The following is a 57,671-nucleotide window of genomic DNA, read 5'->3' on the forward strand; positions in this document are numbered from 1 at the left end:
GGCTTGGCTACGCGCCATGTGTTGCAGATTTTGACGGGAGAAGATCAGGGTGCTCGGTCCGTCTTGACGTTCAATGGCCGCTTTCCAGCACACAGCCGACTCAACGGCGTCGCAAGGACGCCAGACCTGCATGTTGGGGATCATGCGCAGGGTGGCGGTTTGTTCGACGGGTTGGTGGGTCGGGCCGTCTTCGCCTAGGCCGATGGAGTCGTGGGTGTAGACGAAGATGGTCGGAATTTTCATCAACGCGGCCATGCGTAGGGCGTTACGGGCGTATTCGCTGAACATCAGGAAGGTAGCGCCGTAGGGTTTGAAACCGCCGTGCAGGGTCAGGCCGTTCATGATGGCGGACATGCCGAACTCACGCACGCCGTAGTAGATGTAGTTGCCATCAAAGCCGGGCTGGTTGACATCTTTGCAGCCGGACCAGAGGGTCAGGTTGGAACCGGCCAAGTCGGCGGAACCGCCCAGCAGTTCAGGCAGCAACGGGCCAAAGCCGTTCAGGGTGTTTTGCGAAGCTTTACGGCTGGCGATGGTTTCGCCTTTTTCGTTGACGGCGGCGATGAAGGCGCTGGATTTTTCCGCCCAATCAGCCGGCAGTTCATTTTTGATGACCCGACGTTCGAATTCGGCAGCCAGTTCCGGATGTGCGGCTTGGTAGGCGGCAAATTTGGCGTTCCAGGCGCTTTCCAGTTGGGCACCTTTGGCGTTGGCGTCCCAGCCGGCTTTGATGTCGGCAGGGATTTCAAACGGCGCATGTGGCCAACCCAGGTTTTCACGGGTCAGGGCAATTTCGGCTTCACCCAAAGCGGCACCGTGGCATTCTTCTTTGCCTTGTTTGTTCGGCGAACCGAAACCAATGGTGGTCTGGCAGCAGATGATGGTCGGTTTGTCGGTGACTTTTTTCGCTGCTTCGATGGCGGCTTTCACTGCCTCGGCGTCGTGACCGTCGACTTTAGGAATCACGTGCCAGCCGTAGGCTTCAAAACGTTGCGGGGTGTTGTCCAGGAACCAGCCTGCGACGTTGCCGTGACCACGCACTTCACCATCGATGGAGATGTTGTTGTCGTCGTAGAAGGCGATCAGTTTGCCCAGTTTCATGGAGCCGGCCAGGGAGCAGGCTTCGTGGGAGATACCTTCCATCAAGCAGCCGTCACCCAGGAAGACGTAGGTGTGGTGGTCGACGATATCGTGACCGGGACGGTTGAATTGACCGGCCAGGGTACGTTCGGCCAGCGCAAAGCCCACGGCATTGGTGATACCTTGTCCCAGAGGACCGGTGGTGGTTTCAACACCGTCGGTGTAGCCGTATTCAGGGTGTCCGGGGGTTTGCGAGTGCAGTTGGCGGAACTGTTTCAGTTCTTCGATCAGCAGGTTGTAGCCGGCCAAATGCAGCAAGGAATAAATCAGCATGGAGCCGTGACCGTTGGACAGGATGAAGCGGTCGCGGTTAGGCCATTTGGGGTTGCTGGGGTTGTGTTGCAGAAAATCGTTCCACAATACTTCTGCGATGTCGGCCATCCCCATCGGCGCACCTGGGTGCCCTGAGTTGGCTTTCTGTACGGCGTCCATGCTGAGTGCGCGGATGGCGTTCGCTAAGTCTCGGCGCGAAGGCATGTTGGTCTCCTTTTTATTTTGTTATTTTAGTTGCGACATTTGATTACTCAAATATCACTCTGGCTGAGGCTGGTAAATACAAGGAAGACCAAAACCACACTCTCGTTCATTCAGACTGCTGGAATCGGTATCGCCTTGACACCCGAATGTAATGTAAAAAACCCGTGACCGAATCGCTCCGGCCACAGGTTCACACGCTAAGTTATTCCAAGTTGGCGTGCCTTGATCTCATTTCTTCTTCTGCAATGCCTTTGTCATGAATTACATGCGAAATTGTCGCTTCCAGGAAAAACAGGGTAGACAATTCAAACACAGTACCCATAGGCATGCCTTTGACTTTACCGTATTGTTCAGATCTGCCGATTTGCAAAGTGACATCAGCCATGTCGCCAATCGTCGAATCGTCCTTAGCCGAAATCAACACAATTTTTGCGCCGACTTCTTTGGCCTTTTTGGTAAAGGCTATCAACTGCTCGGTTTCACCAGAGCCGGAAATAATGATCAACAAATCGCCAGCTTTAATACTTGGCGTAACGATTTCACCAACAACGCTAACATCGTAGCCGCCGTGCATCAAACGCATCGCGAAGAAATTACCGACCAGCTTTGAACGGCCAGCGCCCGATATAAAAATGCGCTTGGCTTGATCCAGCATGTCGACCAAGGTTTTGTCGTGCGAGTCGGGTGTCGCTTCCAGAATCCCTGAGATTTTGTCAATAATTAACTGCTGATGCATGACTTATACCGCCGCCGCATCAACCAGTTCACGGATTTCACGAGCAGCTTCAGCAGGTGAAGGAGCGCCGTAGATAGCCGCACCGACAACGATGATGTTCGCACCAGCTTCAACAACTTGTTGTACAGTGGCTTGTTTGATACCGCCGGCAACAGAGATGCGAACATTCAGACCCAAACGAGCGATGTCGTTCAGATCAGTAAACGGTGTGTGACCTGCTGCTTGCGCGTCCAGACCTGTGTGAATACCAACGATTTGCGCGCCCAATTTGACAGACTCTCTTGCGCAGTCTGCTTTGTCAGCCACGTTGATCAAGTCGATTTGAGTTTCAGCGCCGTGTTTTTTCGCGGCTTTGATAACGCCGGCGATAGTGGCCAAACCGGATACGCCCAGCACGGTACAGATATCGGCGCCAGCTGCATAGAAAGCACCGGCTTCGTATTCGCCAGCGTCCATGGTTTTCAAGTCAACCAACAACAATTTGTCTGGGTAACGTTGTCTCAGTTCTTTAACCAGGTTGATACCGTTGTATTTAATGCAAGGAGTGCCGATTTCAAAAATGTCGACATAGGGTGCTACTTGATCTGCCAATGCAACTGTTTGGTTGAAATCCAGTGAATCCAACGCCATTTGAATTAATGGTCTTGCCATGTGATGTGCTCCGAAAGTTTTAATTTTTAGTAATAGCCGATTCTTGCAAATTGCCACAACCCGCTAGGCTTGTCACGTACGTGTGATGCATTTGTAACTGTAAGATAGAAATGGGATATATGTCAATGCTTAGCAACTCCGCGCAGCCTATAGATTGTAAGGACAAATTGTTACTAGACAATTCCGCGGCGTAACCTTAGGCTGAACAAACTCGCAGGCAGACCGAACGAAATTGTATTTCCATTTTAGGATTCACAGCTTACAAGCTGATAAATCTCGATATTTTTTGGTTAACTGTCTTTCCTGCCAGCAACACGGCAGCCGCCATTGATTTGACCGCCAGCTTGAGGCACCCAAATAGGCGTGTTTTGCCTGGCATAGAAAATATGAAAAAGTCATACCTCCAACTTAAAACAACCGGAGAAAGACAGCTTGAAGCGTCTCTTTTTTGCCTTATGGCCGGAACAAAACATCAAGCAACAATGTGCAACTTTAACCGGCAAATTAAACCTGACCGGAAAACCGGTTAGCGAGGCAAATTTGCATGTCACGCTGTTGTTTTTAGGAAGTATTTATCCAGAACAACAGACCGTACTCACCAAGGAAGCCGGAAAACTGCCAGCGCCACTTATGACGCTAACTTTCGATCGCCTGAGTTTCTGGAAAAAACCTGGCGTGCTATGCCTAACCGCCAGTCAATTCGATCAAAGCGTGTCGATATTGCACGAAAACTTAACCAGCATAGCTAAGCGACAAAGAATAGCTGTCGAAGACAGACCATTTAAGCCGCATGTCACTTTAGTCAAAAAGGTCAATTCGGTAATCGATCTCGATTTCGCCCCTATTCTTTGGCGATCAAACGGATTCTGCTTGGTAGAATCCTGTTCAGGCGCCAATGGCGTTGAATACCGGATCATTGAACGCTGGCCGGCAAGCTACCAACCCAAAGCAGGAGATTAATCATGCCTCTTTTAAAACTCAATACCAACGTTACGCTAGACACCGAACAAAAATCAAAAATGCTAGGCGAACTATCGCAACTAATGTCCAAAGAAACCGGCAAACCGGAGCGATACGTCATGATTAGCATTGCGGAAAACAACGCCATGTTGTTTGCCGGCAGCGCAGCACCCTTGGCATATCTGGAATGTAAAAGTATCGGCTTGAGCAGTAGCCAAGCAAAAAACTTGTCCGCATCAATATGCCAACTGCTTAATACCCGATTTTCGATCCCTCAGGATCGGATTTATATCGAATTCAGTAACTGTCCAGCTGATTTTTGGGGTTGGAACGGCTCGACATTTGGCTAGACAACCCGGACGTCAAATAAATATGACTGGGCACTTCAGACAAAACAGACCTGATGAGTTGGCGCGCCAGACTCAAGCACACCAACTCAGTCGCTTTATTTTGGTTTTTTAGGCTCTTGGGGTTTTTCCGGCTTCTCGGGCTTATCGATTTTTTCAGCAGCAGCGGGAGCAGAATCCCCAAACAGAATATTCTTCTCATTCTGTTGGACGGTTTTCTCACCGATTCCTGACACATTTTCCAAGTCTTTCAATGTCTTAAAATCGCCATGCTCCTTGCGGTATTGAACCACCGCCTCAGCCTTCTTCGGACCTATTCCCGTCAAGGCCTTGGAAATGGTTTCAGCATCTGCTTGGTTGATATTGATTGGTTCGGCAAATACGGCAAAAGAACACAGCATAAAAAGTACAAATAACTTTTTCATGAATTTTCTCCGATTGGATTTTAGTGATTGCCTGGACTAATCAGCGCATACGTATATCGGCTGACCTTGCAAGCTAGGCAATCTTAGTCTGTTCTTTGAATTTTACAATTCAAAAACAAAAATCAACTGACTAATCGACGTTAGCCACAATCACCGCGCGAACCGGCGCTGGCAAGCCTTCGCAAGTCAAATCAGAAGAATCCGGGTCCAAAAATTCCGCTAAAGAATGAAACCGCATCCATTCGGTACTACGCTGTTCTTCGACTGAAGTTTTGGACACATCTACCAAGCGGATATTTTTAAACCCGCAGCGGCGCATCCATAACATCAATGCTGCGCAGCTAGGCAAAAACCAAACATTACGCATTTGCGCATAACGCCCCTCAGGCACTAAGACTTGCCCGGCATCGCCTTCGACCACCAGAGTCTCCAAAATCAATTCGCCGCCAGAGCGCAAACAGCCCTTCAACTCCAGCAAATGATCGATAGGCGAACGCCTGTGATACAACACCCCCATCGAGAACACCGTATCGAACAAACCCATATTGGGCGGCACATCTTCAATCCCCAACGGCAATAGATAAATCGGCGCATCGCCGTGCAACTTACGGATAGCCTGAAACTGCATGACGCTGAGCATCGTTGGGTCAATCCCAACCACCAATCTCGCTCCCGCACCGAGCATGCGCCAACAATGATAGCCATTACCACAACCGACATCCAAAACCAAGCGATTTTGCAATGGTGCGATCTGCTCTTTTACCCTGTCCCATTTCCAGTCCGAACGCCATTCGGTATCAATGTCGATGCCAAATATCCGATACGGCCCTTTTCGCCAAGGATGCAATTGCATCAATTGTTCGCGCAAACCGGCCCGCATCTCGTCGGAAATGTCCTCAGCCCGACCGATTCTGACACCATCCAGTAAATCGACACTCGACGGCGTCAATTGCGGCAATTTGTCTACCGCCTGTTGCCAGCGCTTCAAATCGCCATGCGACGAATCCGCGAAAGCCGCCGCCAATTGCCCAGGTAAACCGCTTACCCAGACTTCGTCGCCGGCCGCCGCCAACGCTTGATAAAGACCTTGGTATAGTGTCATTTCAACGCAATCATCGAAGCAAAGTTGAAATATTGAAACCAGACTTCCGCGCTGGCGAACCCCGCCACTTTCAAGCGCTGTTGATGCACGGCAAAAGTTTCCGGAATCAGCACATTTTCCAACGCGCTACGCTTTTGGCTGATTTCCAGCTCACTATAACCATGAGCTTTTTTGAATAAGTGATGCATATCGATCTGCAAAGCCTGTTGTCGAGCATCGTCGAACGCCAGCTTCTCCGACAAAATCAAAATTCCGCCCGGCAACAAACCGCGATAGATAGTGGCCAAAAATGCCTGACGATCGGCCAACGGAATAAACTGTAAGGTAAAATTCAGCACAACCACCGAGGCATTGCTAATCGCCATATCGCGAATATCCGCACATATGATTTCTATCTCGGCTCCTTCGGAAGCAGCCGACAGATTTTGCCGACATTGCTCGACCATTGCTGCCGAACAATCCACCGCGACGATCCGGCAATTTTTAGTCCTGATTTGCTGGTGCATAGCTAAGGTCGCCGCACCCAACGAGCAGCCCAAGTCATAACAAACGCTATCTTCCTTGGCAAAACGTGCCGCCAATAAACCGATAGCCGAGATGATAGTGCTGTAACCGGGAACCGAGCGCTGAATCATATCCGGAAAGACTTTGACGACAGCTTCGTCGAAGGTAAATGCGCTGATTTCGCCCAGCGGACTGGCGTACAGAGAGTCTTTAGCGGATTGCATACTGATGATGATTCCCGGCCACCCTAATCGGCACAGCCGGGAACATTAAGAAGGGAAAAGCTTATGAATTATTCTTGCTATTTAACGCTTCGGTATTGCGTTTAGCCAATTGGTTAATGACTTCCTGCAAAGACCCCGTACGCTCTACTTCGTTTTTGAAGCTAGTGCGGTAGTTAGTCACCAAACTGACGCCTTCGATCATGATGTCATAGGCTTTCCATTGGCCTTTAACATTTAGCATCCGATAGTTAACCGCAATTGGTTGCAAACCGGGTTGCAGCACTTCGGTTTTGATCAGTACCTTTCTTTCGTCTTCTTCCGGGGTGATTGGCAAAAACCGCACGGACCAATCTTTAAACTCAAAAAAAGCACGGGAATAGGTTCTGATCAACAACACCTGAAACTCTTTTTTAAAGCTATCTTTTTCCGCTGGCGAAGCATCCTTCCACATTTTCCCCAACACCAGCGAAGAAATCAGATCGAAATCCACATTCGGATAAATGACTTCCTGGACGAAAGCATTGATTTTTTGGAAATCATGCGGAAAGGAAGGATCCTGCAAGCGCTGCTTCAACTTGTTGGACGCATCCTCGATAGCGCGCTGCGGCTCGCTCAAATCCCCCGCCGTAGCAGGCAAAGACAAAAACATGCTGGCAAACAAGCTAAAAACCACTACAAATATAAAATGCATATGACGTTTGATATTCATAAAAACCATCTCAAAAAAGTATCGCCGGCTAATTTCAACCGCCTTCATTCGATACACTGCTAAAATAAAGGCCGAAGCACTAACCCGGCTCCAGATTCTAGCCAGCCCATTGGGCCGGCAAGTACCCCACTATATTACTATGGAAGAGATGTCATACCCTAACGACTTTTTCCCGGCCACCCGGATGCGCCGGATGCGTTATCAGGGATTTTCCCGAAGGCTGATGCGGGAAAATCGCTTAAGCAGCGACGACTTAATCTGCCCGCTATTTGTTATCGAGGGCAATAACAAACAAGAAGCGGTCGCGTCCATGCCGGGTGTCAACAGGCTATCCACCGACCTGTTGCTCAAGGAAGCAGAATCATTATTCAACCTCGGCGTTCCGGCGATTGCCCTATTCCCGGTGACCGAACCGGACAAAAAGTCATTGAGCGCGGAGGAAGCGTACAACCCTGACGGCTTGGCACAACGCTGCGTTCGGGCCTTGAAAGACGCGCTGCCGGAATTGGGGGTAATCACCGACGTAGCCCTGGACCCTTTTACCTCGCACGGCCAAGACGGACTGCTGAACGACAACGGTTACGTAGTCAACGACGAAACCGTCGAAGTCCTCTGCAAACAGGCCTTGTCGCATGCCGAAGCCGGCGCCGACATCGTCGCCCCATCCGACATGATGGACGGCCGCATCGGCGCGATCAGAACTGCGCTGGAATCCCATGGCCATATCAACACCCGAATACTGGCCTATTCGGCCAAATACGCCTCCAGCTTCTACGGCCCGTTCCGCGATGCGGTTGGCTCGGCCGGGAATCTGGGTGGCGGCAATAAATACAGCTATCAAATGGATCCGGCCAATTCCGATGAAGCGTTGCGGGAAATTGCGCTGGATTTGCACGAAGGCGCCGATATGATCATGGTCAAACCCGGTATGCCCTATCTGGACATCATTCGCCGAGCCAAGGATCAATTCGGCGTACCGACCTTCGCCTATCAGGTCAGCGGCGAATATGCGATGCTGAAAGCGGCGTCGCAAAACGGCTGGCTCGACGAACAGCAAGTGGTGATGGAATCCCTGCTGGCATTTAAGCGTGCCGGCTGCGACGCGATATTGACTTATTACGCTAAATCCGCTGCCCAGTGGCTAAAACAACAATAACAACCAAACAAACGGACCCGGCATGAACGAAGACTTTGATCCTGATGACAATAATTCGACTGACGATCCGCCTATAGAGCGCCGACGTTACTTCGGCCTGGAACAGGCGGTATTTATCCTGCTGGTCGTTTTATCGTTGTTAGGCATCGCCATTACCGAATTTAACCCGCACGACGGTTATGGCTACTGGCTATTCATGGTGATCGTGTTCGGCATTCTGTCTATTTTCGTGTCCTGGCTACAAACCAAAACCAACGAAAACGACTTTGGCGACATCGTCAAAGCCCAAGGTCTACATTGGCTGCACACCCTGGTTGTCGTGATTGCCGCCGCATTGCTTAACAAATCCGAGCAGCTATCCGACAGAAGCGCCAGTCTGGTGATTTTGTTGATCCTGGCCTTGGCGACGATGCTCGATGGCATACGCATCGGCTGGCAATATAGCTTACTCGGCTTTTTCCTCGCGACCTGCGCGCTGATCGTGGCCTATTTTGAGAACTTTATGCCTATCAGTATCGGACTGGGCGTGCTGGTGACAGCCTGCACTTTCCTCTGGGAATATTGGCGCAGTAAATACAGTACCGATGATGAAAATTGATAATTATGCGGTGTTCGGCCAGCCGATCAGCCACAGCAAATCACCGCGTATCCATACATTATTTGCCGAACAAACCGGCCAACTCATGGACTATGCAGCCCGAGAGGTGTCTGCGGAAAATTTTACAGCGGCGACCACCCATTTTTTCGCCGAAGGCGGTAAAGGCCTGAATTGCACCGTTCCGCTCAAGGAGCTGGCTTGGCAATATGCCGATCAACTGACGGAACGCGCCCGTCTGGCAAAAGCCGTTAATACCTTAGCCCGCCAAGCGGATGGCAGTATTTCGGGCGACAACACCGACGGCATCGGCTTGCTGAACGACTTGACCGTAAACCACGGCATCGAGCTGAAAGGTGTCAAGATTCTCATCCTGGGAGCGGGGGGCGCGACCAGAGGCATCGTCCCTCCCCTGCTGGAACAGCAGCCATCCACATTGATAATCGCCAATCGCAATATAGGCAAAGCGCAAGCTATCGCTGCCGATTTCGCCGCACTGGGTAAGGTGCAAACTTGCGATTACGCTAGTCTTATAGATCGACAATTTGATTTGATCATCAACGCCACGTCGGCCAGCCTCAGCGGCGATTTGCCGCCCTTGCCCGCCGCACTATTGAAAGCGGGCGGTAGTTGCTACGATCTGGCATATGCCAACCAAGCCACCGCATTTGTGACTTGGGGATTGACGAATAACGCTGCTCATAGCCTGGATGGCTTGGGCATGCTGGTAGAACAGGCCGCCGAAGCTTTCTTTATATGGAGAGGCGTGCGTCCGCACACCGCGCCCGTAATTGGCCTGTTAAACGCCGAAAGAGAATTAAACAACACGAACGGATGAAACTATTGACCGGGGCGATGTCCATGGTAACAATCTCCCCAAACCGCCCGCCATTAACGTTTACTGGAATAATATGAGTGGAATTAGAGCTTTTTTTGAAAAATCCCAAGCTAAAGGCAAACCGCAGCGCAATGGGCAACGCATTACGCCGGAAACTCTAAAACAGTTATTCCCGATCAGGAATTTAAGCGACGAGATATTACAAACTTTCTCTACCGAGAATCACGTCGAAACCCTGCAAGTCGGCAGCACTTTATTTAGCGTCAATCAACAAGCGACTTGCGCAATGTATTTGTTGCGCGGCACAGTGATATTGGCCGACCACAACGGCAAAAGCTATGAAATATCGGCGGGCAGCGCACAAGCCAAATTCCCGATATGCAGCGGTATCAAGCACACCGCCACCGCCACCGCAAAAACCGAGATAGACCTGTTGCGGGTATCCCTGAAAATCATGCTGACGCCAAGCCGCCAGGACCACGGCAAGCTATCTATCCCGGAAGAATTGCATAACAATCGGCTATTGAGCTTATTCGTCGAACACTTCGAGAATAACGACCACGAGATAGAAATTCCCTCATTGCCCGAAGTAGCGATCAATTTGCGCAAAGCCATCCAACGAGATGTCAACATCGACGAAGCAGTCAAGATCATCCAGCTGGATCCGGCCATCTCCGCCAAATTGATCGAAGTCGCCAACTGCCCGCTTTATCTGACCAACGTACCCGCGAAAAACTGTAAGGATGCTGTCGTGCGTATCGGCTTGAATGCCACGCGCAACCTGGTAACGGCCCTGAGTATGAAGCAGATTTTCAAAAGCAAATCGCCGCTGATTAAAAATCATTTGGAAGAGCTGTGGAAGCAAAGCCTTTATCTGTCCGGCCTGTGTCATGTGCTGGCCAGCCACAGCTTGCAGCAAAATCCGGAGAACGCCTTACTGGCCGGCCTGGTTTGCGACATCGGCGTGATTCCCTTTCTGAGTTTTACCGCCAACTTACCTCCCGAATACCATAACGATGCCGAAATTCTGGAAGCCATGCCCATTATCAAAGGCCCGGTTGGCGCCGTAGTACTGAAAGAATGGGATTTTGCCGAAGAATTCATCGACGTGGCCAAATCGTCCAGCGACTGGTTTCAAAACAGCGGCGATACCTTATCGGTCACCGATATAGTGGTCCTGTCCAGACTCCATGCCCTGATCGGCAAAAAAGCTACCGCGGATCTGCCGGCGATTACCGCAATTCCGGCGGCGGCCAAATTGAAAAACTTCTCTTTGTCTCCGGAGAATACGCTGGCGATCCTACACGATGCCAAAACCAAGATTCACGAAGCATTGAGCATCTTTTCATCCTAGCCGCATGATCTGGAAATTTTTAAAGAAGTCCCCGGATAAAACGCCGACCGAGAGCAGCCCCCCCGCAGAAACTGTCAACCAACTGCCGTTGAGCTACCTGCAAAAGCTCATCCCGCTGGGGGACTTGCCGGCAGCGGACTTGTTGGCGATACCGGTGACAATGCGAAACTTCAACCCCGGCGACATCATATTTAACCGCGGCGCCGAGGCTGAACAATTAAGCTATCTCTACACCGGCAACGTCTATCTGGAAGCAAATAATGGCGCCGGTTATACGGTCGAAGCCAATACGTTTAAAGCCTGTTATCCGCTGGCAACATCCGGCGAACACGCCTTCAGCGCGATCGCCAAATCACCGACCCAGATAATCTACATGCCGCTGTCCAACTTGCAACACAGCAGCAAACCTGTCAACAATCCGCTGATCAACCCGGAGAGCATTCCGCCCAAGCTGCGAGACAGCTTTTTTTTCGATAGCTTTTGCGATGCGTTCAGAGCCGACAATCTGCATGTTCCCAGCCTACCGGATGTTGCCTTGCGTTTGCGCAGTGCCTTGCAAAAAGACATCAGCATCGCCGATGCGGTAAAGATTTTAAATCTGGACCCCGTTATATCCTCCAAACTGATTCAGGTAGCCAATAGCCCAATCTACCGCGGCAGCAACCCAATCACCAGCAGTCATGATGCAGTGAATCGGCTAGGCTTTAAAACCACGCAAAACCTGGTCACCAGCATCAGCCTGCACCAGCTGTTCAGAAGCCGCAACCGACACCTGAACAACATTATTCAGACCCTTTGGAAACAAAGCATCCAGATTGCCAGCCTCAGCCACACGCTGGCCGGACTTACCCGAAAAGTAAAAGCCGACGAAGCCTTGTTGGCCGGGTTAATTCACAACATCGGCGCATTGCCGATTGTCACCTTTGCCGAAACTATCGACATTTCGCGGTATACCGAAGAAGAATTACAGGCCAGCATCGCCTGCCTGCAAGGTTTGTTAGGCACCTATATTTTGAAAAAATGGCATTTCCCCGATAGTTTCCAGCAAATTCCCGTCAATACCACAAACTGGTACTTCGACGACGGCCAGGGCCTGCAACTGTACGATGTTGTCTTGTTAGCCAAATTTCACAGCCAACTCGGTGGCGCCAATACCCAAAAACTACCGCCGTTAAACACCTTGCCTGCCTTTCAAAAACTGGACGATAGCGCACTGACGCCGGACATGTCGCTGAAAGCGCTACAGGACGCAAAACAGCAAATTGCCGAGGCCATAAACTTTTTCAGGACATAAGATGAACTGGTTTTCCAAGCTACTGGAAAAAAATACCGCCGCCAAAAAGCCAACCCCGAAAGCAGTGACATCTGCCGCTGAAAATCCGTCTAGTCAGCAAACCGACAGCGCAGTATCCAAACCCAGCGCCACACATCGGCAAGCCCTCACAGTAGCGCAGCTGAAAAAATTCGCTCCCTTACGCGATCTTGACGACGCAGCCCTAAGCTCATTACCGCATCTCAGTTTGACCTACGCCAAAGGGGCTATTATTTTTTCCTTGGGGCAATCGACTAGCAGCGTACTGTATTTGCTGGCGGGACAACTGTCCATGCAACCGGACAGCGATAGCCGCTACCAAATCGACGCCGATTCCACGCTAGCCAATCTGCCGCTGAACAGCGGTAGCCGTTGCGGCGCTACCGCCACGGCGCTCAGCGATGTGCGTATTTTGGAAATCCCTATCGAACTGAACCGCTTGTGGACGGATAAAAGCCAGGAAAGCGCCAATTGCGTGGAATTGATCGATATTCAACTGCCGGAGCCGATTAACGGCAGCCGCTTCTTCAACAGCTTCGCCCAAGCCTATCGGGAAAACAAACTACGCCTACCTTCCTTGCCTGATGTAGCACTGAAGCTGAAAGATGCGGTGCAAAAAGACATCGGTATCCGTGGGGCTGCGGAGATTATTCAGTTGGACCCGCCTATCGTGGCGAAATTAATCCAGGTGGCGAACAGCCCCTTGTATGCCACAGAAATATCGATCAACAATTGCCATGACGCGGTGGCCCGTATCGGCCTGAATGCCACGCGCAATCTGGTGATGGGCATCAGCATGAAACAGTTATTCAGCTGCACCGACCCGGAACTGATGAAAGGCATGCAATCATTATGGAAAAACAGCCTGTATGTCTCAAGTTTAAGCTTCGTGCTGGCACAGGAGTGTAGCAACATCAACCCGGAAGACGCCCTGCTGGGCGGTTTGATTGCCGACATCGGCGCGATTCCCTTGCTGCATTTTGCCGAACAATTTCCCGACGGTGGCCCCAGCTTCCAGGAACTACAAACCGCGCTGCCCTATTTGCGCGGCCCGGTCGGCGTGCTGATGCTGCATACTTTGGGATTTCCCGAACAACTCGGCAACATTCCGCATCAAGCAGAAAACTGGCTTTATGATAGCGGTTCTGAATTAACAATGACCGACATCGTCATTCTGGCCAAATTGCACAGTTATTTCGGTTCCGGCAATGCCCGCGACCTGCCCTATATCAACTCGATTCCGTCTTACAGCAAACTAAATCACGGTAAACTGAACCCCGATTTTTCCTTGATGGTGTTGAAAAAAGCCCAAAACCGGGTTAACGCCGCAATGCATTTATTATCCTAATCATCCCGATATTCATATCAGACTGGCTGCCGACATGACCAATCCCTTGCTAGAAAACACCGAACTGCCGCAATTTTCCAAAATTCTGCCCGAACACGTAGAACCTGCGATCAATCAGTTGCTGAGCGACGCCCGGCAAATCATCGCACGCCAGCTGGAAGCCGGCGGCCCTTACACCTGGCAAAATCTAATCGAGCCTATAGAAGCAGCCGAAGACCGCCTCAACAAAGCCTGGTCGCCGGTCAGCCACATGAATTCGGTGGTCAACAGCGAAGCAATGCGCGACGCCTACAACGCCTGCCTGGGCAAACTCAGCGAATATGCCACCGAAACCGGCCAGAACCGGGCTTTATACGAGGCTTATCAGGCCATCCACGACAGCGCCGACTTTGCCGAACTCGACCGTGCCCAGCAAAAAATCGTCAATAATGACATGCGCGATTTTCATTTGTCTGGCGTAGACTTGCCGGCCGATAAGCAGGCTCGCTACAAAGACATCAACCAACAATTATCCAAACTGGCCAGCCAGTACGAAGAAAATTTGCTGGATGCCACCAATGCCTGGCACAAACAGATTACCCATATCGCCGACTTGGCGGGCCTGCCGGAATCGGCCCTGGCACAAGCCAAACAAGCCGCAGAAGCAGAAGGCAAGGAGGGTTGGCTGATTAATCTGCAATTCCCATCCTATCTGGCGGTAATGACCTACGCCGACAACCGCGAACTGCGCCGCGAGCATTACGAAGCCTTTTGCACCCGCGCCTCCGACCAAGGCCCACACGCAGGGCAATGGGATAACTCGGAGATCATGGAGCAAATTCTGGCCTTGCGCCACGAAAAAGCCCAACTGCTGGGATTTAACAACTACGCCGAATATTCGCTGGCCACCAAAATGGCCAAATCCACCGACGACGTCGTGAAGTTTTTGGAAGACCTGGCCGACAAATCCTGGCGCCAGGCCCGCCGCGATTTGACCGAACTAAAAGAGTTTGCCGCCGCCGAACACGGCCTGAGCGACTTGCAAGCCTGGGACATCGGTTATTACTCGGAAAAAATGCGTCAGCATTTCTATCAACTGTCGCAGGAAGAAGTAAAAGCCTATTTCCCCGACAGCAAGGTCGTGCCCGGTCTGTTTGCCATAGTCGAAAATCTCTACGGCTTGCAAATCAGTGAAATCAAAGATTTCGACACCTGGCACCCTGACGCGCGCTTTTACCAAATCCTGGATAAAAACGGCCAGTTGCGCGGCCGCTTCTTCCTGGACCTCTACGCCCGCGCCAAAAAGCGCGGCGGCGCCTGGATGGACGATTGTGTCTGCCGGAAAAAAGTCGGCGACGCATTACAAACGCCCGTCGCATATTTAACCTGCAACTTTACGCCGCCCACAGGCAACGACCCGGCCTTGTTGACACACGACGAAGTGGAAACCCTGTTTCACGAGTTTGGCCATGGCCTACACCACATGTTGACTCAGATTGACCACCTCGGCGTGTCCGGCATCAACGGCGTCGAATGGGATGCGGTGGAACTACCCAGCCAGTTCATGGAAAACTGGTGCTGGGAAAAAGAAGCACTAGGTTTAATTTCCGGTCACTACCAAACCGGCGAACCGCTGCCCGATGCCTTGTACGACAAAATGCTGGCCGCGAAAAACTTCCAAGCCGGCATGATGATGGTGCGCCAATTGGAATTTAGCTTATTCGATTTCAAGATGCACCAAGATTACGACCCGGCCAAGGGCGGCCAGATTTACAGCATCCTGAAACAGGTGCGCGATCAAGTGGCCGTAGTCAAGGTCCCGGACTTCAACCGTTTCGCCCACAGCTTTTCGCATATTTTCGCCGGCGGTTACGCGGCCGGTTATTACAGCTACAAATGGGCGGAAGTGCTGTCGGCGGACGCGTTTTCTTTGTTCGAGGAAAAAGGCATCTTCGACCAAACCACCGGTGCGGCGTTTTTGCACAACATCCTGGAACAAGGCGGCAGCAGCGATGCGATGACCTTATTCAAAAACTTCCGCGGCCGCGAACCCAATATCGACGCCCTGCTCAGACATAACGGTATCGCTGCGTAAATTTTTCCCGCATTGCCTTGATGGGGCCATCAAGGTAAGCGAGTTTCTAAGGAGTTATCATGAAAAACTGCCCGCAATGCGGCCAGCCCAGATTGGGCGAGGAGTTTAAGTGTCCGCATTGCGATGTGTTCTATTCCCAGCTCGACGAACTGCTGTATGAAGAACAGCAAAAACAGGAAAGCCAGACGCTAAAAGGCGCGTTTAAACGCATTCGCGCCGCCGAAGAACGCTCCCAAGCTATGCGAGATGAACTGAAAACTCTGTGGCACCACACCTCTTTAAAAACCAAGATCGTGATTTGGACGGTAGTAGCGTTCGTGTTTGTGCTGGTCGTGCCGATTTTTTAAGCACTTTCAACGATCAGGGACTAAGGATTTGGCAACCCATAGTCCCGCAACTTTCTCCCCGGTTAGTCTTCCTTAGGTACTGCGGGCGGTGGCTCGGTTGGCGTATTGGTGACGGTTAAAGCATTCGCATCCAGTTTCAGTACAACCGCATTGTTCTGATGCGCCTTCAACTCGGTCAACGTGCGCCAGCCGGCATTATCCAGTTTACGAAAAGCCGCGAAAAAACCCAGTATCCGGGTATCGGCAGCTGGTTCGATCCGCAAGGCTTTATTCTCGCCGGGTTTTAACACCAACTCTTGCTTGCGTACCAAATCCGCGCCCAAAGTTGCCTGCTCTTTATCGAATATGGCAAAAAAATCGGCACCGTTAAAACCGCTTTGCTCTCGTAACTCATAGATTCTTAACACCACCGGCGACGCCTTACCGTCGGCGTCGGGATTGATTGAGACGGTGCTGTTTAGCGTTAGCTCGACGACCGTTGGCGGCGGCGGAGCAGGTTGCTCAGGCGCCTCGGCACACGAAGCCAGCAGCGCGACAAACAAAATTGGCAGTAATCTGACTAACAACATACGATCATCCCTTTAAAAACTTAATTACGCACATTCTGCCATAGTCAAAGGGGCTGGCGTAAGGATTCGCTTGAAGATTCGAATAACCGAGGAATTCGAACTTTATAAAGTGATTCGGGCTCCTAATACCGGTTGAAGTTGTAGTGCAAGCCGGTTTCGGCTTCGAAGTACCGGCCTTGAAAGCGTGGTGGGTTGTCGATTTCCTCGACATCCGCCAAGGCCAAATTGCCGTAGGCGCGGTAGCGGGCGGACCAGACGATTTGGCATTGGTTGTCGGTGAGTTCCCGCGGGGTGCCGAGATGATCCAGGTGATAGTGGTAGGTAGTGTCGCCGGCTTGGGTGTTGTCCTGTTCGTGCAGCGCCAAGGGCCGGAAACTGCCGGGTTCGAATAGATAGGTGCGGCTGCGCTGGCAATCGGTTTCCGTCAGCAGGCGCGGGCCGTCGTATTGGAACCGGGTTTCGCCTTGTGCAGTGTGCTTGGCGATGCGCCGGCCCAGCGCGTCGTAGCGGTATTCGCTGGTCCCTTGCGGGGTTTGCGCTCGGATCAAACGATTGTCGCCATCGTATTGGTAGCGAGTGACGATTTGGCTGGCGTCGCCGCGTTTACATTCGATCAGGTTGCCGGCCAGAAACGGGCGAAGCTTTCTGATTCAGAACGTTGCAGCGAATCAGTGCGTTTCAATTCCTACGACTATGCTAATGCTAAAAAAATATCTAAGTGAACTGAATGGATTAAGCCTTGCGAGGTAATTGTGTTTTCGCCTCCTTCTCCCAAAGTTTAAATTTTTTGTCCAGTGCTTCCGCTAAGGCAATTACCTTTTCTTTCGCGGCAGCATTATCCAAGCGTAAGCTTGTCGGTACGCGATGATAATCATATGACTCATCTGGACCAAAGATACCTGCCAGATGTGCATTGACCCGAAATATAATGTGGAACATTCTCCAACAGGTAGAATCCTCAAACTCCTTCAACTGGGCACTATAGGCAGGCTTGATTTTTTCTTTTCCTCCAATCCAAAGATCATTATGAAAAGCAAAAGTAATATTTTCATAATTGGATTCACTTCTATCGTAGCCAGTATCACTGAATAGCACTTTCCATCTTGGAATTTCAGCGAATCTAAGCGAACACATAATTGGCCTGAATAATCGTCGACTGGTGTCGACATTTTCAATATCTGTCGGCGGCACCAAATAAAACTTCTCAAACACCTCGATCAAATGACCGATATTCGTAGGAATAAGCTCTATGTATCGAGCTATAACAAAACCATAATCCTCCGCCTTATTAATAGCTGGGATATAGAACAAATCACCTGGTTTTACATTCTTCAACCCGCCGATCAATTGGTCAGACACCATTACAATATGCTGAGATCGAGTTCAACAACACTAAGTCTGCTGTCACTTCCATCAACAAAGGTCCGTTAATGGTATTCAACCTAATCCGTCCATCATTTCTCGTAAGATTTATATCAATAAAACAATTCGACGACCAACCGCTGAGCTGAATATCATCAACCCCTAGCAACCGCAAACTGATCTGTACCGTATTGAATCCCTGACTAACCCATTTTTTTGGAGGGCTGACCGGAAATTTATTTAAATCAAACCGTAGCAAGACACTAGGCCCATCTCTCTGAAGACAAACCTCATGCAAATTGAGCCTTTCTAAAGCGGGAACTGTGCCGGAATAAACCGTAGCCAACCCCGTTGTTTCGCTAACATATTGAGTCCACATAACTATCTATTAAATAAATAATGTTGTTTTGTCCAGGTACAGACCCTGTCCTGGTATTTTCAGGCGGCCTTACATTGAAATGCGCACCCTGATCACCTATACCTCCCTCACCGAACTGATGCCCAGCATAGTGATCCTGGATGACAACACTAGAACCATCAGGTCGCTTATACGTATATTCTCTGGTCATTATAGGCTTCCCATTTTCACCGACAATCCAACTACCGTCACTTTTAGTCATTGGAACCCGACTGACCGACTCAGGATGTTGGGATCGAGGTATTCCTAAGTCACGCTTTGCCTCATTTAACGCCCCGCTTCTACCAGGCAAACGGCAATCCTTAGCCGTGAACCCTGTTGGATCAATCCAATTTACCGGATCCTGTGTATAACGATAAACGTTAGCCCCGCCTTCTAATCCTATCGGATCCTGATGAATAAACCGCCCCGCATTCGGATCGTAATACCGGTTCAGGTTGTAGTGCAAACCGGTTTCGGCGTCGAAATATTGGCCTTGAAAGCGTAGCGGGTTGTCGATGGCTTCGACGTCGGCCAAAGCCAGGTTGCCGTAGGCGCGGTAGCGGGCGGACCAGACGATTTGGCCTTGGCTGTCGGTTAATTCCCGAGGGGTGCCAAGATGATCCAGGTGGTAGTGGTAGGTGTTTCCGCCGGTTTGGGTGTTGTCCTGTTCGTGCAGCGCCAAGGGCCGGAAGCTACCGGATTCAAACAGATAGGTGTGACTGCGCAGGCTTAGGGCATCGAAGCGATATTGGGCGATGCCTTGCGGGTTGTCAGCGCGAACCAAGCGATTGTCGTTTTACCAGTAACGGATGAAGAATCAGCGCCAATTGAACCTAAATAGGCTGTTAAACGTTTCCTAACTGAATACGAGCAATACCGCCCACTGGTAACATATCAATACCCGATTGGAATAACTTTAGCGCGCCATCGGTATATCGATGGCTCTTCATTACCGATGTTTCGCCGCTTTGAGGATTTATTGCTACCGCACCACACTTTGTTTTTTTCTTAATGATCGTGGCGAATTCTTTCCACTTCGACAACGAAACTTCATCATCAGTCTTGCATGACAACCAAGATCGTTTGAGCCCTTCTTTGGTCAACTGTCCAACATCGAGAACTAACGCATTTGGGTTCTGGATTACAAAGTCGTAGCGACTTACACAACTTAAGTCGACAGGATAAAGTGTAAAACCCAAGCTGATTTCGCCTGCATTTTCAAATGCGAGACTTCTACCGTCCCAAGCTTCGGCACGAAAAGGCGTTCCCCCCATTAATGTTATATTTAAACCTTCCAGAGACCTTATTGCCATAACCATGTCGTTAACTTCTTCCGGTAACGCATGGAACTGTATAGATAGACTTCCCATATACCACCTAATCGTATGAAACAAAATTGGTTGGAATCCCTGCTTTATCGGTCAAATCTTTCATCGCGTCTATCTCCCGAGAAACAGGGCTACCATCAGCTTTAGTTCTACCGACGTTTGTAGCACGTATTTCCCCCTCAGGAGTCCTGTACAAAATATCTGGACGCCTCCCAGACTTACTACCACCGGGGGTTGCAATTAACTCTTCTTTACCGCCTCCACCTGAAAGAATTGTATTCCCCTCGTCTTGAAGTCGAGTTGCTTCAGCTCGAATTTTGGCATTGTGAGGTGCATTTGGATCGGTTTTTGGACCTCTTTTCGCCCCACAATCCTTTCCAGTCAGACCCAAAGGATCAATCCAGTTCACCGGATTTTGGGCATACCGATAAACGTTAGCCCCCCCTTCCAACCCAATCGGATCCTGATGAATAAACCTCCCGGCATTCGGATCGTAATACCGGTTCAGGTTGTAATGCAAACCGGTTTCCACGTCGAAGTACTGGCCTTGAAAGCGTAGCGGGTTGTCGATGGCTTCGACGTCGGCCACGGCCAAATTACCATAGGCGCGGTAGCGGGCGGACCAGACGATCTGGCCTTGGCTGTCGGTCAATTCCCTGGGGGTGCCGAGATGATCCAGGTGGTAGTGGTAGGTGTTTCCGCCGGCTTGGGTGTTGTCCTGTTCGTATAGCGCCAAGGGCCGGAAGCTGCCGGGTTCGAATAGGTAGGTGCGGCTGCGCTGGCTATCGGTTTCCGCCAGCAGGCGCGGGCCGTCGTATTGAAATCGGGTTTCGCCTTGCGCGGTGTGCTTGGCGATGCGCCGGCCCAGGGCGTCGTAGCGGTATTCGCTGGTCCCTTGCGGCGTTTCGGCGCGGATCAGGCGGTTGTCGGCGTCATAGTGGTAGCGAGTGACGATTTGGCCGGCCTTGCCGCGTTTTTCTTCGATCAGGTTGCCGGCGGCGTCGTAGGCATAGTGGCGGTCACCCATCATCAACAAGCGGTCGCCTTCGATTCGGCCGCCTTCCGCGCTGGCGCCCAACAGGTTGCCGGCCGGATCGTGGACGAAGCTTTCCGGGCTGAGGCCTTCGCTGCGGATCAGCCGGGCAGCGGGATCGTAGTGGTATTGGCTGCGGCCCTGGCGCAGGTCGTCCAGTTCGCGCAGTTTGCCGGCCGCATCGTAGCTGTATTGGCGGCCCAACACGGTACGCTCGCCATCGCGATTGACGGTGCGTTGCCGCAACAAGCGCCCCAGCGGATCGTACTCGTAGTCGGTGTTCAGTTGCCCCTGGCTACGGCCGATTTCCCGGCCCAGTTCGTCGTAGCGGTGGCTGGTGAGGGTTTGGCCGTCGAATTCGATGCTGTCCAGGTAGCGCTCGCCGAAACGGTAGTCGATGCGGTGCCGGTCCGGGGTTTCGGTGAGGATGCGCCGGCCCAACAGATCGTATTTGTGGCGGACGATGGCGCCGTTCTGGCTTTCCTGATTGATCTGCCCCAGTGCATTGTAGCCGAGCAGGACCAAGCTGTCGGCATTTTTCGCCAGTTGCAAGCGGCCCAGCGGATCGTAGCCGTATTGGCTCAGGCTGCCGTCGGCGGCGTGTTTTTTCAGCAGCCGGCCGAGACGGTCGCGTTCGAAGCGGGTGACATTCCAATCGCCGTCGGCAGCGGGTTGCAAGTAGGCTTCCAGCACGCCGGCGGCGTTGTAGCGGTAGCGCTGGATACGGCCGTCGAAGCCGATTTCTTCGATCAGATTTTCGTCGCGGTCGTAGTTAAGGCTGTAAGTTTCGCCTTTCGGATTGATCAGACCGATCAGATTGCGTTCGCTGTCGTAGCGATAACGCATTTCATGGCCCAGCGGATCAATGCGGGCGGTGGGTTGGGATAGACCGTCGTCGTAGCGGTATTCGGTAGTGTTGCCCAGGCCGTCGATGTAATGGGTCAGTAGGCCGGCGGCGTTGTAGCGCAATTGCACGGTGCTGCCGTCCGAGTGTTGCACCGCCGTGACCCGGCCTGCGGCATCGTAGCCGTAACGGGTAGTGCGTTTATCTTGATCGACGATGGCGACGATACGATCATCATCGTCGTATTGGTAGCGGGTCTTGATGCCGTCGAAGCCGCTTTCGCCGACTAAGCGCAACTGCTCGTCCCACAACAGCGAGCGGGTCCGGCCCAGCGCATCGGTGATGCGCACCGGCACGCCTTGAGCGTTGTATTGGTATTGGGTGACCGCGCCGTTGGCGGCGACGGTTTCTTCCAGCCGGCCGCCGGCATCGTAGCGGCGCAGCCAACGCTGATCCAAGGCATCGATCAGTTCGACCGGGTTGCCTTGTTTGTCGTATTTGATGCGTTGACTAAAACCCAGCGCATCGGACACGCCGATTAAGCGGCCTTCTTTATCGTAACTAAAGCGGGTGATACCGCCGTCCGGCGCCACGGTTTGCGCCAGTTGATTGTCGGCGTTGTAGCTGTGGCGGGTTTCCCGGCCTTCCGGGCTGCGCTCCGAGATTAACAGACCTTGCGGATTGTGCCGATAAATCGCAATGCCGCCGCGCGAATCGATGGCGTGGCTGACGCCGTCCGGCAACCATTCGAAGCGGTAATCGTAAACGCCGTTATCGCCCCAGTTGTGCAGACATTTACCTTGGGGCGTATCTTGATCCCATTCGAAGTAAAAGTTAAAGCCACTGGGCAGGGTGCGGCGGGCGATAGCATGGTTGCGATAGGCGTAGTTTTCGCCTTGATCGAGCCGGTCGCGAGCGCCGATCAAATCACCTGCGTCGCTATACAGATAGTTCACCAACGGCTCGCCGGCCGCCTCGAATCCGCTTCCGCTACGCTTGCCGGGACGAATCGCGACGATGTGCCGGCCCTGGCGTTCCACGAGCAGATGCTTGTTCCAGCTGGCGGAGATGCGCTCGACATCGCCATTGGCATCGCGGTGAAAATACAGGCTTTGGCCCTGGCTGTTGTGCCAGGCCCGCAGCGGACAGCGGCCAGTTCGACCGGTGAAGGTTTTCGCCAACCCGCTTTGCTCAATAAGCCGAAATTGGCCATTTTCCCGGTACAAGCGAACCTGTTCCGGTAGATTAATGCTATAGGCTCCGGGCTTGGGCAGCGGCAAATCGATACGCTGACCATCGGCATTGCAGAACGTCACGCGCTCGCCGACTTCCAGCCACTCGTCTAAAGGCGTCAGCCAGCCGTAGCCCAATTGATGATCGACATCGGATTGGCTGCTACGGTAATAACGCCGCCAAGCCAAGGGCAATGGGCCATCCCAAGTAAAGTCGATCTTTTCCAGCATTTCCTCGCCGGTGAGCATGCTGATCGGCTCACCGGCGGTTTTGCAATCCTTACCCGGACATGCGGTTTGTTTAGAGGCGGAGGCCCCGCCCGCGGTTTCCCCCTCCGCTGCCGCACCCGCACGTGCCGGCGCTTTAGCGGATGACGATTTGCCGGTTGCTTGCGACGGCGTTACTGCTTCCGAGGCGGCTCCCGATTCAGCGCGGGCCAAGCCCTTTTTCCCGCGTAGCGAGCGTACTTTCGCCAGCAGCGCGACGAACGCCGCGACGCCGATCACCGCGATGGCGTCCGCTAGGTGTGTAGCGGCTTCGTCGAGATCTTGTTCATTACTGGCGGTGGCCGTGATCGCCAAAAATTCGCCCAGATCGCGGGCGACACCGAATACCGCCAGTCCGAACATCAGAATGCCGCCGACCAGCATCAGGATGTCGACGATTTCGCCAACCCCAAACACATGGGCGCCAGCCCAAATCACTAGGGTGGCGGCGATCATGGCCAGACTTTCCGGACTGAGTAGCGCCTCAAACTCGCGGCGCATGCTGCCAGGCAGTTTCGGTGCGGTGCGGCGCAGGGCTTCTGCGAATTTGCGTTCCAACGTCCAATCCCCAACCGTTTCAACCGGCATGAGAACAGGGGGTTTAGGCGCAGGGCTAGCAGAAGGAGTCGCAGCGCCACTCGCACTGGCGAGCGGCAACATCGCCGGCGCGAATTTAGCTTGATCGCGTTTCAGCAGATAAAACCAGGTGTCTTTACCAACGATGCCGTCGGGGTTAATACCGACACCTTGTTGATACTGGCGTACCGCGTTAGCAGTAGCCTGGCCAAACTGACCATCTAAGACCAAGTCTGGCGACGGACTAAGGCAGGCGTTTAGCAAAACTTGCAGTTGTCTGACCTCGGCACCTTGCGAGCCGGGCTTCAATATCGCCAAACCACTGCGTGCCGATGTTATGCGTGGGGCCGCCTTGGCCGGTTGACCGGGCAATACACCTATCGGTGCCGGTCGCGGCGAAGAGTCGCGAATCGTCGTGCCGGTGTCGATCTTGCGCGGCCTGATCTCAGAGCCCGCTGGCCTGGAATCTCGCCAACCGGCCATCTACGCCACCATCCTGGCAAGCGTTTTGGGGGCTATAAACGAGTAGGCGCCGCGACCCAGCTTGACGCCTGCCCGGCGCTGCTTATCCCTGTAGTATTTCGACATAATCCTTACTCAATCCTGATTGTTCCGGGCGACGGCAAAATGACCATCAGTTGATCATGACCATCCCGCCTTTGAGGGTCAACATACCATCGCCACTGACCGTGGTTTGTAAGCCCTTCAATTCGGCCTGAGTATCCGCCTGGATTTTAACGGTCATGCCTTTGATCGTAACGCCGCTTTGGTCGATTTTGATGCTGTTGGAGCCGACTTTCAGTTCTATAGACTGCCCGGCTTCCTCGGAAATGCTGCCGGCATTGACCTTGATGGTCCGGTTCCCCTGACTGACCGTCAGACTGTCGTTACCTTTATCGATCTCAACGGTGTGATTGCCGGTCTTGACCGTCAATTTGTCGTTGCCTTGGTCCAGCGTGATAGTACGGTGATTGTAGATGTCCACGGTTTGGTCGCCGGCATCTTTTTTCTCGAAACCGATTTTCTGCACGTCGTTGTTTTCCACGATACGCGTAAAGTTTTTCTCGGCGTGCATGTATAGCTCTTCGCTATCTTTCTTGTCTTCGAAACGAATTTCGTTAAAGTTTTCGGCAGAGCCGTTGGGAGTGCTGCGGGTTTTGATGCCGCTTTGGGTTTTGTTGGCATCCAAAGCATAGGGGGGCATTTGTTGGGCGTTATAGACCCGCCCGGTGATGATGGGGTTATCCGGATTGCCTTCCAGAAAATCCACAATCACTTCCTGCCCGACGCGCGGAATAAACATCGAACCCCAATTATTGCCGGCCCAAATCTGCGCAACCCGTACCCAAAAGGAACTGTTTTCATTTTTTGTGCCTAGCCGATCCCAATGAAACTGGACTTTAACCCGCCCATATTGATCGGTAAGAATTTCGTCGCCACTCGCCCCCACGACTATGGCGGTTTGTACCCCCTGCACTATCGGCACACGAGTGCGGCGAGGCGGGCGATAGGCGTATTCGGTACTGATAACGGAATAGGTACATTGAAACTCGTCCATGCCGCCCGCTTCGGCAATACCATAATCATTATTTTGAATCTGGAATTGGGTCGATACCGTCAGGTATTCGCGGTTTTGATCAGCGCGCGGGAATTGCGACAGGGTAAATTTTTGCCCCACTGCCAGCGTACGTACCGTGCCGATGGCTACAGTTTGCTCGTGCTCGGCGCGCAGCTCTTCCATACGCAGACGCGAATAACGCTCGCCCTCGCTATCTACTTTGAATTCCCCCGGATAGTCGTAGACTGCTTTACTGGACTGAGCATGTTGACCGGTAATATCGGTGACTTTATCCAAAGGCGCGGTCGTTGCCTCGAAATCGAAATCCTTTAAGCGGTAACTGCCGGAACGGATTTGCCGCCCAAGCCGCCATTCGTAAAAATGTTCTTCATCGCGATTATCCTGATTTGCACCGGGGTAGTATTTAACCGTGGCCGGTGATGCGGCCGTCAACTGCGTGATGTCATCGCATAAAACCAGTGAATGAATGCTATCGGTATGCGTAAAGTAATAGTAAATGCCTTCTTCTTCGAGCAGCCGGCTAATGAAATTGAAGTCGGTTTCCCGGTATTGCACACAAAAATCGCGGGGCTGATAAGTCGTGGAAAATTTTGTCGTCACGTCGGTATAACCATGCTCGGCGAGAACGGCCTTGACCATGTCCGGTACATTTTTGGTTGCCGGCGCCGGTGACCACACTTTGCAGTTACTGGCTTGCGTCAGTAGCCATACTTTCGGATGCACGATAGCCCGGTAGAAATACAGATCGCCGAGCATACCGAATTGATTAATCTGGGTGACAATACCGTTGAACGGGCGTAGCGCGCCGTTATCAAGTTGCAATTTGACGGTAATACTGGTGCCCAATACGGTTTGCAGATCAATATCGCCGTCCTCGCTTAGCAATTCCAATTCGTACTCGAACAAACTGCTCAGTTGCTCCCTACCGGTCATCCGATACAGCACAAATGTATCCGCACCAGCGGCTGTAACCACCGAAGCGGCACGATGATCTTGAGAAAGTGGCATGGTGAAATCCTAACGCTAAAACGATAATTTTTTGATACAACCGGCGTCAGCCACCGATCAGTACCGTAGGGTAACCGAGAACAATGGTGCCGCCATGGGCGCACATGTCGCCCATTCTGGCAGCCGGCATATTGGCTATCAAAACCGTTGCCGAGCCTTTCGCGATGGTATCCGGCGGCCCAACACAGACCAACATATCCGTAGCGCGCGCCGCAGGCATATTGCCGATCATGACGGTCGGCGCGCCTGGGCCGCTTATCGGGCCGCCAACATGCGGCACAGGCCCTGTAAACATAGGGCAAACATGCATATCGGTTAAACGTGCGGCTGGCTGTCCCATCGCAATCTCCTTAAGCAGCCTGCCAAATACGGCCGTTACCGCCATTGGCAATATCAATAGCCTGCTCTATAAAAAACTGGTATTTCTCATAAGCTTTTTCCGGCTGAGTCAATACCGCGGCCAACATTACCGCACCGGCCACCGCCTTGGCGGTCAGATTATCGGCGGGCGGCACCGATGGCGCGTCTTCCGGCGCCATGCTGCCGTCGCTCCAAAACGCAGCCATGGCTGCCCATGCGGCAGGATTTTCGAACGACGCACTGTGCGCGGCAGCGTTGGCAGCCCGCCGATTCGGCTCGGTTGGCTTAAATACCCACAACTCCGCGGCATCAAGGGCTTTAACGACTTCGGGGGCAGTTTGCGGACTCACCACGCTACGCGCGGAAAGACAGGCCCACCAGGTCGCTTCGCGCTTGGGTAACGCTCTGGCCAAAAACCGCACTGCATCGGGATAAAGTTTCTGCTCGAGCAGCGTATTCAAAAAATCAATCGGAGCAGGGTCGGCAACCAGACCTGCAACTGCCTGCTGATCCAGTTGAATATCCCGGCAAATCGCCGAAGCTTTAGGAACTGATACTTTTGTTAAAGATGCCGCGCCAGCCATGTATTCCCCACTTTCCATTCACCTTATCAAATATAAATCGAAAAACCGTTCGCTTATTATGCCGATTCTCTCACTGCCCAGGCTCATCATCGTCATTCCATTCCTTTTCATATCCGGCGTTAATCAGATAGGATCTTAATGTATTCATGATGTACTCATCATAGGCTTGAAGATCGCGGTGACCAGCTGCATCTAAGCCCTGCTCCGCATCTTTAACCGACTCGTCGACCATCTGCCAGAAAAACGCCGTTAGCAGTTTAGCCCCGTTGGCGTTTTTGACGTATCCATTGTCAATAATCTCGATGATGTCATTCGCTTTTAGTTTACGAGCGTAGTGCACGAGTATTTCTTCATCCTCAGGATACTTGTAAGCAATCATTTCAAGAACCTTTCCACATGCGGATATACTGCCATTCTATCGGCAATCATCAATAATTTGCCACCAAGGCATTGATGGTCATGCGCTCGGAGACTGTTAGCAAATAGTGCTGATTATCCCGAGTATCTTGCACAAACTGTAACCCAGCCGGCAATTCAAAACTCGCCAGCAACCGGTTAATATCAATCGACTTATCTTTATTCCATTTACGCTTTAATTTAATCTGATCCTTTAAATGATTCCAACCAGCCGAAAATGAAAGCCCCATTTGCTCATGAGGTTACACCCAGTTTTTGCAGGGCGAAAAAAGATAATCTTTTTCTCGTATGCCTTTAATCATAGCTCCTTGATTATGATCCAAATACAAAGTCGGATGCTGTTCGGCAACAATAGGCCTGGCCCGAAATTCACCTAGACTTTTGATATATTCCCGCAAATCATTGACCGAATTTAATTGTGTCATATTTATTTACAGAGAGTATTCATTGTGAAATACCCCCGTATTTTTAAATTGTCAAAGATAAACTTCTTGTTGCCATTCATCCAAATATCCCGTTTGTTCCCAAAAAGTAAGTTTAATTCCTAGAAATTTGGCGCACGCTTTTTGCTGACTCCGCCCAATAGATTTAATAGCAGTTCCAGACATCGACGGCTTCGACAAAAATTTTCTGCGTTTACCTTAGCAACAGCCCGCGCAGTTCCGAATAGCGTTAGCATATTCGGGGAAATAATGACTTTAAATTCGTCCGAATACGTTTAATTATTCGGACCTACGGCCCTGGAAAAGTGTTGCAGAACCGGGCCAGGGTATTTTCGCAGGGGCTAAACCCAACCCCCAGTATTCTTTTACAATCTAAAGCTTATTTGCAATTTAGGAATTCAAGACATACCCTGTCATCTCAAGATTGAAGTAAATTACCTGCCTATGTTAGCGACAAGCGGCCGGCCTGAACCAAATAACATGGGCGCTCATAGCACGACAAAGTCCTCCCCCCTTAAATAAGTCTGTTTTACATTGATTTTGCCATCCAACTCCCCTGATATATAAGATTTCTGATCACTCGTAATATGCTGTGTATAAGTCCAGGGGGCTGTTATGGTGTATTTAAACCACATTTGGTCCCGGCCATCCGCCCCCTCGTTATAGTCGGAATGGATGAATGAGGTGTGGGCCAGTATTTTTGACGGAGGGATGATTTTGACTGCTTTTTCCCCTGGCCTCCATGGGGCTGTACCTCCTTTAAGCCGTTGATACGCTTCGGTGTCTAAACAGTTGTCAACCCCGACTGCATAGATATAGCTGACCCTTGGATCTCCTGGCGTCGGAAACTTTGTTGCGCCTTGAAGCGTCCTTGAAACACACACACCTGTCTCGTTAAAAAAATCTTGGTTTTGTTTATTAATACACATACCTTGTGTAACAGGAGTATCGGCAATATATTCGTCGAAATTTGGCAACGCCAGCATAATTTGATTCAACTTGTCTTTGGGTAGCTGATACAACGCTTGCATGCCGGATGCGGTAATATCGCTGGGCGGGCGTGTATCAGAACGGAAAGCAACCTTGAATTTATGAAATGCCTGTTTATGGTTTTTAGATGAAACTAGGGCTTGGGAATCTTCACTGATAGGATCGAATGTTTGGCTGACTGGGATGATCTTGCTGCTGATTACCTGTTCAACTACCTGAACCCAAGCTGTAGTCACTAAAGTTTTCACTTGGCTTATATCATATGTCCTTAGGGTCCCCATATTGATATCACCAGGTTTGTTTTTGTCGCAGAAATAAGATAAACGCCCATATTGCGTCAATACATACATGGCAAACCATAATTTTTTAACCCAAGGAAAAATAGCTGGGTTAATATTAGCCTGGGCATTATCCCTTAAGGGTGAGTCAAATAGCGCTAAAGTTTTCAATAATTTGGTTGGATGTATTGGCATAACGCTTATCCTTTTAAGTTATTAAACTGAATAATTTATTTTTATTTGAAACATATCAATTAACTCTCCATCAGCTAACGCCAATGTCCGATCTTTTCCCGGCCATGTTAAAAACTTCCCACTAACCCCCTGCAGCAAGGCATTAGTTGAAGGGGCAGTGATCGTGCAACCACAGCTTTCCAATCCGATACAACTGCAGGTGATAAGGGTCGCAAAATGGCTTTGTTGTTATCCACCTCAGCCGATGCTGGTTTGAAACTCCAACATACTTAAAGTACAAACAGGCCGCGTATCTTCGAATAGCGTTATCGTATTCGGAGGCATGAAGACTTTAAATTCGTCCGAATACGTTTCACTATTCGGACCTTCGGCTCTCATAAATTAAACTTTCTTCGCAATCGCGGCCAACCTTTTCATTTCGCGTTCTTCCTTAAGCATCTTGTTTAGTTGTTCTTCTAAGTCTTTGCCCTTTGGCCCCAGTTTTTTTTCGTCACCGCCAAGATATTCATCCAATGCGTTTCGATCATCAAATTCTACTAGCTCCAAGAACCATGGCTGTAATCGGTATAAGGAATACTTTATTTTCATGTTGTTGTGAATGTTAATAAGCGTTTGGGGCCTTTCTTTTTTATCGATACCCTTATTAAATAGAAAACGCATAATCTCAACAAAATCCATTAGCTGTCGCCCAGTCAAATTAAAAGCACGCGGGGATGGTATATTAATAGTAGGGAAGCAATGGAAGTGCTTGCCAAATTGATCATTGTTTGTCATAAAAGCCAATTTGTAAGAAGTTTCAACCTTACCAAGAACTATTTCAGGATTGAGACTATCCGTATCAAGCCCAGTAAACTTTTCAATTAACTTATTACCAAACTCATCGAAAGCGGCTTTAAATTCACTCAAACTTAAGTTACAGAGCGTATTGTCATTCGACTCCTTTGCTGATGTCGGTGAATAATCTCCAATATCTTTGTATGAAGAGGCAAGATGTTTTTTATGAGACACGGTGGCTTTGAGCTTCACAGGAGTAGACTGCCCCTCCAGCAAGAAAGTCAATTCAAACCGAACATCAGATACTTTGCAAAGCGCCGTTTTATTATCCGGCAATAACCCACCTGGATTTACATCGACAAGTACAGCATTATCTTTCGTTATACTTTTAATCTTTGGCATAGCCACCTCCGAGCCTTAAAGATAATTCTTCTACACTAAGAACATCTTCAGAATGAATCATATAAAATCCTGATGCCATAAATCTTTATTAAATCTCAAACTCATATCCAAACTCCCCAGCCTCGACCTTGACATACACCCGACTGATCGGTGTACCTTCCATCATCCGCGTCAAAAACTCCTCGCTGATCTTCGGCAAAACCGTATTGGTCAAGATCGCGTCTATCATCCGGCCGCCACTTTCCAATTCAGTACAACGGCTGGCGATCAACTTGATCACGTCGTCGTCATAACTGAATGGCACTTTGTGCGATTCTTCGACGCGCTTTTTGATCCGGCCCAATTGTAAACGGGCGATTGCGCCTATCATTTCGTCGTTGAGCGGGTAGTACGGAATCACCACCAAGCGGCCCAGCAACGCAGGCGGGAACACTTTTAACAAGGGCTCCCGCAAAGCCTTGGCAATGCCTTCCGGCTCCGGCATCAAATCCGGGTCTTTGCACAAACTGGCGATCAGGTCGGTACCCGCGTTGGTGGTCAGCAAAATTAAGGTATTTTTGAAATCGATCACCCTGCCTTCGCCATCTTCCATCCAGCCTTTATCAAACACTTGGAAGAAAATCTCATGCACGTCCGGATGGGCTTTCTCTACTTCGTCCAGCAATACCACGCTATAAGGGCGGCGGCGCACCGCTTCGGTCAACACCCCGCCTTCGCCGTACCCGACATAACCCGGAGGTGCGCCTTTCAAGGTGGAAACGGTATGCGCTTCCTGGTATTCGCTCATGTTGATGGTGATGACGTTTTGTTCACCGCCGTACAGTGTTTCGGCTAGTGCCAGCGCGGTTTCGGTTTTACCCACACCTGAAGTACCGGCCAGCATGAATACGCCGATGGGTTTGTTCGGGTTGTCCAGCCCGGCGCGGGAAGTTTGGATGCGCTTGGCGATCATCTCCAGTGCGTGGCGTTGGCCGATGATGCGCTGTTCCAGAAGATCCGGCAGTTTCAACACAGTCTCAATTTCGTTTTTGACCATGCGACCGACCGGGATGCCGGTCCAATCTTGAACGACAGCTCCCACAGCCTGTTGATCGACGGTAGGCAGGATTAACGGCGACTCGCCTTGTTGTTCGTGGAGTTGAGCCTGCAAGGCTTTCAACTCGGTTAACCAGGCGTCGCGATCATTGGCCTCGCTACCAGCATCGCCTTCCACCGGTTCTGCTGCATCAACTGCATGTCCTGCCGATCTGAGCTTGCCGCGCAATTCCAAAATTTTGCCAACCAATTCTTTCTCGGCGTTCCAACGTTCTTCCAAACCGGCTAGACGTTCCTGTTCGGCTGCCAATTTTTCGTTCGCCACTTGTTCCCGCGCAGTTACTTCAACGCCCACCGCTTTTTCCCGGCCGATGATCGCCAACTCGGTTTCCAAAGCTTCGATGCGTTTACGACAATCGTCCACTTCGGCTGGCACCGCGTGTTGACTGATACCGACTCGGGCACAGGCGGTATCCAACAAGCTGACCGCCTTGTCCGGTAATTGCCGGGCTGGGATATAGCGGTGAGATAGTTTGACGGCTGCTTCCAGCGCTTCATCCAGAATCAACACCTGATGATGTTTCTCCTGCACCGAGACCACGCCGCGCATCATGCCAATTGCTTTCGCCTCGCTAGGCTCCAACACTTGCACTACCTGAAAACGACGAGTCAACGCAGGGTCTTTTTCGATATGTTTTTTATATTCCGCCCAGGTGGTGGCTGCGACGGTACGCAGTTGACCCCGCGCCAGCGCCGGTTTTAATAAATTGGCGGCATCGCCGGTGCCGGCCGCGCCACCCGCGCCCACCAGAGTGTGCGCTTCATCGATAAACAGGATGATCGGTTTGGGCGAGGCTTGCACTTCTTCAATGACTTGCCTCAGGCGATTTTCGAATTCGCCCTTCATACTGGCACCGGCCTGTAACAAACCAACGTCCAAAGTCCGCAAGCTCACATCGCGTAATGACGGCGGTACGTCGCCGGCGACGATTTTCAATGCAAAACCCTCGACTACCGCAGTTTTGCCGACGCCGGCCTCGCCAGTGAGAATCGGGTTGTTCTGCCGGCGGCGCATCAAAATATCAATGACTTGCCGAATTTCCTCCTCGCGACCGACGATAGGATCGATTTTACCGTTACGCGCCTGTTCCGTGAGATCAACGGTAAATTGTTTCAGCGCTTCCTGCTTGCCCATCGCGGCCGGCGCAATGGCACCGCTGGCTTCGCCGGGTGTGGCACCGACCAAGGAACCGTCATTGGCGACTAAGCCGTCTTCGGGCGACCCGGAGACAATCTTTGGTAACTCGTCGGAAACGGTATCCGGTTTGAGTTTATCGAACTCTTTGGAGATGCCCAGCAACTCGTTGCGCAAGGATTTGGTTTTCAACATGCCGACCAACAAATGACCGCTGCGTACCTGGGCCTCGCCAAACATCAGCGTGCCAAATACCCAGCCGCGTTCGACGCTATCCTCGATATGCGGCGAAAAATCGGAAATAGCGGTGGAACCGCGCGGCAATCGGTCCAGGGCCGTAGTCACGTCCTTGGCAATCACCGAAGCATCCAAGCCATAATGCTTGACCAATCTGTGCAAATCCGAGTCCTGCAGTTGCAGTAGCTGACTCAACCAATGCACCAGCTCGACATAGGGGTTGCCTCGAAGTTTGCAAAACACCGTCGCTCCCTCGACAGCTTTGTAACAAACCCTATTCAACTTCCCAAACAACTTGACTCGGCTAATTTCCGCCATGGTGTTTATTCCTCGCTAAAGTTTAAGTGTGGTTCAGCAGGCGCCAGCAGCCTGTATGAACGGATTAAGCGTTAAATCATCGGCATCGCCTTTATCGCGGCGCGGCCCCAGCCAAGTACTCCAACCCAATTGGGCATTGCCATTCATGCTACTCGCGGCGGTCGTTTCAGGTATACCTAAGGTCAGCTCTTCGGGTACTTCGGCTTTTTCCAGGATTAATTGCGCATCCCAGACCAGTTCATCACCGACATAATTGCGGACGATAGCCACCAGTTTAGGCAACAACGCTCCGCCCGGCAGCAATGCCAGATAGAGGCCGAGACGTAATGGCCCGAGAACGACGCGAAATTTATGTTGGCAACCCCATACACTGGCACCGATTACCACCGAGCTTCCCAGAGAACAGGTGTCGGGGCCCCAGCCCAAACGGCTTTGCTCGCGGGGCTGAATGTCCATCCACTCGCCAACAAATTCAGCAACGCGCACCGGCACTTTGAAAATATCCGACACAATGGCTTGTAAGCCTTCGGGATGTTTGGTCTGCGCGGCAAAATGCCCGGCATAAAACAACTTGCCCCGATCCGTCAATGCGTCCCGATGCTGAAACGGCTTACCGGAAATACCGAGCATGGCGCCAACATAAAAACCGAAGCGGTCGGTTTCCGGCCGGTCGTAATGCACTTCCGGACGGGCGTTGGCCCAGGCCCGGTAAAACAAACTGATCATCCGATGATGAAATACATCGGCGAAACGAGCGAAAGTCGGATCGTGGTGGTGACGCTGCCGTTCCCGGGCATATTCGGTCAAATGCAGCGGCAGTGGACCATTGGGACCGAACAAGCCCATAAAATTGACTGCCAATCTCGGTTTGCCTGACCCAGCTTCGCTTGGAGAATAATGATCAACTGCGGTTGCAGGAAATTCCAGTTCCGGCTCCTGGGAAAAACGCACCGCGTCATCAACAGCTTTTACGCTGGTGCCGAAGCGCGGCTTGTCGCTGTTCATGCATTCGATCAAGCGCACCGCCTCGAAAAAATCGAAGCGCGAGGCATCTTTCGTCAAGTCGCTGATCAGATCGTGTGCCGACATCCCATCCTCACAGGCCAACGCGCCACCTCACCGCGATCAGTAGTACGTATGACGGTTTCTACGAAAGAATTAATTGATACGTAGCGCGCGAAAAAGCGCTCCAATACCGTTGCCAGCAGAAAATAACCGCCGCCTTCAAACGCCGACTCGTCCAACGTGACGGTAATTTCCAAACCGCGCCCGAACACCATGGGTCCCTTGGCATCAATGCGTCTGACCACATTTTTCGAAGCCACGGAAATGACGCCCTCGATCTGTTTCTTGATGGCCGGTTCGCGTTGATCGGCATACAGCCCCAACAACTCCCGTAATGCCGCCGCACCTGTCTTCGCATCGGTATCCAGCAACGAAAGATAGTTCAGTGACAAATGATTGATTAAACGCCAGACGGTATCCGCCTCATAAGCTGCCGGCAGCGGCCGAGTTGGGCCAGCGATGCAGCGTACGGATTTTACTGGCGCACTCACCTGCAAGGTAAAATCAGTTTCGCCCTGGCCCACCGGCATCACCAGCGGTAGATCGCGGTTGGTACATAGTGTATCCAGGCCCAATTGCGCCAATTTGCTGGAATACGGCGCCTGCGCCGCATCGACCAATGAAATGAAAACCTCGCTGCCGATATAACTGGAACGTACCCCTTTACGACGTTGATTAGACGACAGCACCCGATTCACGCGCCGTAAGCTGAAAAACGCGGTCTCACCGGCGTGCTGATAGGACGCTTTGGAGCCGTAAAAGGGTAGAAAGGTTTGCTCGTTGCCTTGGTCGGCACCGAATCCGACGGCTTCATTGACGCTATGGATTTCATAATCCATCGGCCGGCTACGATCCACCACGATGTGATATTCCGATTGGCGCTGGTCGATATGGATCCGATCAGCGCGCTTGGGAAACAAGTTGATGGCCGGCACACAGAACAAAGCCAAATTATTCTGATCCAGTACATTGATCAATTGCGGTTCGCTGCGATCAAACAGCACGAATAATTCAAGCTGTTCGCTGTCGCAGGTGGACGCTAGCTCTTCCAGTCCGCCGAGCTCGACAAACAGGTAGCGATCCGGGAAAGCGAAATATTCCTGCAATATTCGATATCCGTCGAACGAGCGCGGTGTCTGTTTCAGTAAGGCCTCATCCGGCTCGAACCCCAAACCGCGGATTGTCCCACCGGGCAGCGCACGAATTTCGGTCGAGACACCGTTATTGAAGCTACCGACGATGCCGGTTGTATTCGCCAGCATTTGTTCATACAAGCGATACGGGATATTGCCTACGCCACGCAGAAATAGCGGCAGCCGGCCCAAAGCGATTTCATTAAACTTCAAGCCTCCCACACAGTTCAGGACGATGCGCAGCGCAGCCTTCACCGGCCCGCGAAAATGTTTAGCCGTCAGGCCACGACTGGAAACGGCGGCCAGACTCGGTAGATATTCAATCTGACCAATCTGCAACGGCAATAGTTGTAAGGCTTGCGCAGTACGGTACTCGCAGGCGGTTTGTTCGCCTCTGGCAATCTGACTACGCAACACCGTATCTTTGGCTATCGTTACCCCGTCAGCCAGAGCCGCTTCGGCAAAATCCGGTTTTAACTCCACCACGGTCATTGATGGTGTCGCAGACAGATAGTGCGGATAGACAATCTGCAATAATTGCTGAGTAAAGTTGGGGAATTCGGAATCGACTTTCAATTGAACCCGAGCCGCCATAAAGGCAAAGCCTTCGAATAGGCGCTCTACATAGGGGTCGGAACATTCGAACGTATCCAATCCTAAGCGATTGGCTATTTTCGGAAATTCGGCGGCAAACTCCGCGCCCACCTCACGGACGTATTGCAATTCGCGGTTATAGTATTTGAGCAGCCGGGGATCCATCGTTAACCGTCCAGTTCCTTCACGCTGATTTCGCCGGTTTCCAGATCCAGGTCGCTGCGAATGTATAAATGTACGGGCAACGGCTGTGCCCACAAATCCCCCTCGATTCGAAAGGACAGCGCCTTGTGATTCATTTGATCATCGGCTTTCGCCAATTCCACCGACAGCGAATCCGCCAAGATTCTCGGCTCGAAATCGTTAATCGCCTGCCTGACTTTGCGTTCAATCTTTTTAACGTCAATCCCGGTCAGCGATACGCCGGACAAGACCGGCGTCCCGTAATTAATTACCGACCGGGCTACAAACGGATAGTCGGCCAAATTAACCATGCTCTCAAACGCTGCGGTGTTAAGTAGCCAGCTTAAGTCGCGCAAGACGCTCTGCCGTAATTGGCGTAAGGACATCACGCGTTGTTCGCGGGTTTCCGCGCGTTTTTCCGGCGCTTCATCAGTCAACCGATCCAACAAGGATGGTTGGAGACGTTCCGCGTGCAGTAAATCGGCCATTATTCAAGCCCTGTCGCCGGGTTAAACTCGATAGTGCGGACATCCAGCAGCGCGTAATCGTCGACGTCGGTGGCCAGTAAGCGCTGTCCGGTGCCATGCATTACGCCATCGGCGACTTCGTTCCATTCGGTTAAACGGGACAGGCGGATGCGGGCGTCCGCAGCCGTTTCAGAGCCCGGATAACGGCAAGGTATCAAGCCGCTTGCTTCACCGCCATTGATCCAGGTAAATTGCGCCGGTATCCATACCAAATCGCGTAAATCGGTGGGTTTTTCCAACTGAATCTTGCTAATCTGCATAAACGGCACCCAGTAGTATCGACCATTGACAATGGCCTCCAATACGGGGCCCAAACGGCTATCAGCATCCGCTATCCATTCAAACGGCGTGCCGTCCAGCGCTCCGGCTGTAGCCGGGGCCTGTTGCAAGGCCTGAGCTCGTAAAGCTACGGCTTGCTGAAAATCACCACTGCTTTCCCGCATAAGCGCTTCCAGAAGCAAGGCCAACCACGCAGGTGGTTCTCCAAATATCAGCGGCGTTTTGCGCGCAGCGAAAACATCCTTACGTAGCGCTTCGCAGAGTAAAACTTGCTCATAAGTACTAACCATCAGTAACGTGGAGGCATCCAAATCACGCAGCACATTGAGTTGATTTAGCGCCTTGTCCCATAGGCCCTGCACGCAATACAACTGAAACAACAGGATACGGGATTTAGGATCGGCCGGGTTTTGCCTGATATGTTGCTGGGTCTGCTGCAATGCCGCGTCCAATTCGCCGTCGGCAATCAACCGTGAAACGTCCTGCATGGGAATCTCCGATAAATAAAAAACCCCCGGCTATCAGGAAATAGCCGGGGTCACGCTTTAAGGAGCTGCGTTTAGCTTCAAGTCCCAAGCTTTTAGTTCTCCAGCCACCGGTGCCGTGCCTTCGCCAAAGGTGCTGTACTTGGTAGTGATCTTGTTGAAGTTGATGGAAATGCTCTCGCTGGGACGATCACCGCCACTGGAGGCGCTGTAACCGCTAATAATGGCTTCACCCAATTCGATTTCGTAATAGACTTGAACCTTGGAATCTGAGCCCGCAGTTTGGATGAAATGTATTGTGGCGGTGCCCAAACTTTTACCGCAGATGGCTTGTCTCCAAAGCTCTGTGGAGGCAATGTCCATGCTTTTGGTAATAGTCACTTCGGAAAACGAAGGATTGCTGGTATCACGGTCTTTGCCGGTACCGCTGGTTGAGATGGCGCGGCCGACGCCCATTTGCAAAGAGTCTAGGGTAATCCAATCTTTGTGCCCTTCGACTGTGCTATCGCCTTTAATTGCTGTTGCGAAATTTAATAAGATCATAATGCTCTCCTTTCTAAGTTACTGATAAAAAACATAAGCGGGTACTCACCCAAAGATTTACAGCGCCGGCACGCCGGCATATAAAACAACCATCGCCAGTCCCGGGAATTTCGCATTACCGACCCGACAATTAGCATACTTCCTAGCCTTATTCAGCGAATAGGGCTTAACCTTTTTGCGACGGTAATTTAGACGTCAGCCGCAAGGAAACCGTCAACCCTTCCAACTGATAGTGCGGTCTCAGGAAAAACTTGGATTGATAATATCCAGGATTGCCTTCCACCTCTTCTACCACCACCTCTGCCCCAGCCAACGGCCGCCGGGCTTTATCTTTTTCAGTCGCCACTGCCGGGTTGCTTAGTACATACTGGCTAATCCAAGTATTCAGCCAAGCTTCCATATCCTGCCGTTCCTTAAACGAACCGATCTTGTCGCGCACGATACATTTGAGGTAATGCGCAAAGCGGCAAGTCGCAAATAAGTAAGGCAGACGGGCGGCCAGATTAGCGTTGGCACTGGCATCCGGGTCTTGGTACTCGAACGGTTTTTGTAAAGACTGCGCACCAATAAACGCGGCAAAATCTGTGTTTTTCTTATGCAGCAAGGGCATGAAGCCACTTTTCGCCAACTCTGCTTCGCGCCGGTCGGTAATAGCGATTTCGGTCGGACACTTCATGTCGACGCCGCCGTCGTCGGTCGGGAAGGAATGCACCGGCAAGCCTTCCACCGCGCCACCGGACTCGATACCGCGAATCTGCGAACACCAGCCGTATAACTTGAAAGAACGATTAATATTGACCGCCATGGCATAAGCCGCGTTGGACCATGTATATTTGCTGCTGTCGGCGCCCGAGGTATCTTCCTCGAAATCAAACTCCTCGACAGGATCGGTTTTCGAACCGTACGGTAACCGGCTGAGGAAGCGCGGCATAGCCAAACCGAGGTAACGCGAATCTTCGGATTCCCGCAATGAACGCCAAGCCGCATATTCGGGCGTTTGAAAAATTTTGGTCAGATCGCGCGGATTCGCCAATTCAGACCAACTCTCCATTTGCAGCACGGATGGTGCCACACCGGAAATGAACGGAGTATGCGCAGAGGCGCTGATTTTCGCCATCTCGCCCAACAACTCCACATCTTGCGGACTGTGGTCGAAATGGTAGTCGCCCACCAAGCAACCGAACGGCTCGCCACCAAACGTGCCATATTCTTCTTCGTACAGTTTTTTGAATAGCGGACTTTGGTCCCAGGCCGTACCCTTGAATTTTTTCAGGGTTTTACCCAACTCATTTTTGGTGATATTTAACACCCGAATTTTCAACATTTCGTCGGTTTCGGTGTTGTTAACCAGGTAATGCAAGCCGCGCCAGGCACCTTCCAATTTTTGAAAATCAGGATGATGTATGACTAAATTCAATTGCTCGGTGATCTTCTGGTCAAGGCTGGCAATAATCGACTGGATAGTTTTAATTGCGTCGTCGGATACTTTTGAAACATCCTGTAATGCGTATTGGGCCAAGGTTGTTACAGCAGTATTGACCTGATTGGCAGCTTCTGTTCCTGGCTTGAACTCCTTGGACAATAATGCGGAAAAATCGTCCAATTCCAGAGTTTGAGTTGCGCCCTGTCCGCCTTGAGTTTCTAATTCGGCCATGGCTTACTCCCCTTTTCCTTCGGCAGCATCACCGCCGGCTTCCGTCGGTTTCGCCGAAGCAGCCAAGGTTTGCAACAATGCTGGGTCGTTAACTAACTTCGCGATTAATTCCTCGGCACCCGTTTTACCGTCCATGTAGGTGATCAAGTTGGACAATTGGGTTCTAGCTTCCAAGACTTTATCCAAGCCTGCCACTTTTTTGGCAACCGCTGCGGGGGAAAAGTCATCCATACTTTCGAAGGTGATATCGACATTCAAATTGCCTTCGCCGGTCAAGGTATTGGCAACTTGAAATGCAACCCGAGGTTTCATCGATTTCAACCGCTCGTTGAAATTATCGACATCGATTTCCAACAATTTACGATCAGCTACCGGCGCCAATGGCTCGGAAGGCTTGCCCGACAAGTCCGACATCACGCCCATCACGAACGGCAACTGCACCTTTTTTTCGGAACCGTAGAGTTCGACATCGTATTCAATCTGTACCCGGGGCGCCCGGTTCCGTTGTATAAACTTCTGACTACTTTCAGCCATTGTATTCTCCGCTTGACATTAAGAAGGACTACCAAAAAATCGTTTTTTAACTCGGGTCCGGACCCTTTATGGTACTTATTTGGGAAAGCGCATCCGGCATTAAGTTCTGGACGATTTCCATAAAATCCGCCGTTGCGAGATGCTTGGCCCTGCGCAATAGAATGGGTACAGGGCTAGACGGTTCGTAGTCAGCATAATACTTACAAAGTGCGTCCAAGGTTCTCACCACATCTTGACGCGACTCGATAGCTCCACTCACCGCCGGTCTCGATTTGACCGGTTTTACATCATTACTATCCACCTCGGCACTGCTTTCATTTTCGATTGCCCCGCTCTCGTTATCGCCAGCCAACCGCGATCCCGCGTAATGATCAAAATCATCCCGAACTTCCTTGAGTAAAGCTTTCAAGGGTGTCAACACTGCGCCTTGGCTGGCACCGACTTTTTCGTTAACGAAAGTATCGATCTGCTCAATTATCTTGATACTCTCAAGTAATGCCTGATAAGTATCGGTCAAAGCGGCATCATCTACATCCAGAAAAGCCGCATTGATAGCTGCATTGTCCGGCTTTGTCAGGTCCTTGGGTACTTCCAGCCGATCAGTGGCGTATTGGATATCGCGCAAACAAAAGCGGCCAACGGCTTTTGACTCAACCAGTACCGCCAAACTTAGGGGCCTGAGTATCAGGTCGAAGCTGGCCAGCTCTTCCAAAATATTGACTCGCGACGTCGGATCCATACCATCGTCGGGATCGAGCTGCGGATATATAGAGTCCCAATAACGGGATATAGATTCCTCCAGAAACGCCAGTCCATCGCGAAAACCTCTCCAACCTTCCACATTGATAAGCGTCCGGATCAAGTACAAGATGACCTGTAGATCCTTTGAGCGTTGCAACAATGCGAACGCCTCCTTGTACACTTCGCGCCAGTTGGGTGGTAGCGCTTTCTCTCCGGAAAACTGATTCTCAGGGGTTCCTAAAATATTGCTGTCCAACGCCACTCTGGCGCTGTCATATTCAAGGTTATCTCCACAAGGGTGCTCGGCCGAAACGGGTTCTAGTAATCCGGACAAATCTGCCATTTTCACGCCTCTCTCGTCATGCAATTGTTAACGTCAACCGATTGAACCGCGATAACGAAACTTTGTGCCCTGCGTTCCGTTTCTTACAATCGACACGATTCTATTCTGCTCCGGACTTGTTACACCAGTATTTAGTCCAAAACCAATCCGCATTAGTCTAGTCGCTTTTTTATGTCCCGCTTTAAACTAAAGAACAGTGCCTGTCACAGTTTCTTATATCTATCAATTTGCATTTGCCGATTAATAGATAACCTAGCTATACCATTTAGCATGCCACCCCACGAACACATTTATCACGCGCTTATAAGACTATGATATAAAACAATTTATAAGTTAAATAGGCCACCCTGTCGCGAATTTGAGGCCCTATTGCAGAGACAGATCAGCACGATATTTCGTATCGGATACGATATTTGGTACTTGCGGAGATCAGCTTGCGTTTAACTTTGCGTCGCCTGGTCCATACTATTGAGCAATGGAAGAAAGACTGCGCCCAAAGCAATGCCGATGGACTAATACCGACCTATGAGTAATGGCGGTTAATGGTCAGGCTGATCGTATATTTATATTAAGTCCGCCGGAACCCTGAATAAACTCAGATGTTCCGCGTCTAAAACAGCATTGTGAATTCTGTCTTAACCAATAAACTCTGCAACCAATACGGTAATGTTATCTCGACCGCTTCTGCTCAACGCCTGATTAATCAGGGCTTCTGCAGCCAATTGGCAATTACCTGCGGCCATCAACTCCGCAATTTCGCTTTCCGACAACTCTTTATCCAAGCCGTCACTACATAACAGATAACGATCACCGCTGGCCGCCTGAAAGCGAACCACATCCAAGGCCAAGGCCAATTGTCCACCAACCGCGCGCGTGATTACATTCGCCCCGACTTGCTTTGCCGCCACTTCCCGGCTCATTACGCCGGAATCCATCAATTCGTCGATCAAGGTATGGTCGCGCGTAATCTGCGTAAACGCGCCGTTACGCAGTTGATATAAGCGACTGTCCCCAGCCCAAACAGCCGCACATTCTGCTTCTTTTGCAAGCAAAGCTACCACCGTGGTACCGACAATACTACCTTGCTGAATGCCCGAAGCAAAAAGGCATAAATCTTCGTTGATCTTATGCAATCTATTGCAAACTGCTTCAACCTGACTATCCAGGTTTTGGTTAAATTCCAAGGTCGATAAGGAATCCACCACCAAGCGACTGGCAACGTCGCCGGACTGATGCCCACCCATACCGTCAGCAACCACCCATAAACCAAGGGACGGGCAATCGAGCAAAGCGTCTTCATTGTGTTTACGCTTATTGCCAACCACCGTGACCCCGTATGAAGTCCACGCGGGCGAGTTAGGAAGCTCTAAAGAATCACCCGCCAGTGCGTCCGCCCTGGCTAGGCTTGGCACCCGCTCTGTTTTTTTAACGCTTTGACTTTGTTGATAACTCTGCATATGCCAAGATCTGCCAGCCTGCGGCATACCTTGCAAAAAACTCGCATAAGCATCGATAGGCGGCAAACCTTCGCAAACCAGCAAACTGGGGTGATTCGTCTGACCTCCTTCGCTCACCCAAATGCTGTACCCAGGCATAAAACGTTCGATCAGACTCTGGCTCAAGCGCGGAAACAGCGCGTCCGTCTGATCCAGGCCTGCCAAATCGAAACGAAACGCGAGCTTGCCGTTGGCCGCCCCCACCCCGCAGCTAGAATCAACTTGAAAACGCTGCGGTGCCAGGGAGTCTGCCGAACCGATTGCCATCAGCCCCTTATCAAACCGATCCAGATCGCAGGATTCGTTCAACACCGACAGAGCGGCGTCTTCCAATTGCGCAAACCATTCCGAATCCGACGAAAACAATGACAGCAAAGACTCTGCGTTGACCGCTTGCGCCAAGGTTAACGGGTAATAACGGCCGACTCTGTCTACGCTAGGCATCATGACACCGGCCCAGGCGCTTGCCCCGCAGACCCCGGGGCTTAACGCGAAACGCCAAAGTGGGCTAACCAAAAACAACGAGAGCCAAGTTTCGCCTAAAGTTTCCTGACTCGAGCGCATCGACGCCTGTAACCACTGGTCCCATGGCTCGATAAAATGCCTGGGCAAGCGCCTACTGACAAAATCGCCCAAACTCGGCACTTTCCCGAAAAAACCGACGTTAAGCCCATCCAAAGAACTCATAAGGACTCCGGGCAACGGAAGCTTTGATATTCGCTGATCCCAAATGGATTATTAACGCTAGCCGCGCGCAATTCGAACTTAGCGGTATAGCCTTCCAGTTGCACGGTCAAATTAAAGCGATCCGGCAAGCCGGTAGGTTGGATATTGAACTCGTCGAACATTCTGAATAATGCCCAGGCGCCTTCCTTGGACTTACTCACTTGTTTGCCGTCCAATCCTTCAAACACCACTCTTACTCCAGCACTATTATTGGTGCCGGGCCACTGAAATTTGGTTAGCTGCTCTGGACCATGGCGATACACCAATTCCTGCCCTTCAACATTTAATCTGAAGGTGGCAACTTTGTCGTCTAACGCCAGGGGTTTTAACTCGAATTGCACTTGCGGCACCGCGCCGCCGCCGGGAAAAAATGCATCGCGAATTTTCGAGGCAATCTGGAATTGGCGAATACTGGCTGCCGACAAGCCCAGAGCCTTATCGGAACTTAACTCCGCCCACTGTACCGCCGCGGTATCCACAAACGCCTTGAGATTAGCGTTAAAAAACTGATCGACAATCCCGTTAGCGGCAAACACTTTGCCAAAATCAGCCATCAACACATCTTGCTGGGTATTTTTTGCAAACGGATAACGTCCGGCCAAAGCGCTTTTGCAGGGCATGGTCACGGCGGTTTTCAGCATTTCGTTTAACTGGACTTTCGCACCAGTTTTGATTTGCTGTCCGCCCGTGCTGGTCAGGGCATTCAAGGAAGCCGCAACCGGGCCGGGCAATCGGGCAAACTCCATTTTGGCGGCTTGGAGAGGATCGACACCGCCACCGGCGAACCTCGCCGCCTCGGTAGACAAGGCTTGGCCGCCACTATTCGGCGCCGAACCAATCTGCATCAGATAATCATGCAGGTTTTTGATACTCGCCAAGGTTGCGGCGATGGGAGCCGGCCTATCGGCAGCACCCCGCACTTGCATATTGTAAGGTTCGAAATAAGTCTCCAAGGCCTTAACCGGATCAACGCCACCATCGCTTTGCTTAGCCATCGCCAGCAGTTTTTGGGTGGCAGCCTCCGGCACGGCCAAGGCACCGCCCGTGGATTTTGCCAACGCATCGGCCAATTCGGAAGAGAGCTTGCTCAGCGCGGTATTTTTTTCGACCAGTTCCAACAACAGCTTCAGCGGCGAATCGGGACGCGACAGCAGATCCAAAGTATCTACGAGCTGATTATTGCTGGGCTGCGGGCGGAATTTAACCGCTGTCAGCACACCATCCCAGGTCTTTTGGTAATCCCCCAAATACAGGCGTTTGAAATCGCTATATAAACGATCAATTTCGACAGGCGTACTGGCTCCGTTTACGCCGAGCACCCAGTTCTGCTCGCTGGCTTCCTTGACGTAAACCATGCCTTTCTTCAGAAACAGCTCCGTATAGCCGTAACTGCTAAACAAACCGGGTACAACCAGCGTATCCAATTCCTTGCCGTTTGCTGTAAACACTCGGCCACCGTTCGGCGCCAGTTGTCCGGCGACGGAAATGTCGTGACTGCGATCAAACAGCGCCTCGCTTTTAAAGCGGCTATAAAGTTGATTGACCATGGGAATTTGCGTCAGTTTATTGCGCACTGCGTCGACAAAGCCATTATCAAGTGTTGCCGGATCCAAATTCAAAGCCAACAAGTTATCCAGGTGTAACTGCAATTTGGCCTGGGTCTCCGGGTCGGTGGCAAACATTTGCTCCCAATCCAATTTCACCCAGGGCTGCGCAACCTTGGCGTCCATCCGTTGCGGCTCGCCGAACATCAGATAGACGCGCAGCAGTTGATAGAGCACATCCAGATTTTTGCCTTCATCGCCTTGCATGCGCTCTTTCAAACGTAGCGTAATCAAAGCCTGAAAATTTTCGCGAAGCAAACGCTCATAGGAAATATCGATAGCGGAATCGATTTTATCGCCCTGGTACAAACCAAATCCGCTGCTCCAACCGGTTTGAGCGTACACGTCCTTGGCGGCTTGCAGGGCATTTAGCTTCGGCAGCAAGGCCAAGAAGCCGGAACGTGAATCTGTTGGAGCAAGATTACTGGCTCGGTAAATTTCTATCTGTTTTTCGACATCGGCAATCGCCGACTTATTGGTGGCAAAACTGACCATCCACACCACCACGGCAATCGCTACAATCGCAAAGGTGGCGGCAAAGCCGGCGAGGTTCATCAAACGAAAACGCCGTTCGACCTTTGGATCCACACCAACCAATTCCGCTTCGGGAAATACCACTTGCTTTAGGAGCTTAGTCAGAAAATAGCTTTTTCCGCGCCCGCTCATTAATGGCGTCACTTGTCTTTCCAATCTAAAGCTTGAGGCCAACGCAGCCATCACTCGGTCTATCGGAGTCCCTTCCTGGGTGCCGCTGCTGAAATACACACCGCGCAACAGGAAAGGCTCTTCGTAGCGATTGGTGGAGAACGCTGCATCCAAAAATCCGGTTGCCACTGATTTGAACAGCATCATTTGCTGCGGGAAATCGAAAATAGCCGTACGGCGCTGCACATCGCGCTCTTCCTGGATACGCTTCAAGCGGCGCTGCACCAGTCTCTCGGTTAATTCGTCATAGGCCTTCTCGAATTGCAATAAATGCGCGGCCAGATCCTCTTTATCGTTGTCCGCACGAATAAACGTTTCGCCCCACACCTGGCTACGCTCGTCCTCGGTCAAATTGGCGAAAAAATCACTAAAGCCCGCCACGAGGTCGGCTTTGGTGAACAACACATACACCGGCAATTGCACACCCAATTGCGCATTAAGCTCCGTAATCCGCCGCCGAATCGCCGCCGCATGCTGGCGTAATTCTTCCTCAGTCTGCTGTATCAAATCGCTGACACTCACTGCCACAAATACACCGTTCAGGGGGCGGCGTGGTCGATATTTTTTTAACAGCTGCAAGAAACCATGCCAGGCCGTCGCATCCACTTCTTGATGGCTATCTTGGGTGGTATAGCGGCCGGCGGTATCCAATAACACTGCTTCGTCCGAAAACCACCAATCGCAATCTCGTGTGCCGCTGACGCCTTTTACCGCATGCTTGCCCAAGCGTTCGGCCAACGGAAATTGCAATCCGGAATTGATTAAGGCTGTGGTTTTGCCGGATCCCGGCGCACCGATAATTGCGTACCAAGGTAGTTCGTAAAGATACTGCTTCCGACCGCGTTGTTTGGAGCTGGTGGTTTTCAATAAAGCTAAAGCCTCGTCGAAGCCGCGACTCAACACATCCAGTTCGGCTGCGGAGGCCGATTGCGCATCGTTTGCATCGGCTCCGCCAGCCAAATCGGCCATCAAGCGCTGTTCGCGCTTACGCGACAACAGCCATGCAATCAACCGATAAAGCAACCAACATCCGACTATTACGCCTATCGTTACGATGCGGCTTAAATCTGACTCCAACGGCACACTGCCGGCAATCGCAATTAAGGGCCCGATGAACCAAATCAATACCGACAAAACCACGATACCGATCAGCTCAAGCACCCACTTTGTTTTAAAAAAACTGATTATCCGTTCCACGCGGTATTCTCACTTTATCAGGATGTCGACGCGCCGATTTAAGGCTCGATGTTCAGGAGTGTCATTGGGTGCCAAAGGCTCGCCGTCGGCCCGGCCTTCGGCTCTGGCAGCACCTTTTAATTGGGCGGATGCGGTTAAAATCGCCAAGACGTTTTTAGCGCGTGCCGCGGACAGATGCCAATTGGATGGAAAACGGGCCGATACGATGGGTTTGTCGTCGGTATGCCCGGTTACCAAAATCGAGTCTTGTTCATTCTCAAGCTCCTTAGCGATTTTTTTCAACATGGGCAGAAACTCCGGCTTGACTTGGTCACTACCCGAGGGAAAGGAGTTGCGGACGCGGATGATGCTATCGTCGACCACTTCAACCATATTCTGGGCAATTTCGTCGCGCAATAATGGCTTAAAGCGTTCCAATCTGTTTGCAATAGCGGGCGCGGGCGGTGGGGTTATAGTTGCTGCCGCCGCAACTTGTACAGGCTCCTTGGCCAATTTTAGTAACTCACGATACGTCGGATCGGATGCCGAATTAATAAAAAACGCAAAACCCAGATAACAAAGTAGTAATAAGCCGCCGGCTGCGCTAGCGAACACCCATAAGGGTACTTGCGTGATCAACGAGCTATTGCCGCTCTTTTGCCCATGCCAGCGCGGCGACAGTTCCGCCGGGAAATCCCCCCTCACCCGCTGAGTCAATTGATACAGTTCCAGACGTTGTTTTTCCAGTTCGTTGGAGCCGTTGGTCATGACCCGATACTTGCCCTCGAATCCAAAACTTAACAGCACATAGCAAAGCTCGATGAGCGGTAAGTTTTGCGCGGGCTGTTTCACCAGATGTTCGAGTATTTGGAAAAAGCGTTCGCCGCCCCAGGCTTCTTTATGAAAAAGGATAAGCAGACTTTGATGGCCCCAATTACTCTGCGAGCCCCAGGGCGTGTTTTGGATAATTTCATCCAGAAAAGTACATAAACCGTAGCTCGCCATGCGCATGGTTTCTTGCTGAAACCCCGCATTCAAGCCACGATTCTCAAATTCCCTGACTTCTTTGGCCAACTTTTGTTTTAGTTCATCAACTCCGGCATAACTAACAGTTGTTCTAAGCCTAGCCGCCAAGGAAAGCATGCCAGCCGATAGAGTCAATAAGGAACCGCTATCCGCTCCTGAAAGCAAGCTCAGCGAAGGAATGTTGATAGTTGCAGTCGGCTGCTGGGGCGGGGATGGTGGTACTTGCGTGAATGACGACTGTTGAGGCATTCTTCCGCCAGGCGAAGGCCGTAACACTGTTTTGTCGTCATCGCCGAAAGGTCCTTGTTGCGCCATGTCATCACCCTTTTTTTATTGCCCAGAATTCCAACTCCAATCCCGGAAAATTACCGCCAATATGAAATGCAAAGCCGCCGGAATCCATCATTTTCTTCCAATAAGGGCTTTGTTTGTCCAGTTCGAAATAAGAGCATCCGGCGTGATACGGCAATTGCCTTGGCGCCACGGGCAAAGGGTGAATTGAAATTCCCGGCAGTGCAGCAGTTACCAGTTGGGTGATCTCTTCAACAGGACCAATTTTTACCTGGGGTGGAAAATGTGTACGCAACATTTCCGACGATACTTGGGCACTTGCAGCCAGGATGTAGATTGCCTGCTCCAATAATTTCACATCCGGGCGACCCGAGTAATACACCGACTGGCTATGCTTGGTTAAAGGAATTTGAATGGCATTTTGCTCAAGCACCATGCTCAGCAAGCGTCGCAACTCGTCAATTAACGGCATAAAGCAAATACGCAAGTCGTCATGCCGATATTCTGGCAACACCGCTGGCCGTTTAGTTTGACGGTAGAAAGTCGCCAGATCTCCCATCAGCTGCAAGCATAAGGAAAATAGCGCTTCCGGATGGAGTAGTGTATTTCCAGCCAAATGTGCCAACAATGGCTCATAGCGATTGATGGTTTGCAGCAACATAAAGTCTGCCACCTCTGCGACACCGGCACCTTGTGAAGTACCAGCAACGCGTGCTGCTAAAGCCTCACCTCTGGTATGCAGCAAACCTTGCAGCTCCCGGACAAAGCCGTTCAAAATACTACTGGCTGCCGATTGCAACGCCACGGGAATGTATTTGTCATCCAGTACGACTGTTTTGTCGGCGCGCACCTCAACGATATTGGCAACACCCAGACATAGATAGCCTGATCGTTCTTGATCGCCAAGCATAAGTTTCGGACGAATGCTGCCTATCTGCACGGGGTAACGAGCATCATAACCGGCGTTGTTGTCTCTGACGTCCCTATGGGTAACTCGGTATCTCGCCAATCCGTCAGGGTTATTGTCGCTGTCAACCTCAACAGCGTCCGGACGACTCAGCGGCAATGCTAAATACACCACTTCATTAGCGACGCCTTCAGAGACATCCAGTGGCAAAGGCAGCTCATCTTCGTCAGGCAAATGAAACGGAGTACCGTCCTGGAAAATGCCTCTGGCATCAATCAGAGTGATTTTTCCGATTGCCAATTGTGCTCCATCCAGCTTTAGCGAGGAAAAACCCCAGTCGTATGCCCTAATTCCATAACATCGACCATCGATTCGGCTTTCCAGATAACGATCATGTTGTTGAAAGTGCTGCGGCCTAAGGAACATGCCTTCCGACCAAACAATCCTGTTATTGATTGACATACTGTATTCGGTACCGTTTATTATTTAAGAACAATGACTTATGAAAACTGCGCTGCCAACCCAATAAACTTGCAAACTTTCACCGCCTCGCAAATAGACGCATCTGTTTTTCATAAGCTTCAGCGAACTCTTCCCCAAAAAATCCTTCAATTGCTTGTGTTTTTAATTCCGGATATTTTTCGCAAAAAAGCTCCCAACACTTGGCTTTTCTTTGAAAAACAATGCCTTCGCCCAAAGTTTTCTCAAAACTCTCCGGATCGAAGCGGTGCAAAATTTCTGCCAAAGAAGCCTGGATACCTGCCGTCATCGCTAGTTGGTGAAATTTGACATCTTTGAAAGCTTCATTTATTGCATCATTTGAATTTATAAACGCGGGATTATTCGGCGCGAGCATTAGCTTAAGCACACTTTCCACATCAGGATTGAATTTTAGCGGGTTATTGTCAAAAGAGCGGATTGTGGTGACGGAAACTCGAAATTCACTTTTCATTTCCGCGCGTGCGCGCAAAACATCCATCAAGCCTTCGATCAAATTTCGGAACAACACACCGGTAACTTTCATCGCCTCCGGCCACTGATCTTCTGTTAAGAATGTGTGATCTTTTATTCCTGCACCATCCAGAAACATCTTCATGAGCGATAAGTCAGCCGATTTCGAACTGGTATAGCGGTCCTTATTCGGTGTTAGCGTAAACTCTATTTCACTGTCTTGCGGAACCGCGGTGGGTTCAACTTCACATTCAATATTAGACGCATTTTGGAATATGTCTTCAGAATCCAACTCTATATGCGAAGGAATAGGCTTGGATAAACTTATTGATTCAAAATTCGGAAACTCTACTTCGGGAGACGCATTGAAAGGTGTATCCAATGCACCTAATGAATCTAACCCTTTTAAGAATTCGGCAATATCTTTACCATCATTCTCGGGAGGTAACACCTCGGGCGGGGTAAAGCTGTCGTGAAAAGGGGATGCTGGAGGACGTTCTCCGAACGGAGAATTCGCTGCGCTATGCGGAATCGAGAAATTCAGCGGTTCATTTACTATTGACTGCTGATCGTTTGGAAACGATTCGGCAAATGGTGAAGGCGAAAGACTCTCGATACTAATGGGTGAACTTGGTAATATTTCGGCTGACTGTTCCACAATAACTTCATATTCGCCGATACGTAAAACTTCACCATCTAGCAATCTTGCTTGCGCATCATTTATATTAAGTCCGGCATTAGACAAAAATGTACCATTTTTACTTGTATCCTTTATCAAGTAGCCGCCGTCCTGGTAAATGATTTCAGCGTGGTGCCCTGATACAAAGTTTTCTGTGTCAGGTAACACTAGAGTGTTTCCCGCCTTTCTGCCTATCGTTCCTCCTAACTGATTGAATTCGGCACTCAATTCAGTAGGTAATGGTAAACCCTTGTAAGAAAGTACTTTTAAGATAATTGGCACGATTGTCGTCCTACCGTTAACATTAGTTAAATAGCTTAGCAACTTACGTCAGCTTTTATCAAAAAAGCTTAGTCATTTTTGCAATCTAACTTTATCACTTTGCTCGATATTCAATCATAAGAGCTGTCATCGCGGATTGTTTAAGTCTCCAAAATAACGGTAGCGAAGCCTCGCTTACCTAGTGTCAAAATATTTATCGTTTTTCAATCAAGCATTCGGGTCTAAATCCGATGGCTTTGCCTCATTTCCACCACAACATTAATTTACTTTGACCCAATTAGAAAGCCAGCTATTAACTTGATGTCCCGGCGAGCTGAGCAAAGATGCATTGATAATTAGTTTGGCGGGATATGCTAAATTATGACTTTGGGTGTAAAACTCCTAAGGAAGCTCTGATTAATTCGCTATCTCGAACTTAAGCACCTACTGATTCAGTTGCTTGCTCATCGTTTTTCTTGAAAAACTGCATTAATTAGAGCCCCCCTAAAATCGGGACGATTTTTTGCAGCGCAGCGCTCCAAAAGACCTATGATAACGACGGCGATGATGTAATAAGTTAGCGTGCCGTTTCCGCAATATTATCGGACCTTTTACTACATCTCTAATATCAGTGCCTTGCTGATATAAACCCCTGATAACCCATTGTTTTAACCTGAAGAGATACTTGTAATTTTTGGAATACACTCCCAACGTGGGACTCACTTGCATTTGGGTTTTGTACTTCACTTTTGAGTGATAACTAAAATAGGTTCCGTAAAAACTTTACACTTAACTCACCCAATTAAATTCCGAGTGGTTTACTACTTTCCAAGACTTTATCGTCAATCCGTTTGAATTCGTCATCAGATTGTACTATTTTGTATTTTTTAATTTTTCTTCACCACCAGTCACTAATCCAGACATACATTCGACTACGCTTTCAACGTAATTTGAATGTGCTTCTGCAAGCTCTTTGGCTGCACCAAAACTTTCTCGTAATTCAGTTAGGGTCTTCTGCGGGTCCTTAGACTTATTAAGATCTAACATTTTGGCGTAATTTTTATACGCCTTTCGTCTTTCAGGATCTAGTAAGAATAATCCTGGCATATCATTTGACGAAGTATCGACGACACATTTTGTCATTGTTTCCGGCTCAATTCCGTAGTCCCTAAGATCTTTATCCTGCTTCATTTGCTCCAATACTACGGACTGATACTCTTCTTTTTCCGAGCAACCGCTTAATACTAATATCCCAACAATTACTAACATTTTTTTCATTTTTTATATTTTCCTGCGTTTTCCGAGCATATTAACCAAAAAAAACCCCCGCTATTTTTCAATAGCGAGGGTTTTCAGTTTCTTCCTAAGTATTTCTACTTAGGAAACTTTCATTATTAGATGAAAGTTGGGATCAGAGGAGCATCAACTGTTACCAATTGACGGTTACCTTTTTCATCCCAGAAGAACAACAGACCTGCGAAGCGGCTGTCTGGATCGTAGATCAAGTCAGCTAAACGATATACTTCCCAAGCAGCGTCAGAAGCAGTAACTTCGACAGTGCGTGTTTCGCCTGGAGCCAGAGGGCTGTTATCGCTAACAGTTAAGCCTTCTTCAGCCAGCAAATCGTCTGGGTAAGCAGTATCATCTTCATGAACCGCTGGATCTAAGAAACGTACACCTGCTGTGTTGAACTCACCCAAACGAACAGCTGAATCGCCGTTGTTTGTGATGGTCAAAGTCATTTGCATTGCACGACCTGGAACACGGTATGTAGCATCATCAACTTTAACTGAAACGTTAGCTTCAGGCATTTGATAAGTTTTCATACCACGCAACAAACCAGCTTGCAAAGGAGTAGTTACAGGGTATTTTTCGTTGGTAGCGCCCATAGAAGCAGCAACGATAACCATAGTACCTACGCCGAACAGCATACCGATTTTTTTGTCGCCAGCTGAGATCAGAGAATCTGCTTTGCCAGTGCTAACAGCGATATGACGTGGAACGAACAATGGGCGTTTGATCCAGAACAACAACCATGCGAACGCGATTGCGAACCATACTGCGTGCCAGAAATAAACGTTGTCCAGAGCATAGTTTTCCAAGTTGATTGTTTGACCAGTCAAAGTTGTAACTGGGTTAACAAACTCGCTCATAGAACCAGTAATGGTTACCCATTTGCCTGGGCCGATGATAGGACCACCGCCTTGTACGTTCATCATTGAGTGAACGTGCCAGTCGCCTGGACGACGAGCTTTCAGCAGAACTTTAAACTCGTAAACTTCGCCCAATTCCAAAGACACTGAACGAGGAACCAATTGACCGCCGATCCAAGAACCTGCACGGATAAATACAGGACCAGGGATACCAACGTTCAAAAATGAAACTTCTGGTTTATCAACAGTTTCTGGCCAGCCTGCGAATACCAGGAATTTACCAGAAATTGTCATAGTTTCATTAACAGGCACTTCTTCTTTTGACCAGTTCAGGTCAAACCAGTGAATCGTCCGCATACGCATGAACGCAGCCTGTGATTTTTCACCGTGAGCAGATGCTGTTGGAGCATAGAACATCGCTGCTGTCATTGCGACCAACAGTGCGACAAAGGACAGTTTTGCAACTTTGTCTTTTATTATTTTCATATTTCCTCCTCTATCACTAGAGAATTTTAATTAAGACTTTCTGGTAGCTATCTAGAACCACCAGGTTCATTTTCTTACTATTCTTCTAATTAAGACGCGTCGTCAGCGATGAAGTCGGTTTTAGCGAACCATCTGCCGAAGAAGTGCCACAAGAAGTAAATAATGATAGAAACGAATCCAGAGAAGAACGCTGATACTGGAGCAACGTCTTTACCGAAAGTTCTTAATGTACCTTTCTCTACCATACGGATGTACTCAGGTGTACCGGTACGAACATAGTGGTAACCCTGTAAGTCAGCCAAAGTCATCATCATGCCGTTATATTCTACAGGCACGTGCAATGGAGCGATAACAGGCCAGTTACCTGGGTAGAACAACAAACCATAAGCCAAACCACCAACAACAGCGGTCAGAGTCATGCTGTTACCCATCATCAGGATAACGTCAAGAACGATCGCACCTGGCAACAGGTTAGATGGGAAGCAAATGTTTACTGGGAAGTATGTCCAGCCCCAGAAGTTCATATAACGGTTAATCCACTCACCAACCATCAGAGCAACTACAGAAAGAGTCGCGCCAACTGGCAAACGGTATCTCCACCACAAGCATGCTTGAACAGCCGCAGGGAACGTAATAGAAACGATAGGAGCTACGGTTACCCATAGACGTCTATCTTTCCAGTCGGTCCAGAAATCCCAGTCACCGCCAGTCAACATATAGTGAATGTGGTAACCGCCCAGAACCGCTGTGAACAGTGTAAAAAGAATCATCCAGTCGAACGTACGGGAAACTTGTACCGCTTCCGCACGTGAACGTACAGCTGATTGAGATGCGCTCATTAGCTTACCTCCTAAAGAATTAAAATTATATTTTTTTCACTTCTCTTTATCCTACCGCCACTTAAACGAAGCAGCGGCAGGAAAGGAGATAGTATTTTTACTTTTAAAGATAAGCTATTAAGCCAGATCTTTTTTCAGCAATTTTGCAATTGCCATTACTTCGGTGTTCACAACACCCATTACAGCCAGAGCAGCCCAACCAAAGAATACGAAACCGTAGTGCAATGGAGCAACGAACAACTCTTCCATAAACCAGAATGTGTGACCCCACTCGTTCAAACCTACGTTAGGCAGGATCATGAATGGACCGATAACCGCAATCAGATACATCAAGTGCAGACCTTCGTGGTATGTAGGCAGTCTTGTTTTTGCGTACATGAAAGAAGCTGAACCAGTGATGATGTAGATTGGGTATGACAGGTAGAACTCGATGATGTGACTTGGAGTAAAGTCAGTATCACGAACGATAGTTTGGTGCCATGTACCGTCTTGCTCTGTGAAGTAAGAAGCACCCCAATAGATAGCCCAGCCGTAGCAAACCAACCATGTCCAGTGTGTAAAGTGTCTTCTCAACTCTTCACGTGGAGTGATTGACATAACTTTACGATCACGAGTTTTCCAGATATAGCCGTTGATACCGGCAAACAGCAGTACTTCGATAACGATCTCGATGTACAACATGTTCATCCAGTATGTTTCAAACTCTGGAGCAAAAGAGTCTAAGCCAGCTGACCAGCCATAAACACCTTCATACCAACGAATGAAAGAATAAAAAACCAAATACAGGCTGATACCAGCCCACAGGTTTTTTTGATTTAAAAGCGGTGCTTCCGCAGCATCAGCCTTAACTGATTCAGTTGTAGCAGCCATTTCTACCTCCTAAAAGATTATCTAAATCCCCGATCAAATCGGGAGTTCTTTGTTTTTCCTTGTTATTTAGCCTTCTTATTGAAGACACCCCGGTCCCTTGAGGTGCGTGGCAGTCTACCACTTGCCAAATCCTTGTCAAGATAAATTAAGCTATTTTATCTAAGCGCTTGTTGTCTCCAATTCGCAAACCCGAGATCAACCCCCTACCCCCTATTCACAGACACACAGTAGCGAGCAATCCCGCTATAACCAACGAGTCTTATGAAAACAAACCATTCCTCTCAACAAGCAATCAGGTCCACGCAATATTCGCCACAGTTCAAGTAGCAAAAGCCGGTGAGCGCGCCAACTGCGGCCGGGTTATCTGCGGCCCCGGAATTTAAATATTTCCCAGCCTTGGCTTTATAACCCGGCTTCCAAAAGACGTAAAACGGGCCAACCATTTGAATAATAAAATCTTAGCAGGTTGAATTCACTCCAGTCACAGCATAAGAATACCCAGGAACACATGCGGGCTTGTAGCGTTCTTATTACTTCGCAGAACACCCTTAGCATATAAGCCCTTGAATCGCAATTTGGCGATACCTTAGTGTGTCGAGAGCACTGGTTTCAGAGGTAGTTTGCTGATATCAGAACCCGGACACCCTCGCAGGGTGCTGCTGATTCGCCTGCAATTAGCCCTTGGAGTGAAATGCCTATTTGATTTTGCTCCCGACTCAACGCTCGCGGCACAAAACAGCAAACGGCTCAATGGTGATAGTTAACGCGCGCTTTGCAAAATGACCTTCATATTTTGAAACCACATGCCAATGAAAGACTTAGGTAAATGGAGAATTTAAGACAAACAACAATAGTAACCATTAAGCGCTGACAGCTTCCAACCCGCTAAATGAGGATATTGATGCCGGTCGAACTCATCAAACACAGGCGTCGGAGATCACCTATACACCAGTGGTTGTATTTTGCCGTCGCGCTGGAGTTGCATACTTGACGCGAATAGAATGGCCGAGCAGAACGCATGATCAGGGCATCGACCTGCTACACCCAGACCATAAGGCTTTGGATGTGACCAATGATATAACCGCACATTGGATAGGGGACCAGTATTTTTCAGCGGCCTACCAAAAACCGTTAAACAAGCACCAATTGATTAGCCGTAATAGCAAAAAGGCAACCAATATGGCAGCACGATGAACCGCAAGTATCATAACTTAAAAATGGGCGGCACCCATCGCGAGCGGTTTATTAACTCGCCAATCAGCCAAACAACACGTATTCGAATATCTCTAAGTATTGCAAAACGGCCTGCAAAACTTTCCAGGGTCCTGGGTAGAAAAGCCCGAGGAGTCGCTATTTTTGCCGAAAGATTTTTTCGAGCTTCCCAGCAGGAAAAAATCGGCAAAAATCATGCGACCGCTTATGCCTGCGGCGCCCCGAATCGTCCGCTTCACCTCGCTCCGATCCAACAAGGGGTCGAAACATCGGCTCTCGCATGACTTGACGCCATGTCACAATGCCTTGCAGGTTTTCTCCGCTTCGCTGCGAAAACCTGCAAGGCGCTAAGACTATCAGGGACTAAAAATCTTCACTTCGCTGGCGCTCCGTTTCCAAGATTTTCAGCGGTTGAAAAGTTTTCACCCGAGGTTGTTCAATGACCGTCTTTTTGCCGGAGAATCCTGGAGTGATAAAAATGGA

50 protein-coding genes and 1 pseudogene (1 of these 51 running past the window's edge) are annotated in these 57,671 nt (G+C 50.3%); 12 read left to right on the forward strand and 39 right to left on the reverse strand.

Features of this window, described 5'->3' with window-relative positions:
• From tkt to hxlA, 3 genes are all read right to left on the reverse strand, one after another.
• Nucleotides 1–1,617, reverse strand: a 1,617-nt coding sequence (gene tkt, locus NP589_RS10570; RefSeq protein ID WP_256606948.1) for a transketolase, incomplete at its 3' end; no start/stop codon positions are given.
• Nucleotides 1,618–1,819: 202 nt separating this feature from the next.
• A complete protein-coding gene (hxlB, locus tag NP589_RS10575; RefSeq protein ID WP_020483686.1) occupies nucleotides 1,820–2,353 on the reverse strand; it encodes a 6-phospho-3-hexuloisomerase in 534 nt (177 codons plus the stop codon).
• Between the two features lie 3 nt (nucleotides 2,354–2,356).
• Complete coding sequence (gene hxlA, locus NP589_RS10580; protein WP_033159179.1) at nucleotides 2,357–3,004, reverse strand: 3-hexulose-6-phosphate synthase; 648 nt, start codon at nucleotides 3,002–3,004, stop codon at nucleotides 2,357–2,359.
• Nucleotides 3,005–3,436: 432 nt separating this feature from the next.
• Here hxlA and thpR point away from each other — a divergent pair, with 432 nt between their 5' ends.
• A complete protein-coding gene (gene thpR, locus NP589_RS10585; protein ID WP_256606949.1) occupies nucleotides 3,437–3,964 on the forward strand; it encodes an RNA 2',3'-cyclic phosphodiesterase in 528 nt (175 codons plus the stop codon).
• A gap of 2 nt (nucleotides 3,965–3,966) precedes the next feature.
• On the forward strand, nucleotides 3,967–4,314 hold the full coding sequence (locus NP589_RS10590; RefSeq protein ID WP_256606950.1) for a phenylpyruvate tautomerase MIF-related protein: 348 nt from the start codon (nucleotides 3,967–3,969) through the stop codon (nucleotides 4,312–4,314).
• Nucleotides 4,315–4,409: 95 nt separating this feature from the next.
• On the opposite strand, the gene NP589_RS10595 is transcribed toward NP589_RS10590, so the two are convergent.
• The 4 genes from NP589_RS10595 to NP589_RS10610 form a co-directional block, all read right to left on the reverse strand.
• Entirely contained in the window at nucleotides 4,410–4,736 is a 327-nt protein-coding gene (locus tag NP589_RS10595; RefSeq protein WP_064037583.1) for a ComEA family DNA-binding protein, read from the reverse strand.
• Between the two features lie 130 nt (nucleotides 4,737–4,866).
• Nucleotides 4,867–5,838: a tRNA 5-methoxyuridine(34)/uridine 5-oxyacetic acid(34) synthase CmoB gene (gene cmoB / locus NP589_RS10600; protein WP_256606951.1), complete on the reverse strand. Its 972-nt coding sequence runs from the start codon at nucleotides 5,836–5,838 to the stop codon at nucleotides 4,867–4,869.
• Nucleotides 5,835–6,566 (reverse strand): carboxy-S-adenosyl-L-methionine synthase CmoA, encoded by a 732-nt coding sequence (gene cmoA / locus NP589_RS10605; RefSeq protein ID WP_256606952.1) that lies wholly within the window; start codon nucleotides 6,564–6,566, stop codon nucleotides 5,835–5,837. Before cmoA ends, cmoB begins: the two co-directional genes overlap by 4 nt.
• Before the next feature lie 61 nt (nucleotides 6,567–6,627).
• On the reverse strand, nucleotides 6,628–7,275 hold the full coding sequence (locus NP589_RS10610) for an MlaC/ttg2D family ABC transporter substrate-binding protein (RefSeq protein WP_231886626.1): 648 nt from the start codon (nucleotides 7,273–7,275) through the stop codon (nucleotides 6,628–6,630).
• Nucleotides 7,276–7,414: 139 nt separating this feature from the next.
• Between NP589_RS10610 and hemB the strand changes: the two genes are divergently transcribed.
• The 8 genes from hemB to NP589_RS10650 all read left to right on the forward strand — a co-directional run bounded on the left by hemB (nucleotide 7,415) and on the right by NP589_RS10650 (nucleotide 16,299).
• The gene (gene hemB, locus NP589_RS10615; RefSeq protein ID WP_256606953.1) at nucleotides 7,415–8,431 is read left to right on the forward strand and encodes a porphobilinogen synthase; all 1,017 of its coding nucleotides are present in this window, start codon (nucleotides 7,415–7,417) and stop codon (nucleotides 8,429–8,431) included.
• A 22-nt stretch (nucleotides 8,432–8,453) separates the two neighbouring features.
• Nucleotides 8,454–9,029 carry a hypothetical protein gene (locus tag NP589_RS10620; RefSeq protein ID WP_256606954.1) on the forward strand — a complete coding sequence of 192 codons (576 nt, stop codon included), beginning with the start codon at nucleotides 8,454–8,456 and terminating at the stop codon, nucleotides 9,027–9,029.
• Nucleotides 9,016–9,864, forward strand: a complete 849-nt coding sequence (aroE, locus tag NP589_RS10625) for a shikimate dehydrogenase (RefSeq protein ID WP_256606955.1) — start codon at nucleotides 9,016–9,018, stop codon at nucleotides 9,862–9,864. Before NP589_RS10620 ends, aroE begins: the two co-directional genes overlap by 14 nt.
• Before the next feature lie 73 nt (nucleotides 9,865–9,937).
• Nucleotides 9,938–11,218, forward strand: coding sequence for an HDOD domain-containing protein (locus NP589_RS10630; protein ID WP_256606956.1), 1,281 nt, complete (start codon nucleotides 9,938–9,940; stop codon nucleotides 11,216–11,218).
• Between the two features lie 4 nt (nucleotides 11,219–11,222).
• Nucleotides 11,223–12,512, forward strand: a complete 1,290-nt coding sequence (locus NP589_RS10635; RefSeq protein ID WP_256606957.1) for an HDOD domain-containing protein — start codon at nucleotides 11,223–11,225, stop codon at nucleotides 12,510–12,512.
• A gap of 1 nt (nucleotide 12,513) precedes the next feature.
• Nucleotides 12,514–13,878 (forward strand): HDOD domain-containing protein, encoded by a 1,365-nt coding sequence (locus NP589_RS10640; protein ID WP_256606958.1) that lies wholly within the window; start codon nucleotides 12,514–12,516, stop codon nucleotides 13,876–13,878.
• Nucleotides 13,879–13,912: 34 nt separating this feature from the next.
• Entirely contained in the window at nucleotides 13,913–15,952 is a 2,040-nt protein-coding gene (prlC, locus tag NP589_RS10645) for an oligopeptidase A (RefSeq protein ID WP_256606959.1), read from the forward strand.
• Between the two features lie 59 nt (nucleotides 15,953–16,011).
• Nucleotides 16,012–16,299, forward strand: coding sequence for a hypothetical protein (locus tag NP589_RS10650; RefSeq protein ID WP_256606960.1), 288 nt, complete (start codon nucleotides 16,012–16,014; stop codon nucleotides 16,297–16,299).
• A 62-nt stretch (nucleotides 16,300–16,361) separates the two neighbouring features.
• On the opposite strand, the gene tssJ is transcribed toward NP589_RS10650, so the two are convergent.
• From tssJ to amoC, 32 genes are all read right to left on the reverse strand, one after another.
• Nucleotides 16,362–16,868: a type VI secretion system lipoprotein TssJ gene (gene tssJ, locus NP589_RS10655; protein ID WP_256606961.1), complete on the reverse strand. Its 507-nt coding sequence runs from the start codon at nucleotides 16,866–16,868 to the stop codon at nucleotides 16,362–16,364.
• Nucleotides 16,869–16,990: 122 nt separating this feature from the next.
• The gene (locus tag NP589_RS10660; protein ID WP_443190257.1) at nucleotides 16,991–17,416 is read right to left on the reverse strand and encodes an RHS repeat domain-containing protein; all 426 of its coding nucleotides are present in this window, start codon (nucleotides 17,414–17,416) and stop codon (nucleotides 16,991–16,993) included.
• Between the two features lie 184 nt (nucleotides 17,417–17,600).
• Nucleotides 17,601–18,227: a hypothetical protein gene (locus NP589_RS10665; protein ID WP_256606962.1), complete on the reverse strand. Its 627-nt coding sequence runs from the start codon at nucleotides 18,225–18,227 to the stop codon at nucleotides 17,601–17,603.
• Nucleotides 18,220–18,609 (reverse strand): Imm50 family immunity protein, encoded by a 390-nt coding sequence (locus NP589_RS21750; RefSeq protein WP_371929665.1) that lies wholly within the window; start codon nucleotides 18,607–18,609, stop codon nucleotides 18,220–18,222. The genes NP589_RS10665 and NP589_RS21750 overlap by 8 nt, the downstream gene beginning before the upstream one ends.
• Nucleotides 18,590–19,414: an RHS repeat-associated core domain-containing protein gene (locus NP589_RS10670; RefSeq protein WP_256606963.1), complete on the reverse strand. Its 825-nt coding sequence runs from the start codon at nucleotides 19,412–19,414 to the stop codon at nucleotides 18,590–18,592. Before NP589_RS10670 ends, NP589_RS21750 begins: the two co-directional genes overlap by 20 nt.
• A gap of 61 nt (nucleotides 19,415–19,475) precedes the next feature.
• The gene (locus NP589_RS10675; protein ID WP_256606964.1) at nucleotides 19,476–20,000 is read right to left on the reverse strand and encodes a hypothetical protein; all 525 of its coding nucleotides are present in this window, start codon (nucleotides 19,998–20,000) and stop codon (nucleotides 19,476–19,478) included.
• Nucleotides 20,001–20,007: 7 nt separating this feature from the next.
• Entirely contained in the window at nucleotides 20,008–24,393 is a 4,386-nt protein-coding gene (locus NP589_RS10680; RefSeq protein WP_256606965.1) for an RHS repeat-associated core domain-containing protein, read from the reverse strand.
• A gap of 151 nt (nucleotides 24,394–24,544) precedes the next feature.
• Entirely contained in the window at nucleotides 24,545–26,497 is a 1,953-nt protein-coding gene (locus NP589_RS10685) for a type VI secretion system Vgr family protein (RefSeq protein ID WP_256606966.1), read from the reverse strand.
• A gap of 46 nt (nucleotides 26,498–26,543) precedes the next feature.
• Nucleotides 26,544–26,837 carry a PAAR domain-containing protein gene (locus NP589_RS10690; RefSeq protein WP_036279913.1) on the reverse strand — a complete coding sequence of 98 codons (294 nt, stop codon included), beginning with the start codon at nucleotides 26,835–26,837 and terminating at the stop codon, nucleotides 26,544–26,546.
• 10 nt (nucleotides 26,838–26,847) lie between these two features.
• Nucleotides 26,848–27,459, reverse strand: coding sequence for a DUF6931 family protein (locus tag NP589_RS10695; protein WP_256606967.1), 612 nt, complete (start codon nucleotides 27,457–27,459; stop codon nucleotides 26,848–26,850).
• A gap of 52 nt (nucleotides 27,460–27,511) precedes the next feature.
• Nucleotides 27,512–27,820: a hypothetical protein gene (locus tag NP589_RS10700; RefSeq protein ID WP_256606968.1), complete on the reverse strand. Its 309-nt coding sequence runs from the start codon at nucleotides 27,818–27,820 to the stop codon at nucleotides 27,512–27,514.
• Nucleotides 27,821–28,100: 280 nt separating this feature from the next.
• Complete coding sequence (locus tag NP589_RS10705) at nucleotides 28,101–28,283, reverse strand: hypothetical protein (protein ID WP_256606969.1); 183 nt, start codon at nucleotides 28,281–28,283, stop codon at nucleotides 28,101–28,103.
• A 506-nt stretch (nucleotides 28,284–28,789) separates the two neighbouring features.
• Nucleotides 28,790–29,764, reverse strand: coding sequence for a hypothetical protein (locus NP589_RS10710; RefSeq protein ID WP_256606970.1), 975 nt, complete (start codon nucleotides 29,762–29,764; stop codon nucleotides 28,790–28,792).
• 381 nt (nucleotides 29,765–30,145) lie between these two features.
• Nucleotides 30,146–30,940 carry a hypothetical protein gene (locus tag NP589_RS10715; RefSeq protein ID WP_256606971.1) on the reverse strand — a complete coding sequence of 265 codons (795 nt, stop codon included), beginning with the start codon at nucleotides 30,938–30,940 and terminating at the stop codon, nucleotides 30,146–30,148.
• Between the two features lie 88 nt (nucleotides 30,941–31,028).
• Entirely contained in the window at nucleotides 31,029–33,725 is a 2,697-nt protein-coding gene (gene tssH / locus NP589_RS10720; RefSeq protein WP_256606972.1) for a type VI secretion system ATPase TssH, read from the reverse strand.
• A gap of 33 nt (nucleotides 33,726–33,758) precedes the next feature.
• Nucleotides 33,759–34,814: a type VI secretion system baseplate subunit TssG gene (tssG, locus tag NP589_RS10725; protein ID WP_256606973.1), complete on the reverse strand. Its 1,056-nt coding sequence runs from the start codon at nucleotides 34,812–34,814 to the stop codon at nucleotides 33,759–33,761.
• Nucleotides 34,796–36,682 carry a type VI secretion system baseplate subunit TssF gene (gene tssF, locus NP589_RS10730; protein WP_256606974.1) on the reverse strand — a complete coding sequence of 629 codons (1,887 nt, stop codon included), beginning with the start codon at nucleotides 36,680–36,682 and terminating at the stop codon, nucleotides 34,796–34,798. Before tssF ends, tssG begins: the two co-directional genes overlap by 19 nt.
• 2 nt (nucleotides 36,683–36,684) lie before the next feature.
• Entirely contained in the window at nucleotides 36,685–37,188 is a 504-nt protein-coding gene (tssE, locus tag NP589_RS10735) for a type VI secretion system baseplate subunit TssE (protein ID WP_256606975.1), read from the reverse strand.
• Nucleotides 37,188–37,994, reverse strand: coding sequence for a type VI secretion system accessory protein TagJ (locus NP589_RS10740; protein WP_256606976.1), 807 nt, complete (start codon nucleotides 37,992–37,994; stop codon nucleotides 37,188–37,190). The genes tssE and NP589_RS10740 overlap by 1 nt, the downstream gene beginning before the upstream one ends.
• A gap of 57 nt (nucleotides 37,995–38,051) precedes the next feature.
• The gene (locus NP589_RS10745; protein ID WP_020483719.1) at nucleotides 38,052–38,534 is read right to left on the reverse strand and encodes an Hcp family type VI secretion system effector; all 483 of its coding nucleotides are present in this window, start codon (nucleotides 38,532–38,534) and stop codon (nucleotides 38,052–38,054) included.
• A gap of 166 nt (nucleotides 38,535–38,700) precedes the next feature.
• Nucleotides 38,701–40,188, reverse strand: coding sequence for a type VI secretion system contractile sheath large subunit (tssC, locus tag NP589_RS10750; RefSeq protein WP_020483720.1), 1,488 nt, complete (start codon nucleotides 40,186–40,188; stop codon nucleotides 38,701–38,703).
• A gap of 3 nt (nucleotides 40,189–40,191) precedes the next feature.
• Nucleotides 40,192–40,722 carry a type VI secretion system contractile sheath small subunit gene (gene tssB / locus NP589_RS10755; protein ID WP_064010370.1) on the reverse strand — a complete coding sequence of 177 codons (531 nt, stop codon included), beginning with the start codon at nucleotides 40,720–40,722 and terminating at the stop codon, nucleotides 40,192–40,194.
• Nucleotides 40,723–40,768: 46 nt separating this feature from the next.
• Nucleotides 40,769–41,806 carry a type VI secretion system protein TssA gene (gene tssA, locus NP589_RS10760; protein ID WP_256606977.1) on the reverse strand — a complete coding sequence of 346 codons (1,038 nt, stop codon included), beginning with the start codon at nucleotides 41,804–41,806 and terminating at the stop codon, nucleotides 40,769–40,771.
• Nucleotides 41,807–42,441: 635 nt separating this feature from the next.
• Nucleotides 42,442–43,989, reverse strand: coding sequence for a type VI secretion system-associated protein TagF (tagF, locus tag NP589_RS10765; protein ID WP_256606978.1), 1,548 nt, complete (start codon nucleotides 43,987–43,989; stop codon nucleotides 42,442–42,444).
• Nucleotides 43,986–47,498 carry a type VI secretion system membrane subunit TssM gene (tssM, locus tag NP589_RS10770; RefSeq protein ID WP_256606979.1) on the reverse strand — a complete coding sequence of 1,171 codons (3,513 nt, stop codon included), beginning with the start codon at nucleotides 47,496–47,498 and terminating at the stop codon, nucleotides 43,986–43,988. Before tssM ends, tagF begins: the two co-directional genes overlap by 4 nt.
• 45 nt (nucleotides 47,499–47,543) lie before the next feature.
• On the reverse strand, nucleotides 47,544–48,854 hold the full coding sequence (gene icmH, locus NP589_RS10775; protein WP_256606980.1) for a type IVB secretion system protein IcmH/DotU: 1,311 nt from the start codon (nucleotides 48,852–48,854) through the stop codon (nucleotides 47,544–47,546).
• 4 nt (nucleotides 48,855–48,858) lie between these two features.
• Nucleotides 48,859–50,199, reverse strand: coding sequence for a type VI secretion system baseplate subunit TssK (gene tssK / locus NP589_RS10780; protein WP_256606981.1), 1,341 nt, complete (start codon nucleotides 50,197–50,199; stop codon nucleotides 48,859–48,861).
• Nucleotides 50,200–50,278: 79 nt separating this feature from the next.
• Nucleotides 50,279–51,649: a type VI secretion system-associated FHA domain protein TagH gene (gene tagH / locus NP589_RS10785; RefSeq protein WP_256606982.1), complete on the reverse strand. Its 1,371-nt coding sequence runs from the start codon at nucleotides 51,647–51,649 to the stop codon at nucleotides 50,279–50,281.
• An 852-nt stretch (nucleotides 51,650–52,501) separates the two neighbouring features.
• Nucleotides 52,502–52,906 carry a hypothetical protein gene (locus NP589_RS10790; protein ID WP_256606983.1) on the reverse strand — a complete coding sequence of 135 codons (405 nt, stop codon included), beginning with the start codon at nucleotides 52,904–52,906 and terminating at the stop codon, nucleotides 52,502–52,504.
• Nucleotides 52,907–53,022: 116 nt separating this feature from the next.
• The gene (gene amoB, locus NP589_RS10795; RefSeq protein WP_026603003.1) at nucleotides 53,023–54,267 is read right to left on the reverse strand and encodes a bacterial ammonia monooxygenase, subunit AmoB; all 1,245 of its coding nucleotides are present in this window, start codon (nucleotides 54,265–54,267) and stop codon (nucleotides 53,023–53,025) included.
• A gap of 89 nt (nucleotides 54,268–54,356) precedes the next feature.
• Nucleotides 54,357–55,106, reverse strand: coding sequence for a bacterial ammonia monooxygenase, subunit AmoA (gene amoA / locus NP589_RS10800; protein ID WP_026603002.1), 750 nt, complete (start codon nucleotides 55,104–55,106; stop codon nucleotides 54,357–54,359).
• Between the two features lie 117 nt (nucleotides 55,107–55,223).
• Nucleotides 55,224–55,976: a bacterial ammonia monooxygenase, subunit AmoC gene (gene amoC / locus NP589_RS10805; protein ID WP_256606984.1), complete on the reverse strand. Its 753-nt coding sequence runs from the start codon at nucleotides 55,974–55,976 to the stop codon at nucleotides 55,224–55,226.
• 1,190 nt (nucleotides 55,977–57,166) lie between these two features.
• Here amoC and NP589_RS10810 point away from each other — a divergent pair.
• A complete protein-coding gene (locus NP589_RS10810) occupies nucleotides 57,167–57,472 on the forward strand; it encodes a hypothetical protein (RefSeq protein WP_256606985.1) in 306 nt (101 codons plus the stop codon).
• A 194-nt stretch (nucleotides 57,473–57,666) separates the two neighbouring features.
• Nucleotides 57,667–57,671: pseudogene (locus NP589_RS10815) on the forward strand (hypothetical protein) (its annotated part continues 211 nt past the right edge of the window); the annotation flags it as partial.

It is taken from the genome of Methylomonas rosea (assembly GCF_024505055.1).
GTDB lineage: Bacteria > Pseudomonadota > Gammaproteobacteria > Methylococcales > Methylomonadaceae > Methylomonas > Methylomonas rosea.

Bases quoted from the DNA above. Each gene is read 5' to 3' on its own strand.
- hxlB (WP_020483686.1), bottom strand. From the start codon at position 2,353: ATGCATCAGCAGTTAATTATTGACAAAATCTCAGGGATTCTGGAAGCG.
- hxlA (WP_033159179.1), bottom strand. From the start codon at position 3,004: ATGGCAAGACCATTAATTCAAATGGCGTTGGATTCACTGGATTTCAAC.
- NP589_RS10590 (WP_256606950.1), top strand. From the start codon at position 3,967: ATGCCTCTTTTAAAACTCAATACCAACGTTACGCTAGACACCGAACAA.
- NP589_RS10595 (WP_064037583.1), bottom strand. From the start codon at position 4,736: ATGAAAAAGTTATTTGTACTTTTTATGCTGTGTTCTTTTGCCGTATTT.
- cmoB (WP_256606951.1), bottom strand. From the start codon at position 5,838: ATGACACTATACCAAGGTCTTTATCAAGCGTTGGCGGCGGCCGGCGAC.
- cmoA (WP_256606952.1), bottom strand. From the start codon at position 6,566: ATGCAATCCGCTAAAGACTCTCTGTACGCCAGTCCGCTGGGCGAAATC.
- NP589_RS10610 (WP_231886626.1), bottom strand. From the start codon at position 7,275: ATGAATATCAAACGTCATATGCATTTTATATTTGTAGTGGTTTTTAGC.
- hemB (WP_256606953.1), top strand. From the start codon at position 7,415: ATGGAAGAGATGTCATACCCTAACGACTTTTTCCCGGCCACCCGGATG.
- NP589_RS10620 (WP_256606954.1), top strand. From the start codon at position 8,454: ATGAACGAAGACTTTGATCCTGATGACAATAATTCGACTGACGATCCG.
- aroE (WP_256606955.1), top strand. From the start codon at position 9,016: ATGATGAAAATTGATAATTATGCGGTGTTCGGCCAGCCGATCAGCCAC.
- NP589_RS10630 (WP_256606956.1), top strand. From the start codon at position 9,938: ATGAGTGGAATTAGAGCTTTTTTTGAAAAATCCCAAGCTAAAGGCAAA.
- NP589_RS10635 (WP_256606957.1), top strand. From the start codon at position 11,223: ATGATCTGGAAATTTTTAAAGAAGTCCCCGGATAAAACGCCGACCGAG.
- NP589_RS10640 (WP_256606958.1), top strand. From the start codon at position 12,514: ATGAACTGGTTTTCCAAGCTACTGGAAAAAAATACCGCCGCCAAAAAG.
- prlC (WP_256606959.1), top strand. From the start codon at position 13,913: ATGACCAATCCCTTGCTAGAAAACACCGAACTGCCGCAATTTTCCAAA.
- NP589_RS10650 (WP_256606960.1), top strand. From the start codon at position 16,012: ATGAAAAACTGCCCGCAATGCGGCCAGCCCAGATTGGGCGAGGAGTTT.
- tssJ (WP_256606961.1), bottom strand. From the start codon at position 16,868: ATGTTGTTAGTCAGATTACTGCCAATTTTGTTTGTCGCGCTGCTGGCT.
- NP589_RS21750 (WP_371929665.1), bottom strand. From the start codon at position 18,609: ATGTGGACTCAATATGTTAGCGAAACAACGGGGTTGGCTACGGTTTAT.
- NP589_RS10675 (WP_256606964.1), bottom strand. From the start codon at position 20,000: ATGGGAAGTCTATCTATACAGTTCCATGCGTTACCGGAAGAAGTTAAC.
- NP589_RS10680 (WP_256606965.1), bottom strand. From the start codon at position 24,393: ATGGCCGGTTGGCGAGATTCCAGGCCAGCGGGCTCTGAGATCAGGCCG.
- NP589_RS10685 (WP_256606966.1), bottom strand. From the start codon at position 26,497: ATGCCACTTTCTCAAGATCATCGTGCCGCTTCGGTGGTTACAGCCGCT.
- NP589_RS10690 (WP_036279913.1), bottom strand. From the start codon at position 26,837: ATGGGACAGCCAGCCGCACGTTTAACCGATATGCATGTTTGCCCTATG.
- NP589_RS10695 (WP_256606967.1), bottom strand. From the start codon at position 27,459: ATGGAAAGTGGGGAATACATGGCTGGCGCGGCATCTTTAACAAAAGTA.
- NP589_RS10700 (WP_256606968.1), bottom strand. From the start codon at position 27,820: ATGATTGCTTACAAGTATCCTGAGGATGAAGAAATACTCGTGCACTAC.
- NP589_RS10705 (WP_256606969.1), bottom strand. From the start codon at position 28,283: ATGACACAATTAAATTCGGTCAATGATTTGCGGGAATATATCAAAAGT.
- NP589_RS10710 (WP_256606970.1), bottom strand. From the start codon at position 29,764: ATGCCAATACATCCAACCAAATTATTGAAAACTTTAGCGCTATTTGAC.
- NP589_RS10715 (WP_256606971.1), bottom strand. From the start codon at position 30,940: ATGCCAAAGATTAAAAGTATAACGAAAGATAATGCTGTACTTGTCGAT.
- tssH (WP_256606972.1), bottom strand. From the start codon at position 33,725: ATGGCGGAAATTAGCCGAGTCAAGTTGTTTGGGAAGTTGAATAGGGTT.
- tssG (WP_256606973.1), bottom strand. From the start codon at position 34,814: ATGTCGGCACACGATCTGATCAGCGACTTGACGAAAGATGCCTCGCGC.
- tssF (WP_256606974.1), bottom strand. From the start codon at position 36,682: ATGGATCCCCGGCTGCTCAAATACTATAACCGCGAATTGCAATACGTC.
- tssE (WP_256606975.1), bottom strand. From the start codon at position 37,188: ATGGCCGATTTACTGCACGCGGAACGTCTCCAACCATCCTTGTTGGAT.
- NP589_RS10740 (WP_256606976.1), bottom strand. From the start codon at position 37,994: ATGCAGGACGTTTCACGGTTGATTGCCGACGGCGAATTGGACGCGGCA.
- NP589_RS10745 (WP_020483719.1), bottom strand. From the start codon at position 38,534: ATGATCTTATTAAATTTCGCAACAGCAATTAAAGGCGATAGCACAGTC.
- tssC (WP_020483720.1), bottom strand. From the start codon at position 40,188: ATGGCCGAATTAGAAACTCAAGGCGGACAGGGCGCAACTCAAACTCTG.
- tssB (WP_064010370.1), bottom strand. From the start codon at position 40,722: ATGGCTGAAAGTAGTCAGAAGTTTATACAACGGAACCGGGCGCCCCGG.
- tssA (WP_256606977.1), bottom strand. From the start codon at position 41,806: ATGGCAGATTTGTCCGGATTACTAGAACCCGTTTCGGCCGAGCACCCT.
- tagF (WP_256606978.1), bottom strand. From the start codon at position 43,989: ATGAGTTCTTTGGATGGGCTTAACGTCGGTTTTTTCGGGAAAGTGCCG.
- icmH (WP_256606980.1), bottom strand. From the start codon at position 48,854: ATGGCGCAACAAGGACCTTTCGGCGATGACGACAAAACAGTGTTACGG.
- tssK (WP_256606981.1), bottom strand. From the start codon at position 50,199: ATGTCAATCAATAACAGGATTGTTTGGTCGGAAGGCATGTTCCTTAGG.
- NP589_RS10790 (WP_256606983.1), bottom strand. From the start codon at position 52,906: ATGAAAAAAATGTTAGTAATTGTTGGGATATTAGTATTAAGCGGTTGC.
- amoB (WP_026603003.1), bottom strand. From the start codon at position 54,267: ATGAAAATAATAAAAGACAAAGTTGCAAAACTGTCCTTTGTCGCACTG.
- amoA (WP_026603002.1), bottom strand. From the start codon at position 55,106: ATGAGCGCATCTCAATCAGCTGTACGTTCACGTGCGGAAGCGGTACAA.
- amoC (WP_256606984.1), bottom strand. From the start codon at position 55,976: ATGGCTGCTACAACTGAATCAGTTAAGGCTGATGCTGCGGAAGCACCG.
- NP589_RS10810 (WP_256606985.1), top strand. From the start codon at position 57,167: ATGAACCGCAAGTATCATAACTTAAAAATGGGCGGCACCCATCGCGAG.